Annotated in this window: 52 protein-coding genes and 2 riboswitches (2 of these 54 only partly in view); of the genes, 14 read left to right on the top strand and 38 right to left on the bottom strand. The window is 68.4% G+C overall.

From position 1 onward, the window contains the following. The 7 genes from pcaB to AC07PZ_RS26190 form a co-directional block, all read left to right on the top strand. Positions 1-877, top strand: partial view of a 3-carboxy-cis,cis-muconate cycloisomerase gene (gene pcaB / locus AC07PZ_RS26220; RefSeq protein ID WP_495298092.1) — the 3' portion only. It extends 380 nt beyond the left edge of the window; only the last 877 of its 1257 coding nucleotides appear in the window; the start codon falls outside the window, past its left edge; the stop codon is at positions 875-877. Further along, positions 877-1296, top strand: coding sequence for a carboxymuconolactone decarboxylase family protein (locus AC07PZ_RS26215; RefSeq protein WP_495298091.1), 420 nt, complete (start codon positions 877-879; stop codon positions 1294-1296). The genes pcaB and AC07PZ_RS26215 overlap by 1 nt, the downstream gene beginning before the upstream one ends. Further along, positions 1293-2516 carry an MFS transporter gene (locus AC07PZ_RS26210; RefSeq protein ID WP_495298090.1) on the top strand — a complete coding sequence of 408 codons (1224 nt, stop codon included), beginning with the start codon at positions 1293-1295 and terminating at the stop codon, positions 2514-2516. Before AC07PZ_RS26215 ends, AC07PZ_RS26210 begins: the two co-directional genes overlap by 4 nt. Next, complete coding sequence (locus AC07PZ_RS26205; RefSeq protein ID WP_495298089.1) at positions 2513-3271, top strand: alpha/beta fold hydrolase; 759 nt, start codon at positions 2513-2515, stop codon at positions 3269-3271. Before AC07PZ_RS26210 ends, AC07PZ_RS26205 begins: the two co-directional genes overlap by 4 nt. A 1-nt stretch (position 3272) precedes the next feature. Then, positions 3273-3947 carry a DsbA family oxidoreductase gene (locus AC07PZ_RS26200; protein WP_495298088.1) on the top strand — a complete coding sequence of 225 codons (675 nt, stop codon included), beginning with the start codon at positions 3273-3275 and terminating at the stop codon, positions 3945-3947. A gap of 162 nt (positions 3948-4109) precedes the next feature. Then, positions 4110-5702, top strand: a complete 1593-nt coding sequence (locus AC07PZ_RS26195) for a DUF1800 domain-containing protein (protein WP_495298087.1) — start codon at positions 4110-4112, stop codon at positions 5700-5702. A 62-nt stretch (positions 5703-5764) separates the two neighbouring features. Then, positions 5765-6988 carry a DUF1501 domain-containing protein gene (locus AC07PZ_RS26190; RefSeq protein WP_495298086.1) on the top strand — a complete coding sequence of 408 codons (1224 nt, stop codon included), beginning with the start codon at positions 5765-5767 and terminating at the stop codon, positions 6986-6988. A gap of 51 nt (positions 6989-7039) precedes the next feature. Here AC07PZ_RS26190 and AC07PZ_RS26185 read toward each other — a convergent pair whose 3' ends face one another. Beyond that, positions 7040-8089 carry a TPM domain-containing protein gene (locus AC07PZ_RS26185; RefSeq protein WP_495298085.1) on the bottom strand — a complete coding sequence of 350 codons (1050 nt, stop codon included), beginning with the start codon at positions 8087-8089 and terminating at the stop codon, positions 7040-7042. Between the two features lie 310 nt (positions 8090-8399). Here AC07PZ_RS26185 and AC07PZ_RS26180 point away from each other — a divergent pair, with 310 nt between their 5' ends. Both AC07PZ_RS26180 and AC07PZ_RS26175 read left to right on the top strand, forming a co-directional pair. After that, complete coding sequence (locus tag AC07PZ_RS26180) at positions 8400-10127, top strand: ABC transporter permease (protein ID WP_495298084.1); 1728 nt, start codon at positions 8400-8402, stop codon at positions 10125-10127. 28 nt (positions 10128-10155) lie between these two features. Beyond that, positions 10156-11475, top strand: a complete 1320-nt coding sequence (locus AC07PZ_RS26175) for an ABC transporter ATP-binding protein (RefSeq protein WP_495298083.1) — start codon at positions 10156-10158, stop codon at positions 11473-11475. 20 nt (positions 11476-11495) lie between these two features. On the opposite strand, the gene AC07PZ_RS26170 is transcribed toward AC07PZ_RS26175, so the two are convergent. Beyond that, on the bottom strand, positions 11496-12125 hold the full coding sequence (locus tag AC07PZ_RS26170) for a flavin reductase family protein (RefSeq protein ID WP_495298082.1): 630 nt from the start codon (positions 12123-12125) through the stop codon (positions 11496-11498). Positions 12126-12238: 113 nt separating this feature from the next. Here AC07PZ_RS26170 and AC07PZ_RS26165 point away from each other — a divergent pair, with 113 nt between their 5' ends. Both AC07PZ_RS26165 and AC07PZ_RS26160 read left to right on the top strand, forming a co-directional pair. After that, on the top strand, positions 12239-13159 hold the full coding sequence (locus AC07PZ_RS26165) for a DUF3014 domain-containing protein (RefSeq protein ID WP_495298081.1): 921 nt from the start codon (positions 12239-12241) through the stop codon (positions 13157-13159). 130 nt (positions 13160-13289) lie between these two features. Beyond that, positions 13290-13541, top strand: coding sequence for a hypothetical protein (locus AC07PZ_RS26160; protein WP_495298080.1), 252 nt, complete (start codon positions 13290-13292; stop codon positions 13539-13541). Between the two features lie 33 nt (positions 13542-13574). On the opposite strand, the gene gcvP is transcribed toward AC07PZ_RS26160, so the two are convergent. The 7 genes from gcvP to yjgA all read right to left on the bottom strand — a co-directional run bounded on the left by gcvP (position 13575) and on the right by yjgA (position 22382). Continuing rightward, entirely contained in the window at positions 13575-16475 is a 2901-nt protein-coding gene (gene gcvP / locus AC07PZ_RS26155; RefSeq protein ID WP_495298079.1) for an aminomethyl-transferring glycine dehydrogenase, read from the bottom strand. Between the two features lie 243 nt (positions 16476-16718). Then, positions 16719-17093 (bottom strand): glycine cleavage system protein GcvH, encoded by a 375-nt coding sequence (gene gcvH, locus AC07PZ_RS26150; RefSeq protein ID WP_495298078.1) that lies wholly within the window; start codon positions 17091-17093, stop codon positions 16719-16721. Positions 17094-17138: 45 nt separating this feature from the next. Next, complete coding sequence (gcvT, locus tag AC07PZ_RS26145) at positions 17139-18299, bottom strand: glycine cleavage system aminomethyltransferase GcvT (RefSeq protein WP_495298077.1); 1161 nt, start codon at positions 18297-18299, stop codon at positions 17139-17141. A 51-nt stretch (positions 18300-18350) separates the two neighbouring features. After that, positions 18351-18482, bottom strand: a riboswitch (glycine riboswitch). Between the two features lie 12 nt (positions 18483-18494). After that, positions 18495-18585: riboswitch (glycine riboswitch) on the bottom strand. A 43-nt stretch (positions 18586-18628) separates the two neighbouring features. Continuing rightward, entirely contained in the window at positions 18629-19927 is a 1299-nt protein-coding gene (locus AC07PZ_RS26140) for an MFS transporter (RefSeq protein ID WP_495298076.1), read from the bottom strand. Positions 19928-20026: 99 nt separating this feature from the next. After that, entirely contained in the window at positions 20027-21046 is a 1020-nt protein-coding gene (denD, locus tag AC07PZ_RS26135; protein ID WP_495298075.1) for a D-erythronate dehydrogenase, read from the bottom strand. A gap of 92 nt (positions 21047-21138) precedes the next feature. Next, positions 21139-21699 carry a molybdopterin adenylyltransferase gene (gene mog / locus AC07PZ_RS26130; RefSeq protein WP_495298174.1) on the bottom strand — a complete coding sequence of 187 codons (561 nt, stop codon included), beginning with the start codon at positions 21697-21699 and terminating at the stop codon, positions 21139-21141. 26 nt (positions 21700-21725) lie between these two features. Then, complete coding sequence (gene yjgA / locus AC07PZ_RS26125) at positions 21726-22382, bottom strand: ribosome biogenesis factor YjgA (protein ID WP_495298074.1); 657 nt, start codon at positions 22380-22382, stop codon at positions 21726-21728. Between the two features lie 60 nt (positions 22383-22442). Between yjgA and pmbA the strand changes: the two genes are divergently transcribed. Continuing rightward, positions 22443-23813 carry a metalloprotease PmbA gene (gene pmbA, locus AC07PZ_RS26120; protein ID WP_495298073.1) on the top strand — a complete coding sequence of 457 codons (1371 nt, stop codon included), beginning with the start codon at positions 22443-22445 and terminating at the stop codon, positions 23811-23813. A 55-nt stretch (positions 23814-23868) separates the two neighbouring features. Here pmbA and AC07PZ_RS26115 read toward each other — a convergent pair whose 3' ends face one another. Next, on the bottom strand, positions 23869-24768 hold the full coding sequence (locus tag AC07PZ_RS26115) for a LysR family transcriptional regulator (protein WP_495298072.1): 900 nt from the start codon (positions 24766-24768) through the stop codon (positions 23869-23871). Between the two features lie 97 nt (positions 24769-24865). Between AC07PZ_RS26115 and AC07PZ_RS26110 the strand changes: the two genes are divergently transcribed. Next, positions 24866-25603, top strand: a complete 738-nt coding sequence (locus AC07PZ_RS26110; RefSeq protein WP_495298071.1) for a sulfite exporter TauE/SafE family protein — start codon at positions 24866-24868, stop codon at positions 25601-25603. Positions 25604-25615: 12 nt separating this feature from the next. Here the strand turns inward: AC07PZ_RS26110 and AC07PZ_RS26105 are convergent, their stop codons facing one another. From AC07PZ_RS26105 to AC07PZ_RS26010, 20 genes are all read right to left on the bottom strand, one after another. Continuing rightward, positions 25616-26077 (bottom strand): NUDIX domain-containing protein, encoded by a 462-nt coding sequence (locus AC07PZ_RS26105; protein ID WP_495298070.1) that lies wholly within the window; start codon positions 26075-26077, stop codon positions 25616-25618. Between the two features lies 1 nt (position 26078). Beyond that, the gene (locus AC07PZ_RS26100) at positions 26079-26528 is read right to left on the bottom strand and encodes a GatB/YqeY domain-containing protein (RefSeq protein WP_495298069.1); all 450 of its coding nucleotides are present in this window, start codon (positions 26526-26528) and stop codon (positions 26079-26081) included. A gap of 131 nt (positions 26529-26659) precedes the next feature. After that, the gene (gene rpsU, locus AC07PZ_RS26095; RefSeq protein ID WP_007833691.1) at positions 26660-26872 is read right to left on the bottom strand and encodes a 30S ribosomal protein S21; all 213 of its coding nucleotides are present in this window, start codon (positions 26870-26872) and stop codon (positions 26660-26662) included. Between the two features lie 250 nt (positions 26873-27122). Next, positions 27123-28358: a BaiN/RdsA family NAD(P)/FAD-dependent oxidoreductase gene (locus tag AC07PZ_RS26090; protein WP_495298068.1), complete on the bottom strand. Its 1236-nt coding sequence runs from the start codon at positions 28356-28358 to the stop codon at positions 27123-27125. A 4-nt stretch (positions 28359-28362) separates the two neighbouring features. Further along, the gene (locus AC07PZ_RS26085) at positions 28363-29487 is read right to left on the bottom strand and encodes a sterol desaturase family protein (protein WP_495298067.1); all 1125 of its coding nucleotides are present in this window, start codon (positions 29485-29487) and stop codon (positions 28363-28365) included. Between the two features lie 64 nt (positions 29488-29551). Continuing rightward, complete coding sequence (locus AC07PZ_RS26080; protein WP_495298066.1) at positions 29552-30340, bottom strand: class II aldolase/adducin family protein; 789 nt, start codon at positions 30338-30340, stop codon at positions 29552-29554. A 20-nt stretch (positions 30341-30360) separates the two neighbouring features. Beyond that, on the bottom strand, positions 30361-31290 hold the full coding sequence (locus tag AC07PZ_RS26075; protein ID WP_495298065.1) for an NAD(P)-dependent oxidoreductase: 930 nt from the start codon (positions 31288-31290) through the stop codon (positions 30361-30363). 10 nt (positions 31291-31300) lie between these two features. Beyond that, the gene (locus AC07PZ_RS26070; RefSeq protein ID WP_495298064.1) at positions 31301-32284 is read right to left on the bottom strand and encodes a Bug family tripartite tricarboxylate transporter substrate binding protein; all 984 of its coding nucleotides are present in this window, start codon (positions 32282-32284) and stop codon (positions 31301-31303) included. Between the two features lie 41 nt (positions 32285-32325). Beyond that, positions 32326-33495: a Rieske 2Fe-2S domain-containing protein gene (locus AC07PZ_RS26065; RefSeq protein WP_495298063.1), complete on the bottom strand. Its 1170-nt coding sequence runs from the start codon at positions 33493-33495 to the stop codon at positions 32326-32328. 27 nt (positions 33496-33522) lie between these two features. Next, a complete protein-coding gene (locus AC07PZ_RS26060) occupies positions 33523-34512 on the bottom strand; it encodes a PDR/VanB family oxidoreductase (protein ID WP_495298062.1) in 990 nt (329 codons plus the stop codon). Then, positions 34509-35126, bottom strand: coding sequence for a MarR family winged helix-turn-helix transcriptional regulator (locus AC07PZ_RS26055; RefSeq protein WP_495298061.1), 618 nt, complete (start codon positions 35124-35126; stop codon positions 34509-34511). Before AC07PZ_RS26055 ends, AC07PZ_RS26060 begins: the two co-directional genes overlap by 4 nt. A gap of 303 nt (positions 35127-35429) precedes the next feature. Continuing rightward, complete coding sequence (gene hpaI / locus AC07PZ_RS26050; RefSeq protein ID WP_495298060.1) at positions 35430-36254, bottom strand: 4-hydroxy-2-oxoheptanedioate aldolase; 825 nt, start codon at positions 36252-36254, stop codon at positions 35430-35432. Between the two features lie 13 nt (positions 36255-36267). Next, positions 36268-37071 (bottom strand): 2-oxo-hept-4-ene-1,7-dioate hydratase, encoded by an 804-nt coding sequence (hpaH, locus tag AC07PZ_RS26045; protein ID WP_495298059.1) that lies wholly within the window; start codon positions 37069-37071, stop codon positions 36268-36270. A 5-nt stretch (positions 37072-37076) separates the two neighbouring features. After that, complete coding sequence (locus tag AC07PZ_RS26040) at positions 37077-37484, bottom strand: 5-carboxymethyl-2-hydroxymuconate Delta-isomerase (RefSeq protein ID WP_495298058.1); 408 nt, start codon at positions 37482-37484, stop codon at positions 37077-37079. A gap of 3 nt (positions 37485-37487) precedes the next feature. Then, entirely contained in the window at positions 37488-38411 is a 924-nt protein-coding gene (gene hpaD, locus AC07PZ_RS26035) for a 3,4-dihydroxyphenylacetate 2,3-dioxygenase (protein ID WP_495298057.1), read from the bottom strand. Positions 38412-38427: 16 nt separating this feature from the next. Continuing rightward, a complete protein-coding gene (locus AC07PZ_RS26030; RefSeq protein WP_495298173.1) occupies positions 38428-39390 on the bottom strand; it encodes a tripartite tricarboxylate transporter substrate binding protein in 963 nt (320 codons plus the stop codon). Positions 39391-39436: 46 nt separating this feature from the next. Next, on the bottom strand, positions 39437-40897 hold the full coding sequence (hpaE, locus tag AC07PZ_RS26025; RefSeq protein WP_495298056.1) for a 5-carboxymethyl-2-hydroxymuconate semialdehyde dehydrogenase: 1461 nt from the start codon (positions 40895-40897) through the stop codon (positions 39437-39439). A 15-nt stretch (positions 40898-40912) separates the two neighbouring features. Next, complete coding sequence (locus AC07PZ_RS26020; RefSeq protein WP_495298055.1) at positions 40913-41896, bottom strand: Bug family tripartite tricarboxylate transporter substrate binding protein; 984 nt, start codon at positions 41894-41896, stop codon at positions 40913-40915. Positions 41897-41934: 38 nt separating this feature from the next. Further along, a complete protein-coding gene (locus AC07PZ_RS26015; protein WP_495298054.1) occupies positions 41935-42681 on the bottom strand; it encodes a fumarylacetoacetate hydrolase family protein in 747 nt (248 codons plus the stop codon). Continuing rightward, positions 42678-43337 carry a fumarylacetoacetate hydrolase family protein gene (locus tag AC07PZ_RS26010; protein ID WP_495298053.1) on the bottom strand — a complete coding sequence of 220 codons (660 nt, stop codon included), beginning with the start codon at positions 43335-43337 and terminating at the stop codon, positions 42678-42680. Before AC07PZ_RS26010 ends, AC07PZ_RS26015 begins: the two co-directional genes overlap by 4 nt. Before the next feature lie 208 nt (positions 43338-43545). On the opposite strand from AC07PZ_RS26010, the gene AC07PZ_RS26005 reads away from it, so the two are divergent. Next, positions 43546-43974, top strand: coding sequence for a MarR family transcriptional regulator (locus AC07PZ_RS26005; protein ID WP_495298052.1), 429 nt, complete (start codon positions 43546-43548; stop codon positions 43972-43974). Between the two features lie 58 nt (positions 43975-44032). On the opposite strand, the gene cobA is transcribed toward AC07PZ_RS26005, so the two are convergent. From cobA to ntrB, 8 genes are all read right to left on the bottom strand, one after another. Next, positions 44033-44827, bottom strand: coding sequence for a uroporphyrinogen-III C-methyltransferase (gene cobA / locus AC07PZ_RS26000; protein WP_495298051.1), 795 nt, complete (start codon positions 44825-44827; stop codon positions 44033-44035). Next, positions 44824-45729, bottom strand: coding sequence for a DNA-binding protein YbiB (ybiB, locus tag AC07PZ_RS25995; protein WP_495298050.1), 906 nt, complete (start codon positions 45727-45729; stop codon positions 44824-44826). The genes cobA and ybiB overlap by 4 nt, the downstream gene beginning before the upstream one ends. 98 nt (positions 45730-45827) lie before the next feature. Beyond that, the gene (locus AC07PZ_RS25990; RefSeq protein WP_495298049.1) at positions 45828-48680 is read right to left on the bottom strand and encodes a nitrate reductase; all 2853 of its coding nucleotides are present in this window, start codon (positions 48678-48680) and stop codon (positions 45828-45830) included. 12 nt (positions 48681-48692) lie between these two features. Then, positions 48693-49118, bottom strand: a complete 426-nt coding sequence (nirD, locus tag AC07PZ_RS25985) for a nitrite reductase small subunit NirD (protein ID WP_495298048.1) — start codon at positions 49116-49118, stop codon at positions 48693-48695. 20 nt (positions 49119-49138) lie between these two features. Further along, positions 49139-51634 (bottom strand): nitrite reductase large subunit NirB, encoded by a 2496-nt coding sequence (nirB, locus tag AC07PZ_RS25980; protein WP_495298047.1) that lies wholly within the window; start codon positions 51632-51634, stop codon positions 49139-49141. Between the two features lie 313 nt (positions 51635-51947). Further along, a complete protein-coding gene (locus AC07PZ_RS25975) occupies positions 51948-54371 on the bottom strand; it encodes a glucose/quinate/shikimate family membrane-bound PQQ-dependent dehydrogenase (protein WP_495298046.1) in 2424 nt (807 codons plus the stop codon). Between the two features lie 221 nt (positions 54372-54592). After that, on the bottom strand, positions 54593-55396 hold the full coding sequence (locus tag AC07PZ_RS25970) for an ABC transporter ATP-binding protein (protein ID WP_495298045.1): 804 nt from the start codon (positions 55394-55396) through the stop codon (positions 54593-54595). Between the two features lie 16 nt (positions 55397-55412). Then, a protein-coding gene (gene ntrB, locus AC07PZ_RS25965) for a nitrate ABC transporter permease (RefSeq protein WP_495298044.1) crosses the window boundary here: on the bottom strand, positions 55413-55583 show its 3' end. The gene runs 762 nt beyond the window's last position; only the last 171 of its 933 coding nucleotides appear in the window; its start codon lies beyond the right edge, outside the window; it ends in the stop codon at positions 55413-55415.

Here is a 55583-nt window from a genome sequence, read left to right as displayed (position 1 = left end):
CGACCGCGCGATCGATGCACTGCTGCAGCACGCGTCGCAGCATGCCGCCACGCCCGTGCTGGCGCGCACGCTGATGCAGCCCGCGTCGGTCACGAGCTTCGGTTTCAAGTGCATCGGCTGGGTCGCGCCGCTGCTGCGCAGCCGCGAACGGCTCCGGGCCGCGGCGCCGCATGCGCTGCGCGTGCAACTCGGCGGCGCGGTCGGCACGCTGGCGCAGATGAAGGGGCAGGGTGCGGCCGTGCGCGCGCGCATGGCCGAGTCGCTCGGACTCGGCGACCCGGGCGCGACCTGGCACACGCAGCGCGACGAGTGGGTCGCACTCGGCTGCGAACTCGGCCTGCTGACCGGCAGCCTCGGCAAGATCGCACTGGACATCTCGCTGATGGGCCAGTACGAGGTCGGCGAGCTGGCCGAGCCGAGCGAGCCGGGCCGTGGCGGTTCGTCGGCGATGCCGCACAAGCGCAATCCGGTGGCCTCGATGGTCGCGCTGGCGGCTGCGCACCGTGCGCCGCAGCGCGTGGCCGCACTGCTGGCCGCCATGCCGCAGCAGCACGAGCGGGCGCTCGGCGCCTGGCAAGCCGAACTCGCCGAGTGGCCGCAGCTGTGGATGGCCGCGCACGGCAGCCTGCATGCACTGGCCGGCGCCTTGCCGGGGCTGCAGGTCGACGCGGCACGCATGCGCGCCAACATCGATCACCTGCGCGGGGAGCTGCCGCAGCAGGCCGCGGACGAGTGGTTCGACCCGGCCCTGGCGGAACAGATTTCGGCCACGGTGCAGGAACAGGTCGCCGCACTCGGACATCGCCGGGCCGCCCTGCGCGGCCCCGGGGCTTCACGCAAAATCGATGCACCTGCCGCCACCGAAAGCTCTTCCTGATGAATGAAAGTACGCCGCCCGCCTCCGAGTACGAGGCTGGTCTCGTCAACCGTCGCCGCGTGCTCGGCGATGCCTGGGTCGACAAGTCGCTTGCCAACCGCAACGGCTTCAACGCCGAGTTCCAGGAACTGATCACCCGCCACGCCTGGAACGACATCTGGGGCCGCCCCGCGCTGGGCGACAAGACGCGCCGCTTCATGGTGCTGTCGATGATGCTCGGCATCCACGCGTACGAGGAGTTCGCGATGCACGTGCGCGCCGCGCTCGACGGACCGCCCGAGTCGCGCCTCACCCCCGACGACATCAAGGAAGTGATCATGATGTCGGCCATCTACTGCGGTGTGCCCGTGGCGAATCACGCCTTCGGCATTGCCACCGGCATCCTCCGCGAAAAAGGCCTGCTGGAACCCGCCAAGTGAGCGGCTCGGCCGCCTCGCGCCGCGCCGACGGGATCTCTTTCGCGCTGTTGCTGCCGTTGCTGCTCGCGGCCCAGCCGGTCGCGACCGACAGCTACCTGCCCGCGCTGCCGGCCATCGCGCGCGAGATGGGTGCGGCCAGCGCCACGCTCACCGTCTTTGTCCTGTGCTTCGGCCTCGGCCAGTTGCCGTGCGGGCCGCTGGCCGACCGCTTCGGCCGCCGGCCGGTGCTGCTGACCGGCCTGGCCTGCTACGCGCTGGCAGCGATGGGTTGCGTCGTCGCGACCGGTGTGCCGATGCTGGTCGTCTGCCGCGGGCTGCAGGGCTTCGCGATGGCCGCCGTGCTGGTCTGCGCGCGGGCCGCGGTGCGCGACCTGTACCCGGCGCATGAAGGTCCGCATGTCATGGCGCGCGGGCTGACCGGCCTGGGCGTCGTGGCGCTGGCCGCACCGCTGATCGGCGCGGCCGCCGTGCAATGGGGCGGCTGGCGATGGGTGCTGGGCAGCATGGGGCTGTACGCCGCCGTGCTCTGGGCGCTGTGCGCGCGCTACTTCCACGAGACGCTCGTCGCTGGCGTGCCGGGTGCGCCCCAGGGCAGCCTGCGCGAAGTGTTCGCGAGCCAGCGCTTCCGCGCCTGGGCCTCCGTCGCCGCGTCGACCTACGGCGGCATCTTCTGCTTCCTGCTGTTCTCGCCGATGGTCTACATCGACTACCTCGGTTTTTCGCCCGCGATGTACGGCTGGATTCCGGCGGGCGGCTCGGCAATCTACGTGTTCAGCACCACGATGTGCCGGCGCCTGCTGCGGCGCTTCGGCCCGGTGGGCACGGTGCAGATCGGCGCGCTGCTGAGCATCAGCGGCCCGATGCTGCAGGCCCTGGGCTGCTGGCTGTTGCCGATGAGCGCCTGGCCGCTGCTGCTCGGGCATGCGGTGTTCGTGCTCGGCCATGGCATCCACCAGCCCTGCGGCCAGGCCGGCGCGGTCGGCGACCTGCCGCACCTGGCCGGACGCGCGGTATCGTGGTCGGGTTTCTGGATGATGCTGGTCGCGTTCGTGGTCGGGCAGATCGCCGCGATCTTCGTCGGGCCGGAAGGCAGCAGCGGTGCCTGGCCGATGGTGGTACCGATGTGGCTGGCCGGCGTGTCGCTGGTGCTCATCGCTTTTTTCTGGCTGCCGCGCCTGCATGCGCCACGCCTCCAACAACGAAAGGACACATCCTCATGATCCGTCTGAATGTCGTGCGCGAAGGGCAGGGCCCGATCGTCGTGCTGAGCCACGCACTGGGTTGCGACCTCCACATGTGGGACGCCGTCGCCGAGCGGCTCGCCAAGGCGCACACCGTGATCCGCTACGACCACCGCAACCACGGCGCGTCCGAACGCGTGCCCGGCGCGGTGAGCATGGAGACACTGGCCGAAGATGCGGCCGCACTGATCGCGCGCGAGGCCGACGAGCCCGTGCACTTCGTCGGCCTGTCGATGGGCGGCATGACGGCGCAGGCGCTGGCACTGCGCCATCCGGGGCTGCTGAAGGACGTGGTGATTGCCAATTCGGCTTCGCACTATCCGGACCAGGCGCCCTGGGTCGCGCGCGCGGCGCGGGTGAAGGCCAACGGCGTGGCCGATGTCGCGGCCGGTGCGGTCGAACGCTGGCTCACGCCGGCCTGGGCCGCCACGCCGGAAGGCGCCGCTGCGGCGGCTGCGCTGCACAAGACGCTGGTCGCGACGGATGCGGACGGCTACATCGCCAGCTGCAACGCTGTCGCCGCGATCGATTTCCGCGAAAGCAACCGCCGCATCGCGGTGCCGACGCTGGTGATCGCCGGCACGCAGGACCTGGCGACGCCGCCGGCCATGTCGGAGCAGATGGTCGCCGCGATTCCCGGCGCGAAGCTCGCGACCATCGATGCGGCGCATGTGAGCGCGGTCGAGCGGCCGGACGAGTTCGTCGAACTGCTCATCAACTTCTGGAGAGGCTGATATGACCGCCCGTTTGAAGATCGATTTCGTCTCCGATGTCTCCTGCCCGTGGTGTGCCATCGGCCTCACGTCGCTGGAAGCGGCCCTGCAGCGCGTGGCGCCCGAGGTCAGCGCCGAGCTGCATTTCCAGCCCTTCGAACTCAATCCGCAGATGGCGCCGGAGGGCGAGGACACGGTCGAGCACCTGACGCGCAAGTACGGCATTTCGGAAGAGCAGGCCAGCGCCAATGGCGAGGCGATCCGGGCGCGCGGCGCAGCGGTCGGCTTCGAGTTCGGGCTGGCCAAACGCAAGCGCATCTGGAACACCTTCGACGCGCACCGCTTGCTGCATTGGGCCGAGCTGGAGGGCGAGGCGGTCCAGACGGCGCTGAAGAAGCGCCTGCTGAAGGCCTATTTCACCGACGGCGACAACCCGTCGGACGTCGAACTGCTGGTGCGGGCCGCGACCGACGCCGGGCTCGATCCGGTGCGTGCCCGCGCGATCCTCGCGAGCGACGAATATGCGGCCGAGACGCGCGAGCGCGAACGCATGTACACCGATGCCGGCATCCATTCGGTGCCGGCGATCATCATCAACGACCGGCACTTGATCTCCGGCGGCCAGCCGGTCGAGGTGTTCGAGCGCGCGCTGCGGCAGATCGCCGGCGCGGCGCCGTCGGACGTCGCGCAGGCTTGACGCGTCCACCGGCCGGCAACTGCCGCGTGGTGGCGAGCGGTCACCACCACTTTCATTCGCTTACGACTCGCTTGTAAATCGGGTCAACCCGGCGCATCGTCGGCGGGTTGAGCAGATCGGCGCGCCGATCTGCTTCGGCCTGTCACCTGCCAAGGAGAGTCGATGAAGCCATCGAAGCGAAACGCGGTCCTCGCGTGCAGTGACGCCACGCTGCGGTGGGTGGCGTCCGTGTGTGGCGCGCTGGTGCTCGGCGCCTGCGCGGTGGCGCCGGGTTTCGGTCCGGTGACCGCGCCGAAGGTGTCCGCGCCCGACGAGGCGTCGCAGCGCCGCTGGCTCGATCGCGTGAGCTGGGGCAGCGATGCACGCAGCGCGGCGCAGCTGTCGCAGCAGGGTCTGCCGGCCTGGCTCGGCCAGCAGCTCCATCCCCGCGCATCGGTGCTTCCCGCGGCCGCGCAGGCGCAGATCGATGCGATGGCCATCTCGCGCACCCCGGTCGACGAACTCGCGCGTTCGCTCGATGCGCAGCGCAAGGCGGCCGATGCGCAGCCCGATGAAGACGGCAAGAAGGCGGCCCGGCAGGCCTATCAGCAACGGCTGAATCAGCTCGCACGCGAGTCGCAACAGCGCTTCTTGCTGCGCGCGCTGTATTCGCCGGACCAGCTGCAATCGCAGATGACCTGGTTCTGGATGAACCACTTCAACGTCGACACGCGCAAGGACAACATCCGCGCGTTGGTGGGCGACTACGAAGAGAGCGCCATCCGGCCGCATGCGCTCGGCCGCTTTCGCGACCTGCTGGGTGCCACGGTGCGCCATCCGGCCATGCTGCGCTATCTCGACAACGCGCAGAACGCGGCCAACCGCATCAACGAGAACTACGCGCGCGAGCTGATGGAGCTGCACACGCTGGGCGTCAACGGCGGTTACTCGCAAGCGGACGTGCAGGAGCTGGCCCGCGTCCTGACGGGCGTCGGCGTCACGTTGCGCGATCCGGCCGAGCCGCCACCGAAGCTTCGTCCCGGCTTGCAGGCGGCGTACGTTCGGCAGGGCCTGTTCGAGTTCAACCCGAACCGCCACGACGACGGGCCCAAGACGCTGCTCGGTCAGCCCATGACCCGGCACGGCCTGGCCGAGGTCGACGAGGCGCTCGACCGGCTGGCGAGCGCACCGGCCACCGCGCGCTTCATCTCGAACAAGCTCGCCGTCTACTTCGTTTCCGACGCGCCGCCGGCCGAGCTTGTCGACCGCATGGCCGCGACCTTTCAAGGGAGCGGCGGCGACATCGCGGCGGTCCTGACGACGATGTTCGAATCGTCCGAGTTCACCGCGTCGCTCGGGCAGAAGTTCCGCGACCCGGTGCATTACGTGATCGGCAGCGTGCGGCTGGCCTATGACGATCGCGTGGCGCTCAACGTGAACCCGATGCTCGGCTGGATCAACTGGATGGGCGAGGGGCTCTACAACCACCAGACGCCCGAGGGCTACCCGCTCACGCGGGCCGCCTGGTCCAGCGCGGGCCAGATGGCGACGCGCTTCGAGATCGCCCGTGCGATCGGTGCCAACGGCGCGGTGCTGTTCCGCACCGACAACGCGCCGCTGGAGAAGCCGCCGTTCCCGGCATTGGCGGCATCGGACGCCGTGAAGACCGCGCTGCCCACCCTGAGTGCCGGCACGCGCGACGCGCTCGCGCAAGCGAAGACACCGCAGGACTGGAACACCTTCCTGCTGGCCTCGCCCGAATTCATGCATCGGTGAGCCGAGAACGCAGGACGTGGAACACAGTTCGGCCTCGAAGCTCGACACCCAAGGACATCGCCATGCAACGCCGTGACCTGCTCAAACTCCTTGCCGCCGCACCGCTTGCCGGTGCCGCGGGCCAGCTCATTGCCGCGCCTGCGGCCGACGGGGCCAAGCTGCTCGTCGTCTTCCTGCGCGGCGCCTACGACTGCGCCAACCTGCTCGTGCCGATCGGCGGCGAAGCGCGGGCGTTCTATGAAGCCTCGCGCCCGACCATCGCCGTGCCGATGCCCGGCCAACCCAACGGCGCGATCGCGCTCGACAACCAGTGGGGCCTGCACCCCGCGCTGGCCGGCACGGTCATGCCGCTGTTCGAGAAGCAGCAGGCTTCGTTCATTCCCTTCGCCGGCACCGACGACCTCACGCGCAGCCACTTCGAGACGCAGGATTCGATCGAGCTCGGCCAGGCGCTCGACCGCAGCCGCGACTACCGCTCGGGCTTCCTGAATCGCCTGGCCGGCGTGCTCGGCGGTGGCCCGCTCACGGAGGTGTCGCCGATCGCCTTCACCGACCAGCTGCCGCTGTCGATGCGCGGCGACGCGAAGGCTGCCAACATGGCGCTGGCCAGCGTCGGGCGGCCGGGCATCGACGAGCGCCAGGCGCAGATCATCGAGTCGATGTACCGCAACACGCCGCTGGGCGCGCAGGTGGCCGAGGGCTTCAAGGTCCGCAACGACGTGATGGCCGCGGTCAAGGCCGAGATGGACAACGCCAGCCGCAACGCGATGAGCGCCAAGGGCTTCGAGCTGGTCGCGCGGCGCATGGGCAACCTGATGCGCGAGCGCTTCGACCTGGGCTTCGTCGACGTGGGCGGCTGGGACACGCACGTGGGACAGGGCGGCGGTGGCACCGGCTACCTGGCCAATCGGCTGGAGGAACTGGGCCGCGGCGTGGCCGGCTTCGCCGAGGAGATGGGCGACAGCGCCTGGCGCGACACCGTTGTGGTGGTCATCAGCGAGTTCGGCCGGACCTTTCGCGAGAACGGCAACAAGGGCACCGACCATGGCCATGGCACGGTGTACTGGGTGCTCGGTGGCGGGCTGTCGGCCAAGGCGGGTGGCCGGGTGGTGGGCGAGCAGGCGCAGGTGTCGAAGGCGGGGCTGTTCCAGGACCGGGACTATCCGGTTCTCAACGAATACCGGGCGGTGTTCGGCGGGCTGTTCGCGCGCATGTACGGGTTGACGCCTGCGCAGCTCGACCGCGTGTTTGCCGGTGTGAAGCCACGCGATCTGGCGTTGATCTGACGGCGTCTACTGGCGCCGAGGCCTGCTCGGCGTAGCGCTCGCGCGCGGGGTTTACCAGCCCTCCGGCAGGTCGCCGTTGTCGCGGTCGCCGCTGTCGGCGGACGGCCGGCGGTCGCCGGAAGACGCGAAGGCGAACACCATGGCAATCAGCGCCGTGATCACCACGGGAATCCAGTTGCCCTTGGCTTGCCAGGCCATCACCGCGGTGAGCCCTGCAACGGCCAGCCAGCGCAGGCTGAAGTCGCGCAGCCCGCCGCGCTGGAGCGTGCGCCGCACGCCAGCCAGCGCGAAGACGAGCACCAGCACACCGACGGCGGCGGCCGCGATGCCGGTGACGCCATGGATCAGGGTCTCGCTGCCGAAGAAGCGGGTCACCGCGATCGCCGCTGCCAGCACCACGAGACCGCCCGAACACATCCGCATCGTGCGCCAGCGGTAGGCCGCGTAGCCGAGCAGGACGATCATCACGCCGAAGGCGGCCAGGTCGTACATCGTGAGGCCGGCCTTCGTGCCGCTGTCGCTCGTGTCGATCGAGTTCCTGGCGAACACCAGCGGGGTGGCGGCCACCTCGGGCCGCTCGGGCAAGGGGCCGCCCAACTGGACGGCCAATGCATCGATGGCCGTGTCGATGCCGCTGAAGTAGTCCTCGTCGCCCAACAGGGGCCGGGCCTGCTCGTTGGCGATCCGTGTGACCACGGCACTGGGCACGCGGGCATCGAGGCCGCGACCTGCCTCGATGTGCATGCGGCGCTGATCGATGGAGACGAGGAGCAGTACGTTGTCGTCCTGGCCTTCGGTGCTGGACGTCCAATGGTCGAACACGGCGGATGTGTAGCGCTCGACAGGCTCCGAGCCCGTGCCCGGAACGATGAGCACCGCGGGGTGGATGCCGCGCTGCGCCTGCAGGTCGGCAAGCTTGAATTGAACGCGTGCGAGTTCGGCGGGGTTGAGCACGTTCGCCATGTCGGCGATCGGTGCACGCCATTCGGGCAAGGCGATCTTTGCGGCGTCGCCGGCCCGCACCTGCGCGGCCGCACCTGCCATGAGCGCGAGCATCCCGCAGACGAGCAAGACGACATGCAGGATCCGTGAAGAACCCATCGATGCAGTGCGCTCAAGTGCAAAGAATTGCATGGAGACCATCGTAGCCACGCTTTGCAAATTTCCACGTCAGTGAAAGCCGCACGGCGCACGTTTTTTTATGTACGGCAAGTAGTTGGAAGTTTCAGTTAAAGCCATTGCACGACGCTGTCACGATGCGCAACGGCAGCGACGCGCGTTGAAGGTTGCAGCGCGGCAACGGAAGCGAACCTTGTCTTGTGTTCCTGCTGCGGCGCGCTCGCAGGGTCAGGTACCGGTCACTCGGCTCGCGCACAATGCGCCGCACAACATTTCCGTCACCGAGCTCACCATGTCCGAACCTCGCTACCTTCCGCGCCAGGCCGTCGCGTCCGGCGGCAACCGTTGGGACTGGGCGTTGCTGCCGCTGGTGCTGGCCGTGCTGTTCGCACTGGCGTACGGCGGATCGCAGATGGCACGGCCTTATCAGCTGGGCGAGACGCTGCCGATCAGCCTCGACCCATGGATGCTTCCGTACTATCTGCTGCGGACCACGTTGCGCATGTTCCTGGCGTTGGGCGCGTCGCTGCTGTTCGCCTGCGTGTTCGCCGCGCTGGCTGCCAAGTACCGCGCAGCCGAACGGGTGCTGGTCCCGATGCTCGACATCCTGCAGTCGATTCCGATCCTGGGTTTCCTGTCGATCACGGTCACCGGCTTCATCGCGCTGTTCCCCGGCAACCTGCTCGGCGTGGAGTGCGCGGCCATCTTCGCGATCTTCACGTCGCAGGCCTGGAACATGGCCTTCAGCCTGTACCAGTCGTTGCGCACCGTGCCGTCCGAACTGCGTGAAGCCGCCGCCGTGTTCCAGCTTTCCGGCTGGCAGCGCTTCTGGCGGCTCGAGCTGCCGTTCGCGATGCCGGGCCTGCTCTGGAACATGATGATGTCGATGTCCGGCGGCTGGTTCTTCGTGGTGGCGTCCGAAGCCATCGCGGTGTCGAACCAGAGCATCAAGCTGCCCGGTGTCGGCTCGTACATCGCGATGGCGATCGAGGCGCGCGACCTCGGCGCCATCGGCTGGGCCATCGGCGGCATGCTGGTCGGCATCGTGCTGTACGACCAGTTGTTCTTCCGCCCGCTGATCGCGTGGGCCGATCGCTTCCGTTTCGAGGAAGGCAGCAGCGAGGACGCGCCGCGTTCGTGGCTGCTGACCTGGCTGCGCCGCACCGAGCTGCTGCAGCGCGCCGGCGAGCTGGCTGGCCACATGCTCGAACGTGCGCTGCTGTGGTTCCGGCTGGACCACGACGGCACGTCGATCAAGGCCCGCCCGCGCACGCCCGACTGGCGGCTCGAGCGCGCATGGGACGCGACGCTTGCCGCCACCGTGCTGCTGGCAGCGGTCTGGCTGCTGCGCTTCATCCACACGGAAGTCGGCTGGGCCGAGGTCGGCCATGTTTTCGTGCTCGGGCTGTACACGATGGTGCGGGTGCTGGTGCTGATCGCGCTGGCGGCGGTGGTCTGGGTGCCGATCGGCGTCTGGATCGGCATGAACCCGCGCTGGTCCGGCCGGCTGCAGGGCGTGGCGCAGTTCCTCGCGGCCTTTCCGGCGAACCTGATGTTCCCGGTCGCCGTGCTGTTCATCGTGCGCTGGCAGCTGAACCCGAACGTGTGGCTCGCGCCGCTGATGGTGCTCGGCACGCAGTGGTACCTGCTCTTCAACGTGATCGCCGGCGCCTCGAGCGTGCCGACCGAGCTGCGCTACGCTGCGAGCAACCTGGGGCTGAGCGGCTGGCTGAAATGGCGCCGTTACCTGCTGCCGGCGGTGTTCCCGAGCTTCGTCACCGGCGCCATCACGGCCAGCGGCGGCTCGTGGAACGCCAGCATCGTGGCCGAGTACGTCACCTGGGGCGACACCACGCTGCAGGCCGCGGGCCTGGGCAGCTACATCGCCCACATGACCGCCATCGGCGACTTCCCGCGCATCGCGCTGGGCATCGGCGTGATGTGCGTGTTCGTGATGGGCATGAACCACTTCGTCTGGCGTCGGCTCTACGAGCTGGCCGAGAGCCGGATGCACATCTGATGCGCGGGCGGCAGCGCAAGGAAGACGCATGACAGAACTGATCGTTGAATTGCAGGGCGTGGGCAAGTCCTTCCGCTCCGCCGATGGCGCCGCACGCTCCGTGCTGGAAGGCGTGGACTTCCGGCTGGCCGAAGGCGAGATCGTCGCGTTGCTGGGCCAGTCGGGCTCCGGCAAGTCGACGCTGCTGCGCATCCTGGCCGGACTGATCGGCGTCGACGAGGGCAGCGTGCGCTACCGCGGCCAGCCCCTGTACGGGCCGGCACGCGGCATCGCGATGGTGTTCCAGTCCTTCGCGCTGTTCCCGTGGCTCACGGTGCAGCAGAACGTCGAGCTCGGCCTCGAAGCGCGCGGCGTTGCACGCACCGAGCGGGCGCGCCGCGCGTCGGCCGCGATCGATCTGATCGGCCTCGCAGGCTTCGAAGGCGCGTTGCCGCGCGAACTCTCGGGTGGCATGCGGCAGCGCGTGGGCATCGCGCGCGCGCTGGTGGTCGAGCCCGAGGTGCTGCTGATGGACGAGGCTTTCTCGGCCCTCGACGTGCTGACCGGCGAGCGGCTGCGCGACGACATCCTGCAGCTGTGGGACGGCGGCGCGATGCCGACCAAGGCGATGCTGGTGGTGTCGCACAACATCGAGGAAGCCGTGCTGATGGCCGACCGCGTGCTGATCTTCTCGAGCAATCCGGGGCACGTGCGCGCCGAATTGCCGATCACGCTGCCGCGGCCGCGCGATGTCGACAGCCTGGAGGTGCGCGCCCTGATCGACGAGGTCTACGCGCTCATGACCGCGGGCGCGCCGGCCGCGGGCCGTGCGCGTGGCGAACCGCAGCACCTGCACCTGGCCGACCGCCTGCCCGATGCCGACGTTGACCGCATGGAGGCGCTGCTGGAGATGCTGGTCGAGGACGACCGCGAGGGCCGTGCCGATCTGCCGCAGCTGGCCGAGGAGGCCGAGCTGGCCGACCACGAGCTGCTGCCGCTGGCCCAGGCGCTGGCATTGCTGGGCTTCGCGACGCTGGCCGACGCCGACCTGCATCTCACCGAACTCGGACGCCGTTACGTCTCGGGTGCGCACACGCTGCGCCAACAGCTGTTCGGCCAGCAATTGCTCGCGCACGTGCCGCTGGCCGCGCACATCCGCCACAGCCTGGAGCAGGCGCCGTCCGGCGAGCTTGCGCAGGAGCCCTTCCTGCAGTTGCTGCACGAGCGTCTCGAAGCGCCGGTGGCCGAGCGCGTGCTGCGCACGGCGATCGAATGGGGGCGCTATGGCGAGGTCTTCGAATACGACTTCCACACCGGGCTGATCCACCTGCCCGCCGGCGACCCGGCGGCGGCCGGCGCTCCGGGCTGAGCCGGCGCAAGCCTCGGGACTCAGGACTTGTCGGCCGAAGGATGCTGCTCGATGCCTTGCGCGTCGAGCAGGTAGCGGTCGCGGGTGCGGATGTAGTAGCTCGCACCGAAGCGCGCCACCGGAAAGTAGTTTTCCAGCCGCACGCGCCAGGTGTCGATGTCGATCAGCTCGTCGCGTGCATGCATCCAGCGCACCTGGCCGATGAAGACCTGGCGGCTGGCGGTTTCCATCGTCTCGAACAGCGTGCATTCGAAGGCGACCGGCGCTTCGGCGATGCGCGGCGGCGCCACTGCCTTGCTCGGCAGCGATGTGAAGCCGACCACGTCGAGCTCGCTCACGTGCGGCGGATGCTGCACACCGCATTGGTCCATCTGCCAGGCGATCGGTTCGTCCGCGATGTGCACCACGAACTCGCCGGTGCGCACGATGTTGTTCGCGGTGTCCTTCAGCGAGTTGTCGGTGCGGCGGTTCAGGCTGATCATCACGATCGGTGGCTCCTCGCCGACCATGTTGAACATGCTGAAGGGCGCGGCGTTGACCGTGCCGTCCGGCCCGAGCGTGGTGACCAGCGCGACCGGGCGCGGCACGATCAGGCTGGCCATGAGCTTGTAGCGCTGGTATTCGGTGAGGGTGGCGAAGTCGATGTCCATGGTGTGTCGGGGGCGGGTGGCCATGTGTCTCACACGGCGTTACGGCAGCCAGGGCCGCGATGGTTTCAAATAGTGTGCGGCGGTGGCGCCGCGTCAGCAGGAAAGGACATCACATGCCCGAAGGGGACTCAGCAGATTTCAGGCCAGGCGCGCGGCGCGCCGGTGGTTCGTCGATGGCGCCGGTGGTGATCGCGGTGATTGTCGCGCTCGCCGGGGCGGGCTGGTGGTACTGGTCGAAGCAGCAGGCCGCCGTCGCACCGCCCGTGGCCGCCGCGCCGCAAGTGGCGCCCGCCGCCGTGCCGGATGCGCCCGCGGCGCCCGCGCCGACCGGTCCGCAGAACCTGGTCGACGGCCTGGCCGCACCCGAGCCCGCACTGCCGCCGCTGGCCGAAGCCGATGCGCGTGTGGCCGCGGCGCTGGCGGAGCTGCTGGGCAACAAGCAGGTCGCGTCCTTTTTGCAGATCGACGGCTTCGTGCGCCGCTTCGTCGCCACGGTCGACAACCTGCCGAACACGCAGGCGCCGTCCCGGATCTGGCCGGTGCAAGCGTCGCCGCAGCGCTTTGCGGTGCGTGGCGAAGGTGACAGCCAGACCATCGATCCGGACAACGCATCGCGCTACACGCCCTTCGTGCTGTTCGCCGAATCCATCGATCCGGCGCGCGCCGCGGCGGTGTATGCACGGCTCTATCCGCTGTTCCAGCAGGCCTATGAAGAGCTCGGCTATCCGGGCCGCTACTTCAACGACCGGCTCGTCGGCGTGATCGACCATCTGTTGCAGGCGCCCGAGCCGGCCGAGGCGCCGCGCGTGATGCTGACCGAGGTGAAGGGCGAGAACGGCGAGCCGATGGCGCTGAGCCGTCCCTGGGTGCGCTACGAGTTCGCCGACCCGCAGCTCGAGTCGCTGTCCAGCGGCCAGAAGATGATGGTGCGGGTCGGGCTCGTCAACGAGCGCCGGCTCAAGACCCAGCTGCGCGCCTTCCGCGCGCAGGTGGCAACGGGCGCCGTGCTGAAGAAGCCGAAGTCGACGCCGTAATCGCAACGACTGCGGCGGCTGCGATCGCCGCGGTCGCGCCCGATTCCGTTGCCCGCGATTGGCCGTGGCCTACATCGGCCGCGCGCAGGCCCCGGTATCCCTGAGCTTTTGGACCGGGAGATCCACTGCCATGGAAACCACGAAGACCGACTCGATCGTCGACAAGCTGCGCGCCCTGGATCAGGACCGCTCCGACTTTCCGGGCGAGCACCTGATCGTGCTCGGCATCGGCGTGCTGCTGCTGATCGCCGCCAACCGCAACCGCAGTGTGCTGGGCCGCACGCTGGCGGGCATGGCCGGCAGCGCCTTCATCGGCCGAGCGGCGAGCGGCACGGGCGGCGTGGCGCGCGTGGTGCAGGCGGTCACTGGCCGCCGGGTCTGACGCCTCCGGCGCTCAGCGCCGGGGTCCGCATGTTCAGGCCGCTTCGTCCGTGTAGTCGCCGATCGGCAGGCAACTGCAGAACAGGTTGCGGTCGCCGTACACGTTGTCCACGCGGCCGACCGGCGACCAGTACTTCGCATGACGCAGGCTGGCCAGCGGGAACGCGCCCAGTTCGCGCGCATAGGGCCGCGACCAATCGCTCGACAGCAGGCTGGCCGCCGTGTGCGGCGCATGCTTGAGCGGGTTGTCGTCCTTCGGCCAGACGCCTTCCTCGACGCGCCGGATCTCGCCGCGGATCGCGATCATCGCGTCGATGAAGCGGTCGAGTTCGACCAGCGGCTCGCTCTCGGTCGGCTCGACCATCAGCGTGCCGGGCACCGGGAAGCTCAGCGTCGGCGCATGGAAGCCGTAGTCGATCAGGCGCTTGGCGACGTCCTCGGCCGTGACGCCGCTGGTTTCCTTCAACGGACGCAGGTCCAGGATGCATTCGTGCGCGACGTGGCCGTTGGCGCTGGCATACAGCGTCGGGTAGTGGTCGCGCAGCCGGGCGCTGATGTAGTTGGCGCTGAGGATCGCGGTCTCGGTGGCCGCCTGCAGCCCGACCGAGCCCATCATCCGGCAGTACATCCAGCTGATCGGCAGCACCGCGGCATTGCCCAGCGGCGCGGCCGACACGGCCCCCACGGGCGACGCGATGCCGCCGGTCGCGTGGCCGGGCAGGTAGGGCACGAGGTCTTCCACCACGCAGACCGGGCCGACGCCCGGGCCGCCGCCGCCGTGTGGGATGCAGAAGGTCTTGTGCAGGTTCAGATGGCTCACGTCGCCGCCGAACTGGCCGGGTGCGGCGATGCCGACCAGCGCGTTCATGTTGGCGCCGTCGACGTACACCCGACCGCCGTGTGCATGCACGATCTCGCAGAGTTCCTTCACGCGGGTCTCGAACACGCCGTGCGTGCTCGGGTAGGTGATCATCACCGCGGCGAGCTTGTCGCCGTGCTTCTCGCAGGCGCGCTTCAGGTCGTCGATGTCGACGTTGCCCTGCGTGTCGCAGGCGGTGACCACCACCTGCATGCCGGCCATCTGCGCGCTCGCCGGGTTGGTGCCATGGGCCGACGACGGAATCAGGCAGACGTTGCGGTGGCCCTGGCCCTTGGCCTCGTGGAAGGCCTTGATCGCGAGCAGGCCGGCGTATTCGCCCTGCGAGCCCGCGTTGGGCTGCAGGCTGATGCCGGCATAGCCGGTCGCCTGGCAGAGCCAGTCGCGCAGCTGCTGGTCGAGCTCGGCATAGCCCTGCAACTGGTCGGCCGGCGCAAAGGGATGCACCTGCGCGAACTCGGGCCAGGTGATCGGGATCATCTCGCTGGTCGCGTTGAGCTTCATCGTGCAGCTGCCCAGCGGGATCATGCTGCGGTCGAGCGCGAGGTCCTTGTCGGACAGCGAACGGATGTAGCGCAGCATCGCCGTTTCGCTGTGGTGCGTGTTGAACACCGGATGCGTGAGGAAGGCGCTGGTGCGGCGCAGCGCGGCCGGGATCAGCGGCTCGACGCCGGCCTCGAAGGCGTCGAACGCAGGCAGCGCACTGCCTTCGCGTGCGAAGACCGCCCAGAGTTGCGCGACGTCGTCGCGGGTGGTCGTCTCGTCGAGCGAGATCACGAGGTAGTCGTTCCAGGCGGCGCGCAGGTTCATGCCGGCTTCGAGCGCGCGGGCGATCAGCGGCTGCGTCTCGGCGTCGGTCTTCAGGCAGATCGTGTCGAAGGCGCTGCCGTGGTGGGTGCGTGTGTAGCCGAGCTGGGCCAGGCCCGCGGCCAGGATCGCCGTGTACGACGCGACCCGGCGTGCAATGCGGGTCAGCCCCTGCGGCCCGTGATAGACCGCGTACAGGCTCGCGATGACCGCCGGCAGCACCTGCGCCGTGCAGATGTTGGACGTCGCCTTCTCGCGGCGGATGTGCTGCTCGCGCGTCTGCAGCGCGAGCCGGTAGGCCGGATGGCCGTGCACGTCGACGCTCACGCCGACCAGGCGGCCGGGCATCGAGCGCTTGAATTCGTCGCGGCAGGCCAGGAAGGCCGCGTGCGGGCCGCCGCAACCCATCGGCATGCCGAAGCGCTGCGTGCTGCCGACGACGATGTCGGCGCCCCATTCGCCGGGCGGCACCAGCAGCGTGAGCGCGAGCAGGTCGGTCGCGAAGATCGCAGCGGCCTGCTTGTCGTGCAGGCGCTTCACGTCGGCGCTCCAGTCCTGGACCCAGCCGCTGGAGGCGGGGTACTGCATCAGCGCCGCGAAGCAGTCACCGGCCAGGGCCGCTTCCCACGCGGGCGCCGAGTCGGCGACGACCACAGCGATGCCGAGCGGCGCCGCGCGCGTGCGGATCACTTCGATGGTCTGCGGATGGCAGTCGCCCGCGACCACGAAGGTGTTGCTCTTCGACTTGACGCTGCGCTTGGCGAGCGTCATGGCCTCGGCCGCGGCCGTGGCTTCGTCGAGCATCGAGGCATTGGCGATGGCCATGCCGGTCAGGTCGACGACCATGGTCTGGAAGTTGACCAGCGCCTCCATGCGGCCCTGCGAGATCTCGGCTTGGTAGGGCGTGTAGGCCGTGTACCAGGCCGGGTTCTCGAGCACGTTGCGCAGGATCACGCCTGGCGTGTGCGTGCCGTAGTAGCCCTGGCCGATGAAGCTCTTCAGCACCTTGTTCTTCGCCGCGATCGCCTTGAGCTCGGCCAGCGCGGCCGCTTCGGTGACCGGTGCCGGCAACTGCATCGGCGCCGTGCGGCGGATGGCCGCGGGCACGATGCCGTCGATCAGCTCGGCCCGCGTCGCCGCACCGATCACCGGCAGCATCCGCGCCTCGTCCGCCGCATCGATGCCGATGTGGCGGGCCAGGAATTCCTCGGCGTTCTCGAGGTCATGGAGGGAAGGGAAGGATGTCGGCATGGCGCGGGTGATCAGGGTACGGAACAAAAAAAGGGTGTGGCTGATAAGACGCGGCGTCGGCTCAGGAGATTCGGCCGCCGCCGGGCCGCCCCAAGGCGGCCGAGCCCCCTCCTCGGGAGGTGGCGAAGCACACGAAGTGGCAAGCCGGGAGGCTCAAGATTCGGCCGCCGCCGGGCCGCCCCAAGGCGGCCGAGCCCCCTCCTCGGGAGGTGGCGAAGCACACGAAGTGGCAAGCCGGGAGGCTCACGATTCAGCAGCGAACTTGTCGTAGTCGGCGGCTTCGAGAAGCGCGTCGAACTGCGCCGGGTCCGACGGTTTCACCTTGAAGAACCAGCCGGCGCCGTTCGGGTCGCTGTTGGCCAGCGACGGGTCGGCGCGCAGCGCCTCGTTGACCTCGGTGATCTCACCGGAGATCGGCATGTACACGTCGGCCGCGGCCTTCACCGATTCGACGACGCCGGCCACTTCGCCCTGGGCGAAGCTCGCGCCGATCTCGGGCAGGTCGACGAACACGACGTCACCCAGCGCGTCCTGCGCATGCACGGTGATGCCGACGGTGAGCGGCGCATCGCCTTCGCTCTGGACCCATTCGTGGTCCTTGGTGTACTTGATGGTCATGGGGTGCTCCTTGAAAGCGTGTGAGGTTAGATCTGGCGAAAGTGCTCAGCCCCGGAAGTATCGGGCGGGCAGGAAGGGCAGCGTGCAGACTTCCATCGGCACCGGCTTGCCGCGCACGATGGCCTGCAGGCGCGTGCCGGGTTCGGCGAACGCGGTGGCCACGTAGCCCATGGCGATCGGCCGGTCCACGCTCGGGCCGAGCAGGCCGCTCGTGACCTGCCCGATCGGCTGACCCTCGAACGACTCGAGCGGCGTGCCGTCGCGCACCGGAATGCGTTCCAGCGCGACCAGGCCGACCCGGCGGCGCGTCAGCGTGTCATGGTCGAGATGGCCGGCGGTGCCTGCCGATGCGGTGAGCTGCGCGAGGATCTTCCCGGCACCGGGGAAGCCCCCTTCGCGCGCGCCGCCGCTGCGGCGCACTTTCTGGATCGCCCAGTTGAGCGAGGCCTCGACCGGCGTCGTGCCTTCGTCGATGTCGTTGCCGTACAGGCACAGGCCGGCTTCGAGTCGCAGCGAGTTGCGCGCGCCCAGGCCGATCGGCTGCACCTCCGGCTGCGCGAGCAGCAGGCGCGCGAGTGCGTCGGCATCGGCCGCGGCGACGGAGATCTCGAAGCCGTCCTCGCCGGTGTAGCCGCTGCGGGTGGCGAAGGCGGCGATGCCGCCGATCCGCACCGCACCGCCGGTCATGAAGACGAAGCGCTCGATGCCCGGCGAGAGGCGCGCCAGCACGGCGGCGGCCTGCGGCCCCTGCAGTGCGAGCAGGGCGTGATCGGGCATCGGCTGCACGCTGCAGCGCGCGCCGATCCGTGCCTGCAGGTGCGCGATGTCGGCCACCTTGCACGCGCCGTTGACGATCACGAAGAGCGAATCGCCGCCTTCGTTGAAGAACATCAGGTCGTCGAGGATGCCGCCGGCGTCGTTCAGCAGCAGTCCGTAGCGCTGCTTGCCCGGCGCCAGGCCGATCACGTCGACCGGCATCAGGCTCTCGAAGGCCGCTGCGGCGTCGGGGCCGACCAGCCGCAGCTGGCCCATGTGGGAGATGTCGAACAGGCCTGCGGCCGTGCGGGTGTGCTTGTGCTCGGCCATCAGGCCGGCGGGGTACTGCACCGGCATCGAATAGCCGGCAAAGGGGACCATGCGCGCGCCGAGTTCGACGTGCAGGTCGTGAAGAGGTGTCTTGAGCAGATCGGCGGATGCAGCGGCCAAGGCGCACTCCAGGAGCAAAGGGGCAGTTTCATTCCATGACGCAAATCATGGGCCACCCCTGCTGTCCGCTCTACCTGAGAGATTCGCCCCACGATCGGGGTTTGCTCCTTCGGTGGATGGCCTCCATCGTGCGAATCTCGTGCGGATCGCGCGACGTGGACATCTCTCTCCAGCAAGGAAACGCCCGTGTGAACGGGCGCCTCGTCAGTCCTTTTGCCTGAGCGTTCGGATGGTTCCTGCGCCTTCGGCGGCCCCGCGTGGCGGGGCTCTCTCCTGACCCGTCGAGTGTAGTGGAATCCTCGGCGGGTCAGCGCGAATCGCCGACTTTGTCAGGCGTGCGCGGGCTGCGGCACTTCCTCGGCGCGCTTGTCGTGCCCGATGAGCAGCACCAGCGCAAAGGCCACGACCGACAGCAGCGCCAGGAACAGCACGGCGTAGATGTCGTTGCCCATCTTGTCGCGCAGCGTGCCGAAGATCGTCGGGCCGATGTAGCCGCCGAGGTTGCCGATCGAGTTGATCCACGCGATGCCGGCGGCGGCGGCGGTGCCGCTCAGAAGGGCGGTCGGCAGCGTCCAGAACGTGGGCAGCGCGGTGAAGATGCCCAGGGCTGCCAGCGTGACCGCCGCCATCTTGGGCACCGGTGCGCTGATCTGCGATGCCGCGACCAGGCCCACGAAGATGCAGGCGAGCGGTACGAGCACGAACCACTTGCGCTCCTTGCGGGCGTCCGACCAGCGCGTCCAATAGATCATGGCGATGGCGCCGATGAGGTACGGGAAGGCGTTGATGAAGCCGATCTCGACGTTGCCCAGGCCGCCGAAGCCCTTGATGATCTGGGGCAGGAAGAAGCCCAGTCCGTAGAGCGGCACCGTGATGCCCATGTAGACGAATCCGAGGCCGATCACGCGCCAGTTGAGCAGCGACTGCTTCCACGAAATGCGATGGATCGACTCGCGGTTGCGGCGCTCTGCGTCCAGCGTGGTCTGCAGCCAGTCGCGTTCCTCGTTGGTCAGCCACTTGGCTTCCTTGGGGCCGTCGGGCAGGTACAGCAGCACGAAGAAGGTCAGGATCACCGCGGGGATGGCTTCCAGGATGAACAGCCATTGCCAGCCGTGCATGCCGCCGACGCCGTCCATGTTGAGGATGTAGCCCGAAATCGGCGAGCCGATCACCGTCGAGATCGGAATGGCGAACATGAACCAGCCCACGATGCGGGCGCGGTAGGCCGCCGGGAACCACAGCGTGATGTAGAAGATCACGCCGGGAAAGAAGCCGGCCTCGGCAATGCCGAGCAGGAAGCGCACGACGTTGAAGCTGGTGGCGCTGCCGACCCAGGCCTGCGCCGCGGAAATGACACCCCAGCTGAACATGATCCGCGCGATCCAGCGGCGTGCGCCGAAGCGTTCCAGCGCCAGGTTGCTCGGCACTTCGAACAGGAAGTACGCGATGAAGAAGATGCCGGCGGCGCTGCCGAAGATCGCGCCGGTGAAGCCCAGGTCCTTGGACATCGCCGCGCCCGCGAAACCGAGATTCACGCGATCCAGGTAGGCGACGAAATAACTGACCATCAGCAGCGGCAGCAGCCGCCAACTGATCTTCGAAATGGTTCTCTGCTCGATGGAGTTCATGCTGTCTCTAAGTGTGGTTATGCATGGCTGGCCGGAGCGAGGCTCCGGGTGTTCCGTCGCGGATGCGATGGTTGCTGCGTGCTTGCCACAGCATCTCGACTATGCAGCCGGAAGTCCCTTCGCCGCGTCGGGATTTTCACGGACGTAATCCCGAATGATCTCGTCGACGCTGTCGTCGGCGGCAAGGCCCAGTGCGCGGGCACGGGTCCATTCAAAGCGGCCGGGCCAGGTCTTCACGATGCGGGCGATCGCCGGGTCCGGCGTGCGGTCCAGCAAGGCCTGGGCCGCCGGACCGGCCACCCGGCCGAGCGCGGCCGCCATCTCGCCGACCGTGGTCGGGAGCGACGGCAGGTTGACGGCGATGCGCGGCCCCCAGTCGGCGTCGCTCGCCTCGGCTGCTCGGATGAGGCCTTCGATCGTGCGTGCGGGCGAGGCGATCGCCACCGGTGTGGCGTCGGGCACCGGGCAGGGCGCACGGAGCCCGGCCAGCGGCTCGCGGAACATGCCGCTGAAGAAGCCCGAGGCCGCGCCATTGGGCTTGCCGGGGCGCACGCTGACCGTCATCAGCCGCACGCTGCGGCCGTGGATGAAACCCTTGCGCGTGTAGTCGGCCACCAGTTGCTCGCCGATCACCTTCTGGATGCCGTAGCTGCTCAGCGGCGTGGGCAGCGTCTGGTCCTGGATGACGTCGGGCAGCGGCAGCTCGGGCGAACTGCCGAAGACCGCGAGCGAGCTGGAGAACACCAGTACGGGCGCGCGGCCCGATTGCCGGCAGACCTCCAGCAGCGCGTGGGTGGCTGCGAAGTTGCTGCGCATGCCGAGGTCGAAGTCGGCCTCGCATTCACCGCTGACCGCGGCCGCCAGGTGGAACACCGCCGAAGCGTCAGACGGCAGCACGCGCTGCGGTGCGCCGGCCAGCAGCTCGTTCAGGTCGCCGACGACCTGCGCGACGCGCGCATCCGCGGCCAGGTCGGCCGGCGCTGCTGCGCGGTCGACCAGCGTGATCCGGGTGATGGGCGCCGGCGCGGCGCCGGCCAAAGAGAGCGTGCGGCGCGCGAGCAGCGTGCGCGCAAGGCGTGCACCCAGGAATCCGGCGCCGCCGGTGATGACGATGTGCATGAGGTCTCCGTTTTTCGGAGCAGTCTAATGCGCACGTCCGGCGCAGGCAGCGCCTCGCGGCACCGGGTTTTCTCGGGTGCGCGTGCGGCGTTTCAGCGCGCCGGGCGCAGCGCGGACTTGGGCCGAAAGGCCTTGCAGACGGCGTCGTCCGTTTCGAGGTACGGGCCGCCGATCAGGTCGATGCAATAGGGCACCGCGGCGAAGATGCCGGGCACGGCCTGCGAGCCGTCGGCGTTCTTCAGCCCTTCGAGCGTTTCGGCGATCGCCTTCGGCTGGCCGGGCAGGTTCAGGATCAGGCTCCGGTCGCGGATCACCGCCACCTGGCGCGACAGGATCGCGGTCGGCACGAAGCGCAGGCTGATCTGCCGCATCTGCTCGCCGAAGCCCGGCATCTCCTTGTGCGCCACGGCGAGCGTCGCCTCGGGCGTGACGTCGCGCAGCGCGGGGCCGGTGCCGCCGGTGGTCAGCACCAGCGAACAGCCGGCATCGACCAGTTCGACCAGGGTCGCGCTGATGCCGGCCTGCTCGTCGGGAATCAGCCGGGCTTCGAAGTCGATCGGATTGCGCAATGCGCGCGTGAGCCAGTCCTTGAGAGCCGGCAGGCCCTTGTCCTCGTAGACGCCGGTGGAGGCCCGGTCGCTGACCGAGACGATGCCGATGCGAACGGGGTCGAACGCCGTCATGCGTCTTCTTCGCGCGACTGCTCGCCGGCTTCTGCCGCGCGATCGCCGTCGTCGTGCACGGACAGTTGGGCGCGCACCAGCTGGAACACTTCGCGGTAGGCCTTGCCCTGGCGAGGTGCCTCGCCGGCCGGGCCGGCCTTGATGTCCTTGCGCGCCTGGCGCACGAGGGCGCGCAGTTGCTGGATGTCGGTGGCCGGATGGGTCTCGATCCAGCCGCCCATCGCGTCGTCGTCGGCGATCAGCAGGTCGCGCCAGCGCTCGGCTTCGTGGAGCGTGGCGGTTTCCTCGGCGGGCGCGCGGTGCTGCTCCTGCAGCGCTGCACGCACGCTCTCGAGCACCTCGGGGTCGAGGCCGCGCATGAGCTTGCCGACGAACTGCATCTGCCGGCGCTTGCCCTCGAAGTTGGTGATACGGCGGGCTTCGACGACGGCGTCGGTGAGCTTTTCGCCGAGCGGGAGCTTGTCGAACAGGCCGGCGCGCAGGCCGAGCAGGCCCTCGCCGAGCTTCTGCAGTTCGGTGCTCTCGCGTTTGAGATCGGTTTTGCTGGCGTCGTCGGTACCCTTGAGCTCGCGTTTGAGCTCAAGGTCGAGCTCGCTGCCTTCGGCAACGAACTGTCCACGGACGAAATAGCCTTTTTTGGGTTTGCGGGACATGAGGGGGAATCTGTTGCCGCTCCGCGGGGTTCCGGGGGGCGCAAGTATCATAGCCAACACATGAAGACATCCTCCTCGCGCGTCGAATCCGGCTTCGCCTACAGCCGCTCCTTCTTTGAAAACCTGGTCGATTCGGCCCTGGCGCACGCCAAGAAGCTGGGCGCCACCGACGCCGGCGCCGAAGCCTCCGAGGGCTGCGGGCTCAGCGTCTCGGTACGCAAGGGCGAACTGGAGAACGTCGAGCGCAACCGCGACAAGTCGCTCGGCGTCACGGTCTACGTCGGCAATCGCCGCGGCAACGCGAGCACCTCCGATTTCTCCGATGCCGCGATCGCCCAGACGGTGCAGGCCGCATACGACATCGCGCGCTTCACCGCGGAAGACCCGGTCGGCGGGTTACCCGACGAGGACGACATTTCCAAGACCCATCCCGAGCTCGACCTGTTCCATCCGTGGGACGTCACGAGCGAACAGGCGGCGGTTCTGGCCCTCGAATGCGAAGGCGCGGCGCTGTCGACCGACAAGCGCATCACCAACAGCGAAGGTGCGGGCGTGTCGGCGCAGCAGAGCCATTTCTTCAGTGCCCACACGCACGGCTTCCGCGGTGGCTATGCGAGCTCGCGCCACTCGATCTCCGTTGCGCCGATCGCCGGCAAGGGCAACGACATGCAGCGCGATGCCTGGTACAGCTCGATGCGCTCGGCGACGGAGCTCGCGAGCCCGCAGGCGGTGGGCCGTTACGCTGCGGAACGGGCGCTGTCGCGGCTCAAGTCGCGCAAGATCAAGACGACCCAGTGCGCGGTGCTGTTCGAGTCGCCGCTGGCGGCTGGCCTGCTCGGCGGCCTGGTGCAGGCCACCAGCGGCGGTGCGCTCTACCGCAAGAGCACCTTCCTGCTCGATTCGCTGGGCAAGGCCGTGCTGCCTTCGCACATCGACGTCGCGGAAGATCCGCACATCCTGCGCGGCAAGGGCAGCTCGCCGTTCGACGACGAAGGCGTGGTCACCAAGGCGCGCAAGGTGATCGATGCGGGCGAACTGCAGGGCTATTTCCTCGGTACCTATTCGGCGCGCAAGCTCGGCATGAAGACCACCGGCAACGCTGGCGGCTCGCACAACCTGGTGTTGAGCTCGCGGCTCACGCAGGCGGGCGACGATCTCGACGAGATGCTGCGCAAGCTGGGCACCGGCCTGTTCGTGACCGAGCTGATGGGCCAGGGCGTGAACTACGTGACGGGCGACTATTCGCGCGGCGCGAGCGGCTTCTGGGTCGAAAAGGGGCGTATCGCGTTCCCGGTGCAGGAGATCACGATCGCTGGCAACCTGAAGGAGATGCTCATGGGCATCCAGGCGGTCGGTGCCGATGCGTACAACTACGGCGCCAAGACCACGGGTTCGCTGTTGATCAACCGCATGAAGGTCGCTGGCGCCTGATCCATCGGGGCGGTGGGTGCGCCACCCCATCGACTGCATCCGGTATTCGGAGGCGTCAGAGATCGCCGGGTGCAGGCGGCACCAGATGGTCGAGCATGCGCCGGGCATGCAGTGACAGCCCTTCGCGGTCCTTCACGCAGGCCAGCAGCGTGCGCGCAGCCCAAGGCTCGTCGAGCATCGCCCGCGCGATCGGCATGGTGCGCGCACAACGCCGCGCCGCGGTCTGCGGCACGATGCCCACGCCGATCCCCTGCGCGACCATGCCGCACATCGCTTCGAAGCCGCCGACGCGGACACGGCATGCCAGGTGACGGCCCAGCCGCCGTGCATGCAGCGCGATGTGTGCCTGCAGCGGATTGCCCTCAGGCAGCCCGACGAAGTCCGACTCGGCGATCTCGGCCAGCCTGACGCGCCGCCGTCCTGCCAGCGCATGCGAACGCGGCATCACCAGCACCAGGTCGTCCTGCCGGAATGCGTGCCGTTCGAGCCCGTCGGTATCGACCGCATCCGACACGATGCCGATGTCGCACAGGCCGGCACGCAGCGCGTCGACGATGTCGTCGCTGCCGCGCTCCTCGAGGTCGACGGACACCAGCGGATGGTCGGCGAGGAAGCGGCCGAGCGGCTCGGGCAGGTGTTCCGTCATCGCGGACGTGTTGCACAGGACGCGGACGTGGCCCTTGAGGCCATTGCCGTATTCGCCGAGCTCGCCGCGCAGCCGCTCCATCTGCGCCAGCATCAGGCGCGCGTGATGCAGCAGCGTGCGGCCCGCCTCGGTCGGTTTCACGCCCTTCGGCAGGCGCAGCAGCAGCGGGTGGCCGAGCGTGTCTTCCATGCCGCGCACGCGCTGGCTGGCCGAAGCCAATGTCATGTGGCTGCGCTGCGCACCGGCCGTGAGGCTGCCGGCCTCGACCACGTGGAGGAACAGCCGCAGGTCGGTCAGGTCGAATCGCATGGTGGCAACTTAGCACGGCGTGCCTCAGGCTGCGGCTGAGGCCGGATGTGAAAGATCCGCATTGGAGGCCGCCGTGGCGCCGGGGCAGACTCGCTGCATGACCCTGATCGAATCCTTCGTCGCCGCATCGGCCGTGTTCCTGGTGGCCGGGCTGGTCAAGGGCGTGATCGGCCTTGGGTTGCCGACCTTGTCGATGGCGATGCTCGCGCTGTGGATGTCGCCGGCCGAGGCGGCCGCGCTGCTCATCCTGCCGTCCTTCGTGACCAACGTCTGGCAGTTGCGGCCCTGGCGCATGCTGCCGTCGGTGCTGCGCCGCCTCTGGGGACTTCAACTGGGCATTGCCGCCGGCACGTTGGGCGGTGCGGCATTTTTCGGCGCCCCCGCCGGTGCATGGACGCAGGTGCTGCTCGGCGCCGCGTTGGTGGCGTATGCGGCCTGGGGGCTCGCGGGGCGGACGTTCTCGGTGCCGGCTGCCCATGAGCGTTGGCTGGGGCCGCTGACGGGCGTGCTGACCGGTGTCGTGACGGCGCTGACGGGCGTTTTCGTGTTGCCTGCGGTGCCCTACCTGCAGGCGCTGGGCCTGTCGCGCAGTACCTTGATGCAGGCGATGGGAATCTCCTTCACGACGGCCACCGTGGCACTGGCCGTGGGCCTGTTCGGCCATGGCGCCTATGCGGCGGCCGATGCGGGCATGTCGGCGGGACTGCTGCTGCCGGCGCTGGCCGGCATGTCGCTGGGCCAATGGTTGCGCGAGCGCCTGCCGGTGGCGGTGTTCCAGCGGCTGTTCTTCATCGGGCTTGGACTGCTTGGCGCCTACATGCTGTTCGCTGCGTAGGCGGTCGATCGCTCAGGTGCCGGCGAGGTGGGCGCGCACGCGGGCGATCGTCTGCTGATAGGGAAGGGCGAAGTCGTCGACGGACTCCTCCGGCGACAGCCAGCGGAAGCTGAACACCAGCCCGTCTTCCTCGGGGCTGCCGCTTGCGATGTGTGTGAACGTCGCTGGCAACGCGTCGTCGCTGCGCATCAGGTAGAGGTGCCAGAGTTGCGCGTGCCGGTGCACGTTGCCTTCGACGCCCGCCTCGCACTGGCGGTCCAGCGTGCCCAGCGGTACGAGCGGCCCGTCGAAGCGGATGCCTGATTCCTCCAGCAGTTCGCGCCGAACGGCATCTTCGGGCGCTTCGCCGGGTTCGACCGTGCCTTTCGGCAGCTGCATGCCGCCGTCTTCCGGATGGCTGAACACCAGCAGGCGGCCGCGGCCGTCGACCAGGCAGGCGCAGGCCTTCAGGATCGGTGCCGCGTCGCCGCTCATCTCAAGCGCCCGAAAGTGCGGCCTTGACCGCAGCGCTGACCTGTCCCATGTCGGCCTTGCCGGCCAGCTGCGTCTTGACGGCGCCCATCACCTTGCCCATGTCGCCAGGGCCCTTGGCGCCGAGTTCGGCCACGATGGCCTTGACGGCGGCGTCGACTTCGTCGGCGCTCATGCGCTGCGGCAGGTACACCTCGAGTACCTTGATCTCGCTGGCTTCCTTGTCCGCGAGATCGGTGCGGCCACCCTGGGTGAAGGCGGCGACCGAATCCTTGCGCTGCTTGACCAGCTTGTCGACGATTGCGACGACCGCTGCATCGTCGAGCACCACGCGTTCGTCGACTTCCTTCTGCTTGAGTGCGGCCAGCAGCAGGCGGATGGTGCCCAGGCGCTCGGAATCCTTGGCGCGCATGGCGGTCTTCATGTCTTCGGTGATCTGGTCCTTGAGGCTCATGGCGATTCCTTCAGATGGGTTGTTCTTCTCGGCGAACTTATCTCGGCAAAAACAAAAGCCGCGGCAGGAAGACCTGGCGCGGCTCGGTGTCCGTACGACGCTGGCAGGACGCCAGCGAGCCGGAACAATGCTCAGTACAGCTTCTTGGGGAGCTGCATGCTGCGCACGCGCTTGTAGTGGCGCTTGACGGCCGCGGCCTTCTTGCGCTTGCGCTCGGCGGTCGGCTTTTCGTAGAACTCGCGGGCGCGCAGGTCGGTCAGCAGGCCGAGCTTTTCGATGGTGCGCTTGAAGCGGCGCAGGGCGACGTCGAAAGGCTCGTTTTCTTTAACGCGGATGGTGGTCATTGTTGAATCGTTGAACTGAATTTGGTCCGGAGAGATCGAGGCCCCGGGCCGGGGTTCCTCAACTGAAAATCTTCTGCGGCCGTTGAGGGGAGGCCAAAAGTTAGCCAGAGATTATAGCACTCCCCCCAGGCTTCGCGCACTTCGTGTCGCTTCTCCAACCCCCCTCACCGGGGGGCGACACCGGCGGCCCGGCGAAGCCGGTTCCGCGGTGTCTCTGGACTTCGGCTCCGGCGCAAGGTTGCGCCGCGGCTCAGGCGCTGGCTTTGAGCGCCTGTGCGCAGGCATGGGCGCTGGCCCACGCCCACTGGAAGTTGTAGCCGCCGAGCCATCCCGTGACGTCGACGACTTCGCCGATGAAGTGGAGGCCGGGCTGTTTCGACGATTCCAGGGTCTGCGACGAGAGCTCGCGGGTGTCGACGCCACCGGCGGTGACCTCGGCCTTCTTGTAGCCCTCGGTGCCGGACGGCGTGATCTGCCAGCGTGCGATGCGGTCGGCCAGCGCGGCGAGCGCGCGGTCCGCCGCTTCGTTGATGGGGCGCTGCAGCGCGGCATCGTCGCCGACCCAGGCGTCGGCCAGGCGGGACGGGAGCAGGGTCGCCAGTTCGTTCGCGATCTTCTTGCGCGATCGCGCCTTGGCTTCGCCGAGGGCCTGCGCCACGTCGGTGCCCGGTGCGAAATCGATGCTCAGCGGCGCGCCTTCGCGCCAGTAGCTCGATATCTGCAGCACCGCCGGCCCGGACAGGCCGCGGTGCGTGAACAGCAGGTCTTCCAGGAACGTCATCCGCTCCTTCTTGGCACCGGTCGCGATCTGCACCGGCAGCGCGAGACCGGCCAGGCCCGCGTAAGGCGCCCAGCCGTCGCCCGTGAAGGTCAGCGGAACCAGCGCGGGCCGCGGTGAAATCATGCGCAGGCCGAACTGCTGCGCGATGCGGTAGCCGAAGTCGCTGGCGCCGAGTTGCGGGATCGACAGGCCGCCCGTCGCAATCACCACCTGAGGCGTGTCGACCGTGCCGCGATCGGTGTCGAGGCGATAGATGCCGGCGCCAGCCGCGTCGCCTTGCGTTGCAGTGAACGCGACCTTCTTCACGCCGCAGGGCTGCCAGCGCGTGACGCCGCCCGCGTCGCATTCGGCCAGCAGCATGTCGATGATCTGCTGCGACGGGCCGTCGCAGAACAGCTGGCCCTTGTGCTTCTCGTGGAAGGCGATGCCGTGCTTCTCCATCAGCGCGATGAACTGCTGCGGTGTGTAGCGCGACAGTGCCGACCGACAGAAGTTCGGGTTGTCGCTGACGAAGTGCTTCTGCGGCGCCCGCACGTCGAGCTCGCGGTTGGTGAAGTTGCAGCGCCCGCCGCCGGAGATGCGGATCTTCTCGGCCACGCGCTCGCTGTGGTCGACGAGCAGCACCTTCAGGCCGCGTTGGCCCGCCTGGGCCGCACAGAACAGCCCGGCTGCACCGGCACCGATGACGACGACGTCGAAGTTCAAGGTCTCAGCCTTTCCACACGAAAGGAAACTTCAATTGCTTGAAGAACCCGTTCGGGACGTAGTCGCCCAGCACGCCGTACTGCTCGGGCCAGAGCCTGGTGCTCTTCACGGCGGTGCCGAAGAGGTAGTCGAGAAATGCATAGTGCGCGGCGTAGTTCCGGTCCAGTGCTTCCTGGTCCTGCGCATGGTGCCAGTGGTGGAAGTTGGGCGTGACGATGATGTAGCGCAGCGGCCCGAGCCGCACGTTCACGTTGCAGTGGTTGAAGACCGCCTGGAAGCCGACCACCACGATGTAAGCGTCGATCACCTCCTTGCTGAAGCCGAGCACGTAGATCGGCGCCAGCACCAGCGTGCGCGTGATGAGGAGCTCCAGGATGTGCTGGCGCGAGCCGGCCATCCAGTCCATGCTCTTCACGCTGTGGTGTACGGCATGCAGGCGCCACAGCGTCGGCACCTCGTGGTAGGCGCGGTGCGTCCAGTACTGCACCAGGTCGGCCACCAGGATGATCAGCAGCAGCCCGGCCCAGAACGGCAGATTGCCGACCCAGCCCCGGATGCCGTCGTTGGCGGCCCAGCCGAACAGCCGGTGCACCATCAGGTTGGTCGCCAGCAGCACGAAGCCGACGATCATGTGGTTCACGACGAAGTGGTGGAAGTCGGTCTGCCACTCGGCGCGGAACACCGGCTGGTCCTTCCGGTGCGCGAACAGCTTCTCGATGAAGATGAAGATCAGCGCGGAGCCGAGCAGGTCGAGGATGAACCAGTCCAGGCCGATGTAGGGCGTGTTGTCCGCGAAGTCGTGCACCGGCACCTTGTGACCACCCAGCAAGGCCGAGGACACCACCAGCAGGAAGGCGGCCGAAGAGAGCCAGCGCGAACGGTTGAAGACGATGTTGACCAGCGCCAGCCCGCCCGAGACCACCATCGCGACCAACAGGATGGTGCGCATCAGGTCGACGTTGTAGCTCTTGCGCAGCTCGGGCGTCGTGAGGTACTGCGGGAAATGAAAGGCCAGCACGCCCAGGAAGCAGAGGATGCCCAGGCTCAGCGCGATCGTGCCGGTGACCAGGCCTCTGCCGCGTGGCAGTTCGCCATGGCTGGCCGTGAATTCATTGAGTTTTTCGAGCATCCCTGACTCCTGACGTTGTTATCGGCAGGATTCTAGGTGTCGGGTTTCACCGACCATCTCGGCGTTACGCCGCCAGCAACTCCTGCGCGCCGACGCCTGCCTTGCGAACCATCGCATCGAAAAACATCTGGCCGCGCCGTCCGGCGCCGACGTGCATGGGTTTCGATTGATTCGGAATGGCCTGGAGAACCGATGGATCGACGCCGATGTTCTCTCCGTGCATCGCGTCCGTGCGGGCCTGTACGTCGCAGGCGCGTTGAAGCACCCAGTAGCTCATCAAGGCGTCCGGCACGGACTCGCCAACCACGAGCAAGCCATGGTTGCGCAGGATCAGGTTCCGCTGCACGCCCAGGCTGTTCACGATGCGCACCTGTTCGTCCACGTCGGTGGTGATGCCCTCGAAGTCGTGGTAGGCCACCTTGCCGGCAAGCGACGCGCTGTAGAAATTGTCGTGGCGCAGTCCGGCCTTCTTGCATGCAACGGCCATGCCCGTGTCCGTGTGCGTGTGCACGACGCAGTGCGCATCGGCCCGGGCCGCGTGGATCGCGCTGTGGATCACGAAGCCCGCCCGGTTCACCGGGTGAGGCGACGGCGCGAGCTTCTCCCCCGCCAGATCGATCTTCAGCAGGTTGTGTGCCGTGATCTCGCCATAGTGCAAGCCATAGGGGTTGATGAGATAGGCGGGTTGCCCCTCGCCCTCGATGCGCAGCGAGATGTGGTTGAAGATGGCCTCGGTCCATCCCAGGTGGTCGAAGATGCGGTAGCAGGCGGCCAGCTCCAGCCGCGCGCGCCATTCGGCGCGGGTCATGCCGGCCGGGACTTCCTGGCTCAGTGATTCGATGGATGCTTGCATGTGGGGTCCTTGGATTGAGTTCAATAGCCGCGGTCGCGATCGACGCGGTCGGTCAGAGGGGTGCCGTTGCACAGCTGCTGCCATGCGGTGACGACGCTGGCGGCAACCGCGGCCGCTGAAGGCTGCGATGCGATATGCGGTGTCACGAAAAGGCCGGGCGTGTGCCATTGCGCCGCCTCGGGAGGCAGCGGCTCCGTGCGGTGCACGTCGAGCACGGCAGCGCCGAGATGGCCTGCACGCAGGCTGGCGGCCAGCGCGGCGTCGTCCACCAGCTCGCCGCGGCCGACGTTGATCAGCAACGCACCTTGCGCCATGCGAGACAGCCGCTCGGCGTGCAGCAATGTGTCGGTCTCAGGTGTCAGCGGCAATGTGGCGACCACGACGGCGGCGCCGGTCAGGCAGGCGTCGAGGCCTTGCGGACCGTGGAAGCATTCGACGGCATCCAGCGCATGAGGCGTTCGGCTCCAGCCGCGGACTTCGAATCCGGCGGCGACCAGCATCCGGGCCACCGTGGCGCCCACATGCCCCAGTCCGAGTACGCTGGCACGGGCCTGCCCGAAAGCCGGCGGCGCGTGGCGCAACCACTGATGCTGCGCCTGCTGCTGGCGGTAGGTGGCAAAGCCGCGCACATGGGCAATGGCGTGGCCGAGCACGTACTGGCCGATCTGCTGGGACTGGCGCGCGTCCTTCACCCGCACGACGGGCAGCGCTGCCGGCAGGTCGGGCGTATTCAGCAGCTTCTCGACGCCCGAGGCCGCCGCACAGAGCAGTCGCAGCCGTGGATAGCGCGCGATCGTGCCGGGGGCGAGCCGGTAGGCCACCAGGCATTCCACGTCCAGCGGATCGACCTGGGAAGGGTCGGTGGCCACGCGCAGGTCGCCGCCGGCAGCCGCGATCAGGGCGGCGATCGGCTCCGGTGGCTGCGGCTGTGTGAGCAGCAGGATCGTCATGGCTTCTCGGTCAATCGAGGCTGGCACCGCTGGCGGCGGCGAGCTTCTGCCAGACCGGCCGTTCCCTGGCGAACAGGGCGTCGAACTCGGCGGGCGTGTTGCCGACGGGCACCAGCCCCAGCGTTGCGAAGCGCTCCTGGATCGCCGGGCGCGTGACGGCTGCATGGATCGCCTGCTGCAGCTGCTCGATGATCGCGGGCGGGGTTCCCTTGGGCGCATAGGCGACGCCGTACAGGCCGAGCTTGAAGGCCTCGTAGCCCTGTTCGGCGAAGGTCGGCACTTCGGGCAGGCCCGGCGAGCGCGACGCACCGGTGACGCCGATGACCACCGAGTCGCCCTTCTCGCGAAAGGTGCGTGCGCCGTTGGGGCTGGCCCAGCTCATGTCCAGATCGCCGCGCGACATGTCCGTCAGCGCGGGAATCTCGCCCTTGTAGGGCACGTGCACGAGCTTGATGCCGAAGGCGCTCTCCAGCATCGATCCGAAGAGATGGCCCGAGGAGCCGGTGCCCCATGAGCCGAATGTCATGCCGTCGCCACGTGTCTTGGCATAGGCGATCAGCTCCTTGAAGTTCTGCACCTTGATCTTCTTGGGCACGACCAGCGCGATGCTGGAGTCGTAGATGACGCTGATGCGTTGCAGGTCGCTGACCTCGTAGGGCAGCTTCTTGAACAGGAACGGATTCAGCAGCTCGAGCGAACTGGTGCCGAACAGGATGGTCTGCCCGTCGGGCGGCGCCGCCTTGAGGGCAATCGTCCCGATCGTGCTGGTGCCGCCGGGGCGGTTGTCGATGAAGAAGGACTGCTTCAGCGTCTGGCTCATCTGCTCCGTGACCAGGCGGGCCATCACGTCGACGATGCCGCCAGCCGCGAACGGCACGATGACCTTGACCGGGCCCGCGGGATAGCGGGCGGCGGCCTGTGCCAGGGCATGCAAGGGGTGGGTGGCGAGCAGGGCAAAGCTGCCCAGCGCCAGCGAGCGGCGTTGGTGGTTCATTGTTGTCTCCGTTCTTTGGTGGGGATGTCGTGCGGCGGACGTCAGCCGCGGTCCAGGAAATTGCCGGCTTGCGAGCCGATCCACTCGCGGCCCGGCTCGAAGGCCACGCCGACCGGGTCTTCGCCGTTCGCGACGGCCTCTGCCTGCTTGCCGAGGAAGCGGCGCAGCATGGCGATGCCGCGGTCGGTGGTGGCCAGGTTCTCTTCGTTGTGCACGGTGATCTCGCCCTGGCTCACCTGGGCTTCGTAGTCGCCTGGAAACTTCTGGTGTTCTTCGTCGGTGAGCTCGCTCCAGGCCTTGCCGTTCATGCGCGACCGGATCTGCGCCAGCGCTCCGGGCGTGTGCACGCGGCCGGCGGTGTAGATGCGGAAGTGGGTGTCGTCCATCGGCAGCACCCAGCCGATCAGCGTGCAGGGGCCATATAGCTCCACGCGCGGGCTCGGCACCACGCGCAGCGTGGGGAGCTGGGCCTCGGTCACGCGGCGGTGCACGCTGCCGTCCTCCAGCCGGCGCAGTTGCGTGCTGCGGATGCCGAGTTCGTAGTATTCGAAGCTGACCTCGGGCATCAAGCCCATCTGCGCGATGAACTGCGCGCCGCTGAACGACCCGTGCAGGATCGGCACGTGATAGGGGTCGACGACGTTCTCGTAGTGCTGGAGCCAGTTGCACGGCACGATGACCGCACCGCCGCTGCCGATGCTGCTGTCGTCGGCTTCCAGCAGCTCGCCTGGCTGCAGGTTCTCGAGCAGTTCCAGTCGCGGCAGCAGCGGCTTGCGATCGAGCGGTCCGAGGTACGCGAAGATCAGTCCGTAGCGTTCCTCCACCGGATACCACGGCTGGCGCACGCGCGCGCAATGGTCGTTGTTGGGTTCGCAGGGCTGGTCCCTGCACTGGCCATCGACGGCAAAGAGCCAGCCGTGATAACAGCAGCGGATGCCTTCGTCCTCGGTGCGGCCGTAGTACAGCGAAGCGCCGCGATGCGCGCAGCGTTCGTGCAGCAGGCCTGCACGGCCCTGGCGGTCACGGAACAGCACGACGTTCTCGCCCAGCACGCGCACGCGGCGCGGGGTATCGCCCGCGTCGCTGGCGACGCCGACGGGGTGCCAGTAGCGGCGCAGCAGTTCGCCCATGGGCGTGCCGCGGCCCACTTCGGTGATGTTGGCCAGATGGCTGGGGCGAGGCAGGTCGTAGGCTGTCTTGATCTTGATCATCGGGGGGTCCTTGGGGAAAGCTGGTCGTCAGAGATCCAGCACGATGCGTTCGCCTGCAGCGCGCGAGCAGCACACCATCAGCGTCCTGCCGGAGGCCCGTTCCTGGGGGCTCAGCACGGCGTCGCGGTGCTCGGGTCTGCCGGCGATGACGCGTGTTTCGCAACTGCCGCAGACGCCGCTGCGGCAGGAGTGCGGCACGTCGATGCCCTGGTCGAGCAGCACGTCGAGGATGCTGCGTTCGGCCGGCACGGCGTAGCTGGCGCCGCTGCGCGCCAGTTCGACCAGGAAGCTGCCGCTCGGCAGCGCATCGGCGGTGGCCGGCGCGGCGAAGTGTTCGACGTGGCAATGCGCGGGCGGCAGTCCGGCCGTGGCGTCGGCAAAGCCGGCCAGCATGCCCGCCGGGCCGCAGCAATAGAACTGCGTGTTCGGCGCGGCATCGGCAACCAGGCGGCGCATGTCCATGGGTGCGCCGGCCTCGTCGTCCACGTGCAGATGCACGCGGGCGCCGTGACGTGTCAGGCGTTCTGCAAAGCCGGCGCGGTCGCGGCTGCGCACGCCGTAGTGAAGCTGCCATTCGCGCGGGGTGCGCGAGAGCGCGTCGGCCATGGAAAGCAGGGGCGTGATGCCGATGCCGCCGCCGATCAGGCAGACCGGTCCGGCGCCTTCGTCCAGCGGGAAGTTGTTGCGGGGGCCGCCGACCCGCAGCGTCTGGCCGGGCCGCAGGTGTTCGTGCACCCAGCGCGAACCGCCGCGCGAGCCCGCATCACGCTGCACGCCGATCCACAGGCGGTCGGGTGCGGCGCGTTCCAGCACCGAATACTGGCGTGCCCCCACGCCCGGGACCTCGATGTCGAGATGGGCGCCGGGCGCCGTGGCGGGCCACGTTCCGCCGTCGGCGCAGACCAGCTCCAGCGACAGGACGTCGCGCGCTTCCAGGCGCATGCAGCGCACCAGGGCCGACTGCACGGTCGGCACCGACCTCGCGGAAGTTGCCTCGAACGGTTGGATGGCATTCACGAGCGCTCCCGGCTGGCGTCGTCGATGAGGTTGCCCAGCAGGCCGTGGAGCCGGCGCGCCAGCTCGAGGTCCAGCGCCAGCGTGGCCGCTGGGGCCACCGCGGCCTGAGAGGCGACCGGCACCGGCCCGGCCTCGACGCCGAGCATTTCGCGCGTGCGTTCGATCAGCTTCTCGACCGCCGAGAACAGCTGCCGCCGCTCTTGCGCGTCCAGCACGGAAAGCCAGCGCTCGTTGCGTTCCAGTGCTTCGGCGTAAATGGATTGGTGCAGCTCCCGGCCTTGCGGCGTCAGGCGCACCGAGATCGCCCGCTGGTCGCTGCTGTCGTCCAGCTTCTCGACGATGCCGCGCTGTACCAGCCGGCCGATGATCTTGCTGGCGTGGCTCTTCTCGATGTCGGATTCCTGGCAGATCTCCTTCAGCGACAGGGCGCCGAAGGTGCCGACGAGGCCGACCACGCGGGCCTCCAGGAGGCGCAGGTCGAAGCGCTCGAGAAAGCGCAACTCGGCATGGCGAGCCGACATGCCGGCCAGCAGGTGGATGCGAAAGGAAGGCAGGGCGCGGAACGTTCCCGGCTGCGGCCGCTTGTCTTCGTGTGTGGGGATCAGTCCGTCCATGTAGTTAACTTGTTAAGTACATGGATTCTAGAATTTATGGTGGTCTATGACAACCAAAAATCCCGATCCGACGGCTGGAATTTAGCTCGGGGAAACCCTGAATTCATACCGTTGAAGGCCGTTCAGTATTGTTTCCATTTCAACCAACTCCAGAGATGTCGCGATGCCATACCGGTCGATGGCGCGCGCGTCCGCATCCACCCCGTGAGCGAGGGGTGTGCGGAAACGACGAAGAAACGTTCGAGCACCGCTCGCACCCCGTGCAGGTCGCAGGGATGGGGCAACGGCGCGCAGAGGCGCCGGTCAGTAAACGCCGTGCGCCGGCGTGGTCGTGGCCGCGGTCGTGGCCGTCGGTGAGGCCGGCGACTTGAACTCGGCCGCAAGCCTGCGTGCGGCCTGGGCCAGCAAGGTGGTGTCGACGCCGACGGCCACGAACAAGGCCCCCATGTCGAGGTAGCTGCGGGCCAGCGCGGGGTCCGCCGTCAGGATGCCGGGTGCCTTGCCGGCCGCGCGCACCCGCGCAATGCCGTCCGCGATCGCGCGTTGCACCGCGGGCTCGCCGGGACGCCCCAGGAATCCCATCGAGGCCGACAGGTCGGACGGCCCGAAGAACACGCCGTCGACACCATCGGTGCGCGCGATGTCGTCCAGCGCGTCCAGCGCCGCCACGGACTCGACCTGCACCAGCACGCACATTTCGTCGTTGGCCCGGTGCAGGTAGTCCGGGATGCCGTTCCAGCGCGACGAACGCGCCAGTGCCGCGCCGACGCCGCGCACGCCTTGCGGCGGATAGCGGGTCGCGGCCACCATGGCAGCTGCCTGGGCCGCCGTCTCCACCATCGGCACCAGGAGCGTCTGGGCGCCGACATCCAGGTACTGCTTGATCAGCGCCGTGTCGCCGATGACCGGCCGCACCACGCTGTGCACGGCATAGGGCGCTGCCGCCTGCAGCTGGCTGAGCACGCTGCGCACGTCGTTCGGCGCGTGTTCGCCGTCGATCAGCAGCCAGTCGAAACCGGCGCCCGCCAGCAGTTCGGTGACATAGGGGTCGGCCAAGCCGACCCAGAGGCCGATCTGCGGCTGCCCGCTCTTCAGCGCCTGCTTGAAGAGGTTGGGTGTGATGTGCATGTGTGTCGTCTCCTCAGACCAGCCGGAAGCTGATGGTGCCCAGCGGGCCGTAGTCCGCATGGAACACGTCGCCGCGCGCGGCGTTCACCGGGCGTGTGAACGAGCCTGCAAGCACGATCTCGCCGGCCTCCAGGTGCTCGTCCCAGGGGGCGAGCTTGTTGGCCAGCCAGGCCACGCCGGTGGCGGGGTGGTTCAGCACGGCGGCGGCGACACCCGACTCCTCGATCACGCCGTTCTTGTAGAGCAGTGCGCTGACCCAGCGCGGGTCGACCGCGTCGGGCTTGACCGGCCGGCCGCCCAGCACGATGCCGGCGTTGGCGGCGTTGTCGGAGATCGTGTCGAAGACCTTGCGCATGGCCTTGGTGTGGCGGTCGAACTGCTCGATGCGCGCGTCGATGATTTCGATGGCGGGTACCACATAGTCGGTGGCTGCCAGCACGTCCGTCAGCCGCACGTTCGGGCCCTTGAGCGGCCTGGCGAGGATGAAGGCCAGCTCGACCTCGATGCGTGGGGCAATGAAGCGCTGGAAGGGAATGTCGCTGCCGGTCTCGAACAGCATGTCGTCCAGCAGGGTGCCGTAGTCGGGCTCGGTGATCTGGCTGGCCTGCTGCATGGCACGCGAGGTCAGCCCGATCTTGTGGCCGATGACGCTGCGGCCTTCGGCGCGCTTGAGCCGGACCCAGGCGCGCGAGATCGCGTAGCCGTCCTCGATGGTCATGCCGGGATGGCGCTTGGAGAAGTGCTCGACCTGCACGCGCGAGCTTTCGCTCGCATGCAGCTCGGCGGCCAGGTGTTCGATGCGTTCGTCGGAAAGCATGGGCTCTAGTTCTTGTTGAAGAGGGGATGGAGGTTGCTGTGCTTGCCGTCGTACACCTGGCCCGGGCTTTCGTCGATCTGCAGCGTGCAGCCGATGAGCTGCTGCGCGAACAGCGGTGCCAGGTGGTCGCGTGTGGTGGCAAGCAGCGCATCGCCCGCGGCCTGCTGCACGGCAGCGGGCCGGCCCGCGCCCATGCGCAGGTTCAGGTACATGAAGGCGTAGTCGGCCTTGCCGTCGGCAACGGCGCTGTGCGCCGCGGGGTACGCCAGCACGCGTGTGCCGCCGGTCGGGAAAACCTGCCGGCCCTGATCGTCGCGCTGGGCCAGCATGGTGTCGGCCAGGCTGCGGCACAGCGCCGACATGTCGGTGCGGCCTTCGAGGTTCGGCGTGTAGAGGATGACGAGATGGGGCATGGGTCAAAGGCGCGATACGGCCTGGAAGCCTTCGGCGCCGGAAGCCTGCGCCTTGGGTATGGCATGGCCGTCCTGCGGTGTCACCGGCAGCACGGCGTTGATCTGCCCCGTGCCCGAGGACCCGAAGTACGGCGTGACGACCTCGGCCCGGCCGTCGTAGGCAGACCAGCCGAGTGCGCCGACCAGCATGGCCGTGTCGTGCATGAAGCCTTCGCCATGGCCCTTGACCGCGTACTCCGGGAGCATGGTGCAGAAGTCGGCCCATTCGGCGTTCTCCCACATGCGCACGATGTCGTGGTCCATGCGCTCCAGCAAGGGGCTCCACAGGCGATCGGAATACTGGGGCGCCAGACCGTTCTGCGCGAAGCGGTGCGACATCGAGCCACTGGCCAGGAAGGCCACGGTCCCGTCGTAGTGGTCCTCGACCGCGCGCCGCATGGCCCAGCCGAGGCGCGCACTGTCGTTGAGGTAGTGGCTGGTGCACAGCGCGGACACGCAGATCGCCTTGAAGTGCAGGTCCTCGTTCATGTAGCGCATCGGCACCAGGGTCCCGTATTCGGGGCCCAGCGTGGTGCTGTCGTGGGCGAGGGTCTCCACGCCCCAGTCGTTGCAGGACTGCGCCAGCAGTCGGCCCAGCGCCGCATTGCCCGGCATCTCGAAGGGCATGTTGCTGATGAAGTGCGGCAGTTCGTTGCTGGTGTACACGCCCTTGAAATGCGGCGCGCAGTTCAGGTGGTAGCTGGCGTTGACCAGCCAGTGCGTGTCGAACACGACGATGGTGTCCACGCCCAGTGCGCGGCAGCGCCGTCCGATGTCCTTGAGGCCGTCGATGGCGGCCTGGCGGGAGCCCTTGCGGGGGCCGTCCAGCTCGCTGAGGTACAGCGAGGGGACATGCGTGATCTTGGCTGCGAGTGCGAGCTTGCCCATGGCGATGCCTCCCGGTTCAGATGTCGAGCTGAATGTTGGCCTTGTGCGCGATCTCCGCGTACTTGGCGATCTCGCTGCGTATGAAGGCGGCGAACTGCTCGGGCGTGCCCGACAGCGAGGCGATGCCGCCCTGCGCGAACGACTGCGCGATCGAGGCACTGGCCAGCGCCTTGTTGATCTCCTCGTTCATGCGGCGGACCACGGCGTCCGGTGTGGCGCCGGGGGCCAGCAGGCCGTTCCACGAGTTCGACTCGATGGCGGCGCCCTGCTCGGCAAGGGTCGGGATGTTGGGTGCGTAGACCGACCGTCGGGTCGTGGCCATGCCGAGCGCGACCAGCTTGCCGGACTGGATGTAGCCGCGGAACTCGGGCCAGTTGCCGAACATCACGGTGACCTCCCCGCCCAGCAGGTCGGTGAGCGCCGGGCCCTGGCCCTTGTACGGCACGTGCACCAGGTCGATGCCGAGCTTCTGCTTGAGCAATTCGCCCGAGAGGTGCGCCGACGTTCCGTTGCCGAAGGACGCATAGCTCAAGGCGCCCGAGCGAGCCTTCTCGCGCAGGTCCGCCAGCGAGTGCAGGCCGCTGGCCGGATTCGTGGCCAGCACGTGCTCGGACATGCCCATGAGCGCCACCGGCCGCAGGTCCTTGAGCGTGTCGTAGGGCAGCCTGTGCACCAGGGTCTGGTTGGCCGCAAAGCTGTTGGCGACGGTCACGAAGCTGGTGCCGTCCGGTGCGGACTTGGCCACCGCGTCGACGCCGATCACGGTGCCCGCGCCCGGCTTGTTCTCGACCACCACGGGCTGGCCCAGCGTCCCGGCGACGGTCGTCATGACCAGCCGGGTCACGATGTCGGTCGTGCCGCCGGGCGGGAACGGCACGACGACGCGTATCGGCCGCTTCGGCCAGGCGGTCTGGGCGCGCGCCAGCCAGGGCGCGACCGCGACGGCGGTGCCGGCGCCGAGTACGGCGCGGCGGTTCATTGCTCGCATGGTTTGTCTCTGTTGTTGTGGATGTCGGTCGGCGGGCTCAGACGCCCCAGTGCGGGATGTGGTGCGAGCCCATGGACACCGCCACGTTCTTCGGCTCGCAGAACACCTCGTAGCTCCAGGTGCCGCCCTCGCGGCCGGTGCCGCTGGCCTTGGTGCCGCCGAAGGGCTGGCGCAGGTCGCGCACGTTCTGGCTGTTGACGAAGCACATGCCCGCTTCGACGGCCGCGGCCACACGGTGCGCACGGCCGATGTTCTCGGTCCACACGTAGCTGCTCAGGCCGTACTGGATGTCGTTGGCGAGCTCGATGGCGTGTGCCTCGTCCCTGAACGGAATCAGGCAGGCCACCGGGCCGAAGATCTCTTCCTGCGCGATCTTCATGCGGTTGTCGACGTCCGCGAACACCGTGGGCGCCACGTAGTTGCCATTCTTCACGCGGTCGGGCAGGTTCGACGGCGTCTCGAGTCCGCCGCACAGCAGCGTCGCGCCTTCCTTCGGCCCCAGTTCGATGTAGCTGCGCACCTTGGCCAGATGGCCTTGCGAGATCATCGGACCGACGATCGTCTTCTCGTCCAGCGGGTCGCCCACGGTGATCCGCTTGGCACGTTCGACGAACTTCGCCACGAAGTCGGCATAGATCGACTTCTGTACCAGGATGCGGCTGCCGGCCGTGCAGCGCTCGCCGTTGTTGCTGAAGATCATGAAGACGGCTGCATCGAGTGCACGGTCGAGGTCGGCGTCCTCGAAGATCACGAAAGGGCTCTTGCCGCCCAGTTCCATGCTGAACTTCTTCAGGCCCGCTGCCTGCACGATGCGATTGCCCGTCGCAGTGGACCCGGTGAAAGAGATGGCGCGCACGTCGGGATGCGCGACCAGCGGCTCGCCGGCTTCCTTGCCATAGCCGTGCACGAGGTTCAGCACGCCCGGGGGGATGCCGGCCTCGAGCGCCAGTTCGCCCAGACGCGCGGCGCTCAGCGGCGACAGCTCGCTCATCTTCAGCACGGCCGTGTTGCCGAAGGCCAGGCAGGGTGCGACCTTCCAGGTCGCGGTCATGAAGGGCACGTTCCATGGGCTGATCAGCGCACACACGCCCACCGGATGGAACAGCGTGTAGTTCAGATGCGTGGGCGTCGGATAGGTGTGGCCGTCGACGCGCGTGCACATCTCGGCGAAGTAATAGAAGTTGTCGGCCGCGCGCGGCACCAGTTGCTTGCCGGTCTGCGCGATGACCTGGCCGCAGTCGTTGGTTTCCGTCCGGGCGATCTCGGGCACGTTCTGCGCGATGAGATCGCCGAGCCTGCGGATCAGCCTGGCGCGTTCGGGCGCGGGCATTCCGGCCCATTTGGGAAAGGCGTCCCTGGCCGCCGCGACGGCGGCATTCACTTCCTGCGCGCCGCCGCTGGCGACTTCGGCCAGCACTTCCTGCGTGGCCGGGTTGACGGTCTCGAAGTAGTCGCGACCGGCGACTCGCTTGCCGTTGATGAGATGGTCGATCTTCATGGAGTGTTTCGGGGTTCAGTCGAGAGTGATGTTGCGGGACTTGATCAGCGCATGCCACTTGGTGCGTTCCGCCTCGGTGTAGCGCTGCAGTTGATCGGCATCGGCCGGGAGCGCCTCCCAGCCGGCGTCGTAGAGCTTCTGACGCACGCCGGCGTCGCCCAGCGCTGCGAGCAGCTCGGTGCCCAGCCGGGCCTGGATGTCCTTGGGCGTGGCGGCCGGGACCACCACGCCCTGCCAGGTGTAGGCCTCGACCTGGGCGAAGCCGAGTTCCCTGGCGGTCGGGACGTTCGGCAGCTGGGGCACGCGTTCTGCGGACATGGCCAGCAGCGGCACCACCTTGCCGGCCTTGACCGCGCTGATGCCGCTCGGGAGATCCAGCATCATCAAGGCGATCTGGCCACCCATCAGGTCCTGCAGGGCCGGTGCGCCGCCCTTGTACGGAATGTGTGCGAGCGAGACACCCGCCTCGCGCTGGAACAGTTCCAGCGCCAGATGGTGCGGGCTGCCGGTACCGGCCGTGGCGATGTTCCATTTGCCCGGCTCGGCCCTGAGCCGTGCGATCAGCGTGGCCGCGTCGGTGACGCCGGCGTTGTGTGCGGCCGTGATGATGAGCGGCGAGCGGCCCATCATGCCGATCGGCGCGAAGTCCCTGGCCGGGTCGTAAGGCAGCTTCTTGTAGAGCGCCTGGTTGTAGACCAGCACGCCGTTGTCGGCGGAGAACAGGTTGTAGCCGTCGCCAGCGGAACGGGCCACGTTCTCCGACGCGATGATCGCGCCCGCGCCGGGGCGGTTGTCCACCAGCACCGGCTGGCCGATCTGCTGCGACAGCCGTGCGCTGACGGTGCGCGCGAGGAAGTCGGTCCCGCCGCCGGCGGGATAGCCGACGACCCATCGGAGTGGCCTGCTGGGATAGGTCTGCGCGTACGCGGCGGTCGCACCGAGGCCGATGGCGGCGGCGAGCGCCAGGGCGCTGCGGCGGGTGAGGGTCTGCATGGTCATGTCTCCTGTCTTTGTTGTGGATGAGGTGGCGCTGCGGCTCAGGGCGTGCCGACGATGGTGTTGACGAGCCGGCCGATGCCGTCGATCTCCGTCACGACTTCGTCGCCGACCTTGCAGTCGGCCACGCCGTGCGGCGTGCCGGTCAGGATCAGGTCGCCCGGATTCAGCGTCATGAAGCTCGACAGGTAGGCGATCAGTTCGCCGATGTTCAGGAGCATGTCGCGCGTCGAGCCTTCCTGCGTCAAGGTGCCGTTGACCCAGCTGCGCAACCGCAGGTCCATCGGGTCGGGGACGTCCGCCGCGTCGACGATCCAGGGCCCGACGGGCGTACAGGCGTCGCGGTTCTTCACGCGCAGGTTGGGCCGGTAGTAGTTCTCCAGGTAGTCCCGGATCGCGTAGTCGTTGGCGACGCAGTAGCCTGCGACCACCTCGCCGGCGCGTTCGGGTGCGACGTCGCGGCAGCGCTGGCCGATGACGACACCCAGCTCGCATTCGTAATGCATGAAGCCCACGTCCGGCGGGCGATAGCTGGTGCCGCGATGGCCCGTCAGCGCGTTGGGGCCCTTCAGGAACACCAGCGGCTCTTCCGGCGCCTTGTTGAAGGCCAGCTCCTTGACGTGATCGGCGTAGTTCAGGCCCAGCGCGAAGACGGTGCCGAAGACGGCCGGCGGCAGCCAGTGCACATCGGTTTCCGGCAGCAGCCGGCCGTCCGGCAATGCCACGGCGCCATCGCGTTCGACCACGTCGAGCACCCGGCCCTGTTGAAGGATGCGACCGCGCTTCATGCCAAGTCCTTCCGGGGTTCTTCCAGTTCCACGCGGTACGAAAGGCTGCCCAGCCCGACCACCTCGATGCGCACCGCATCGCCCGCAACCGCCAGTGCCGCGTCATCGGCGGCACCGAGCAGCAGTACGTCGCCGGCCTCCAGCGTCATGAATTCGGTGACGTCGGCCAGCAGTTGTGCCGCCGGACGCACCAGGTCCGCAAAGCCGCGGCGGTGGACCTCCGCACCGTTGACGAAGGTCACGGCTTGCGAGCGCGCAATGTCGAAGCCCGCAGCCATGCGCACCGGTTCGCCCATCGGCAGGAAGCCGTCGCGGCAGCGTTGCTGCATGGCCGGGCGGTACACGCTGGCATGCGGCAGCGACAGGTCGCTGACGATGCGGCAGCCCGCGACGTGATCCATCGCGTCTTCGACGCGGACGCGCGTCGCACGCTTGCCGATCACCAGGCCCAGGGTCGCATGGATCTGCACCTCGCCGGGAGCGGCCGGTATGCGCACCGTCGCACCCTCGCCGGCGTGGGTGTTGCGCGGCTTGATGTACAGCACCGGCGCCCGAGGCGGCGCGCGGTAGGGAGGCTCCTGGAATGCGGCCTGCATGCGCTCCTGCGTGGCGCGCTCGTTGAGCAGCACGCCGTACACCGTCGTGCATGCAGTCAACGTTGTCTCCGTTGGGATGTCTGCGTTCATGTCGTTCATGTAGTTAACATGACAACTATATCGAACGGTTTTCGAAAGTCAATTGCCTCGCCGGACGAGGGCAGGCAGCGGTCCGTAGAATTGTTCTCCGCTGTCACTCACCAGGTTGCCCATCTTGCCGCTGGCCACGAATCCCGACCCGTTGCGCGCGTTCTCGCGATCCTTGCCCATGGCTTTGCTGCGCGCACGTGAATCGGTGATGGCGCGCTTTCGTCCCATGCTGCGCGCCCATGGACTGACCGAGCAGAAGTGGCGTGTCTTGCGTGCGCTGGCTGCCACGCGCAACAAGCTGCGGCCGATCGAGCTGTCGCAGATGACCTGCATCAGCATGCCCAGCCTGTCGCGTCTGCTGAAGTCCTTGCAGCTGCTGGAGCTGGTGGAGAACAGCCCGCATGCGAGCGACCTGCGCAGCATGGAACTGACCCTCACGGCCTCTGGCCGCGCACTGGTGCGGAAGGTGGCGCCGCACTCCGAGCAGATCTACGTGGAAATTGCAGAACTGGTCGGCGCCGACGAGATCGACGCGGTCTATGCGCTCTGCGAACGCGTCGAGATGCGGCTCGGCCTGGTCGAGGGTGAGGGCGCGAGCGATGAATAGCCAGCCGTCGAGGTGACGCTGCGCTCCGGGGCTTGCCGCCCCGGGTGAAGAAGGGCCGTCAGGTGCCGAAGTGCCCGACGCCCTCGGTGGCCGCTGCCGCGGCGATGCCGCGCAGCACGTCGCCAACCACGATCACGGCCGGGCTCGCCAGCCCCGCAGCGGCGATGTCCTGCTGCAGCTGACCGAGCGTCGTCACGGCGTGGCGCTGGTGCGGCAGGCTTGCGTGCTGCACCACCGCGACCGGCGTCGATGCGGGCAGTCCGTGCAGCAGTTCGCGCTGGATGTGGGCCGCGCCCGAGACGCCCATGTAGATCACGAGCGTGAGCCGCGCGTGGTGCACGGCCGCGGCGAGTGCGCGCCAGTCGGTCGGGTCCGACGCAGCGGCCGCGCCGGTCTTCGCGTGGCCGGTGACGAACACCACGCCTTGCGCATGATCGCGATGCGTCAGCGGCACGCCCAGTGCGGTCACGGCGGCCAGGCCGGCCGTGATGCCGTTGACCACGGCGACCTCGATGCCCGCTTCGCGCAGATGCTCGACCTCTTCGCCGCCACGGCCGAAGATGAACGGGTCGCCGCCCTTGAGCCGGACCACCGTCTCGCCTTCGCGCACGGCGGTGATCATCAGCTTCTCGATGAAGGATTGCGGCGTGCTCTTGCAGCCGCCGCGCTTGCCGACGTGCACGATGCGGGCACCGGGTTGCGCGTGGCCGAGCACGGCCTCGTTGACGAGGTCGTCGACGAACAGCACGGTGGCCGCCCGGATTGCCTTGACGGCCTTGAGCGTCAGCAGTTCCGGGTCGCCGGGGCCGGCGCCGACCAGCGTGCAGCTGCCTTGGAATGAAGGGTTGTTCATGCGTGGGTTGCCAATGTTCGGATGTGGTCGACCTGGCGCGCGATCGCGTCGGGCAGCGGCGCGTCGCCGGCCAGCACGCGGCGCGTGTAGGCCACCGTGGTGTCGAGATCGATCTCGGTCGGCAGGCCCGGCACTTCCGACAGCGTGCCGGGCTGCTGTGCCTGCAGCGTGCTGCGCGTGCCGCGCACGAAGCCGTCGATCTGCGCGGTGCGGCGCGGGTCCGACACCACTTCGCCTTCGAGGCCGCGCGAGAGCAGGGCGGTGGTCTGCATCAGCTCGAAGGTCGCGGCCATCGAGGTCGCATATTCGGGATGCGTGTAGCTGGCGACCACCACGTTCGGGCCGTCCGCCGGCTGCATCAGCTTGACCACGCTGTGGCCCGGATTGCGCAGGCCCACCACGCGGCGAACGTCGAGCAGGCGCTTCAGCCCCGCATGCAGGAGTTCGGTCGGTGCGAAGACGACTTCGCCGGGTGCGACGGCGCGCACGGCCGTCAGGGCATCGACGCCCATGGCGGCCAGCACGCTGGACGCCAGCACGCGGGTCGATTCGGTCGCCGCGCCGTGCACCAGCACCGGCAGGCCTTCGCGCGCCAGCAGCAGCGCCAGCAGCGGCGTGAGCACCGGCAGCTTGCGCGCGCCGTTGTAGCTGGGCAGCACGACCAGCGGCCGCTCACCTGCCGGAAAGCGTGCGAGCCGGGCATGCGTGGCGTCGAGAAAGCCGGCCATTTCTTCCGGCGTCTCGCCCTTGATGCGCATGGCGAGGCAGAAGGCGCCGATCTCGAGGTCGGTCACGCTGCCGTCCAGCACCTGTCCGAACAGATCGGCGGCCTGTTCGCGCGCGAGCGGGCGTGCGCCGCGCGCGCCGCGGCCGATTTCCTTGATGTAGTGGCTGATTCCCATGGGTGCCGGGATTGTCCCGCAAGCCTTATGCCCCCGGACGGCCTTGCTTATGCCGAATACGCCGGGTGTCGCCACGCGCAACGCCGCCGCTTCGGCGCTCACGGCGCGGCCTCCACCTGTTCCACCCGTTCCGATGCCGACGCCGGGGTGTCGCGCACCCTGCGCCGCAGTTCCGGAATGCAGGACCCGCAGTTGGTCCCGCAGCGCAGCGCGCCCTGCAGCGCAGCCAGACGCTGGTCGTCGCTGCCGCTGCATTGCGGCAGTCGGGCGGCGATGTCGACGTCGGTCACGCCGAAGCAGCTGCACACGGTCTTGCCGCGCGACGCAACGCCGGCCGGCGCCGTCGCGCCCGGCCGCAGCAACTGGCGGCCGAAGGCCTGCGCCGGCAACTGGTCCTGCAACAGCGCTTTGATCCAGGCTTCGGCGCGGGTGTCGCCGGCCAGCAGGAAGCCTTCGAGCCGAGCCTCGTCGCCGGCACGCACCAGCCGCATCGCGCGGCGTTGCCCGTGGCGTGGATCGGCGTAGCGCAGCGTGTCGGGACTGTCGAGCGCGAGCAGCGATTCGATGCGCGCCAGCAGCGCGTCGGCGGGCGGTGCGTGGCCGGCCGCGCGGAACAGCACGCCGTTGCGCTCCACCGCGCCTGCCTGCAGCGCACCGCCGGCACCGAAGGGCACGCAGTTCGCGAAGGCGAATTCGGGCATCAGCCGGCGCAGCGCGCCGAGCACGTCGAGCACCTGTCCGGCAGGCAGCCAGGCCACGGCCAGCAGCGACCAGGGAAGCTCCGCCTTCGCGATCCGCACGGCCGCGTGCTTGAGTTCCGGCTGCTTCGAGTCGGGGCAGAAGGCCGGCGTGGTCAGCGCATTGACGCCCGCGAGACGCTGGCCATCGCTGGATCGACCGCTCAGGTATTCCTCGCCCCAGTGCATCGGGATGAAGGCCTGGCTCATGCCGACTTCGGTGCTGCCCTGCGCGGGCAGCACCAGGCTGCCGCGGCGCGAACTGACCTGCACCAGATCGCCGTTCTGGATCTGGCGGCGCGCCATGTCCTGCGGATGCATCTGCACGGCCGGTTCCGGCACGTGGCCGAACAGCCGGCCCAGCGTGCCGGTGCGGCTCATGCCGTGCCACTGGTCACGCAGCCGGCCGGTGTTCAGCGAGAACGGGAAGCGCGCCTCGCGGGCTTCGGCCACCGGCTTGTAGGCGGCGTCGAAGAAGCGGGCGCGGCCGTCGGGTGTAGGGAACACACCGTCTTCGTAGAGCCGCGCGCGGCCGGCGCTGCGGCCTTCGGGCAGCGGCCATTGCTGCGGGCCCAGCGCGTCGAGCATCGGCCAGCTCAGGCCGGTGATGTCGAGGTCGCGCCCGCGGGTGCTTTCGCGATGCTCGGTCCAGATGGCCTCGGCACCGGCGGCCGTGTCGGCCTCGTACGGGAACAGCGTGGTGCGTGCGCGTGCCGGCAGCCGGGCTTCGAGTCGCCTGGCGAAGTCGACCACGGCCGACCAGTCGTGCCGCGCTGCGCCGGGCGCCGGCACGGCCGGCCGCACGCGCGAGATGCGCCGCTCGCTGTTGGTCACGGTGCCGATCTTCTCGCCCCAGGTGGTGGCGGGCAGCAGCAGGTCGGCGTACTGGCAGGTGGCCGTCGTAGCGAAGGCCTCCTGCACTACGACGAGTTCGCAGCGTTCCAGTGCGCGCCGCACCGTGGCCTGGTCGGGCATCGACTGCGCGGGGTTCGTGCACGAGATCCACAGCGCGCGGATCTCGCCGTCCGCCGCGGCCTGGAACATCTCGACGGCGGTCTTGCCGGGCGCGGCCGGCACCTCGTGTCCTTCGCTCAAGCCCCACAGTGCCGCGACTTCGGCGCGGTGCGCGGGGTTGGCGAGATCGCGGTGCGCGCCGAGCAGGTTGGCCATGCCGCCGACCTCGCGGCCACCCATGGCGTTGGGCTGCCCGGTCAGCGAGAACGGGCCGGCGCCCGGTCGGCCGATCTGTGCGGTCGCCAGGTGCAGGTTGACGAGCGACGCGTTCTTGGCGGTGCCCGACGACGACTGGTTCAGCCCCTGGCAATACAGGCTCAGCGTGGCGGCCGAGGTCGCGAACAGGCGTGTGGCCTCGAGCAGCGCGGCCGGCTCGATGCCGCAGATCTGCGCCACGCGGTCGGGCGTGCAGTCGCGCACCGTGGCCTTCAGCGCGTCGAAGCCGGTGGTGTGCGCCGCGATGTAGGCGGGATCGGTCCAGCCTTCCCACAGCATCAGGTGCAGCATGCCGTGGAACAGCATGACGTCGGTGCCGGGCTGGATGGCGAGGTGCAGGTCGGCGATCTCGCAGGTGTCGGTGCGGCGCGGGTCGACCACCACGATCTTCATCGCCGGGTTGTCGCGCTTCGCGTCCTCGATGCGCCGGAACAGGATCGGGTGCGCCCACGCGGTGTTGCTGCCCACGATGAACAGGCACTGCGCATGCTTGAAGTCGTCGTAGCAGGCGGGTGGCGCGTCGGCCCCCAATGTCTTCTTGTAGCCGGCCACCGCGCTGCTCATGCACAGGCGCGAGTTGGTGTCGATGTTGTTGGTGCCGATCAGGCCCTTGGCCAGCTTGTTGAAGACGTAGTAGTCCTCGGTCAGCAACTGGCCGGAGATGTAGAAGCCGACCGCGTCGGGGCCGTGGTCGCGCACGACCTGGGCGAACTTGTGCGTGGCCGTGTCGAGCGCTTCGTCCCAGGTGATGGCCGCAGGTGCCGCGCCGCGTTCCGCACGCCGCATCGGCTGCAGCAGGCGCGTCTGCATCGTGACCTCGGCCGTCGCCGTGAGATGCAGCGTCGAGCCCTTGGTGCAGAGCCGGCCGAAGTTCGCGGGATGCGCGGGGTCTCCGCGCACGCCGGTGATCCGGGCGCCATCGGATTCGATGATCACGCCGCAGCCGACGCCGCAGTAGGGGCAGGTGGACCTGGTTTCCTGCATCACCGGCCTTGTTCAGGCACCGTGCGGCGCCTGCACGCCGAAGCTCTCGTCGCCCAGCGCACCGGCCGTCGCCGCGCCGGACCCTGCGCGCGGCGCTTCGAGGTCGATGGCGTGCGTGGCGAGTTCGCGCGCGTCGAGCAGCACTTGCCCGCCGTCGACCTTGCAGGCGAACTTCGGTGTGCAGCCCTCGTCGGGCGACTTGGCGCAGCCGTCGTCCAGTCCGATGGTCCAGTTGTGCAGCGGGCAGGCCACGCTGGTGCCGAACACGATGCCTTGCGACAGCGGGCCGCCCTTGTGCGGGCAGCGGTCGAGCAGCGCAAAGACCTCGTCCTGGCTGTTGCGGAACACCGCGACGGCCACGCCGACCGGGCGTGCCACGCGGCGCGAGCCCAGCACGGGTATGTCATCGACGCGGCAGATGGGCGTCCATTCGTTCATGTTCATCTCCTTGGGCGGATTCAGGCCGTCTGCGGCTGTGCATGGATGGGAATGACGCGGGCACCGGATTCCAGCGCCGCCACCGGCGTGAACTGGCGCACGTCGACCGACGCCTGCACCGACTCGAACCATGGATCGGGTTCGCCGTCGAGCGCGAACTGCAGGCGCTCCCACAGCGCCTTGCGGCCTTCCGCGTCCTCCAGGATCCGCTTCTTCACGTGGTCGAGTCCGACGCGGCCGATGTAGTGCACGGTGCGCTCGAGGTACCAGCCTTCGGTGCGGTACAGCTCGAGGAACGCGCCGCTGTACTCCAGCACCTCCGCGGCCGTCTTCACCTTCACGAGGAACTGCGCCACCTCGGTCTTGATGCCGCCGTTGCCACCCACGTACAGCTCCCAGCCCGAGTCGACACCGATCACGCCGACGTCCTTGATGCCGGCCTCGGCGCAGTTGCGCGGGCAGCCGCTGACCGCGAGCTTCACCTTGTGCGGCGAATACATCGCCCACAGCGCGCGTTCCAGGTCCTTGCCCATCTGTGTGCTGTCCTGCGTACCGAAGCGGCACCACTCGGAGCCCACGCAGGTCTTCACCGTGCGCAGCGACTTGCCGTACGCGAAACCCGAGGGCATGCCGATGTCCTTCCAGACGTTCTGCAGGTCTTCCTTCTTCACGCCCAGCAGGTCGATGCGCTGGCCGCCGGTGACCTTGACCGTCGGGATCTTGTACTTGTCGGCCGCGTCGGCGATGCGGCGCAACTCGTCCGGCGTGGTGTGGCCGCCCCACATGCGCGGCACGACCGAGTAGGTGCCGTCCTTCTGGATGTTCGCGTGGCTGCGTTCGTTGATGAAGCGGCTCTGCGGATCGTCCCTGGCCTCTTTCGGCCAGGTGCTGATCAGGTAGTAGTTGATGGCCGGGCGGCAGGTCGCGCAGCCGTTGGGTGTGCGCCAGCCGAGGCCGTGGTAGACCGCGTCGTGCGTCAGGTATTTCTGCGTGCGGATCGCCTCGCGCACGTCCTGGTGGTTGGCGTCGGTGCAGCCGCAGATGGCCTTCTTCTTCGGCGTGGCCGAGTAGTCGCCGCCGGCCGTGAACATCAGGATCTGCTCGACCAGTCCGGTGCACGAGCCGCAGCTCGCGCTCGCCTTGGTGTGCTTCTTCACCTCGTCCAGCGTAAACAGGCCTTTCTCCTTGATCGCCTTGCAGATCGTGCCCTTGTTGACGCCGTTGCAGCCGCAGACCTCGGCGTCGTCGGGCATGCTGGCGGCCTTGCTGTGGCCCTCGTGGCCGGTGTCGCCGATGTTCGATTCGCCGAACATCAGCTTGTCGCGGATGTCGTGCACGCTGCGGCCGTCGCGCAGCAGCTTGAAGTACCAGCTGCCGTCGACCGTGTCGCCGTACAGGCAGGCGCCGATCAGCTTGTCGTCCTTGATCACCAGCTTCTTGTAGACGCCGCCGAAGGGGTCGCTCATCACGATCTCCTCGGTGCCTTCGCCGCCCATGAAGTCGCCGGCCGAGAACAGGTCGATGCCCGTGACCTTGAGCTTGGTGGACGTGAGCGAGCCCATGTAGCGGCTGTAGCCCATCTCCGCCAGATGATTGGCGGCCACCTTGGCCTGCTCGAACAGCGGCGCGACCAGGCCGTAGGCGATGCCGCGGTGCGCCGCACATTCGCCGACGGCGTAGACGCGTGCGTCGGTCACGGTCTGCAGCGTGTCGGTGACCACGATGCCGCGATTGCAATGCAGCCGCATCGATTCGGCGAGCTTCACGTTCGGCCGGATGCCGACGGCCATCACGACCAGGTCGGCCTGTTCTTCGGTGCCGTCCTTGAAGCGGATCGCCGCCACGCGGCCATCGGCGTTGCCGACCAGTTCCTGCGTGTGGGCGTTGAGCCGGAACTTCAGGCCGCGGTCTTCCAGCGACTTGCGCAGCAGGCCGCCGGCGACATCGTCCAGCTGGCGCTCCATCAGCCAGGCGTTGACGTGCACCACCGTCACGCTCATGCCGCGCAGCATCAGGCCGTTGGCGGCCTCGAGGCCGAGCAGCCCGCCGCCGATCACGACCGCGTGCCGGTGCGTCTTCGCGGTCTCGATCATGGCCTGCGTGTCGGCGATGTCGCGGTAGGCGATCACGCCGGCCAGGTCCTTGCCGGGCACGGGCAGCATGAACGGGTCGGAGCCGGTGCACAGCAGCAGGCGGTCGTAGGGCGCTTCGGTGCCGTCGTCCGCGCGGACGATGCGCTTCACGCGGTCGACCTCGACCACCTTGCGTCCGGCGTGCACCGTGATGCCGTTCTCTTCGTACCACGACCAGGGGTTGAGCACGATCTCGTCGATCGTCTGCTCGCCCGCCAGCACCGGCGACAGCAGGATGCGGTTGTAGTTGGGGTGCGGCTCGGCGCCAAACACCGTGATGTCGTAGAGCTCGGGGTCGATCTTCAGCAGCTCTTCGAGCGTGCGGACGCCGGCCATTCCGTTGCCGACGAGCACCAGTTTCTGCTTCTTCACGCGCATGTCCATGGCGGTTCTCCGTGGGGCTGTCCCGAAAACAAAAAAGGCGTCCGCATGGAGCCGCCCAGCCGAAGCTGAACAGTCATGCGGACGCCTTTGTCCTGAAGCCAGCGGCGACGCCTTTGCCGTCACTGACCTTGTCTTCGTTGAAGCAATCCCTATGCCAAGGAAAAGCGCCCTGTATGCAGGTTTTCGCGGGCTTCCGGTGCGGATCCGGGGGCCATCGGCGCGCTGCTGCGTCGCGATGGTGCGCAACGGCGGGCGCCGCTGCGTCAGATGGTGCGGTGCAACGCGCAGCGATGCGCGTTGAACCTGGCTGGAGTTACTTGCCCGCGCCCGGTAGCGCGTAGGCGATCACGAAGTCGCCGCGGTCCGGCGACTGGCGTGCGCCGCCGGCGCTGATCAGCACGTACTGCTTGCCCGTCTTGGGCGACACGTACGTCATCGGGCCGCCCTGGCTGCCGACCGGCAGGCGCGCCTTCCAGACTTCCTTGCCGCTCGCGCTGTCGAAAGCGCGCAGGTAGAAGTCCTGCGTGCCGGCGAAGAACACCAGGCCCGACTGTGTAGCCAGCGAGGGCCCGAGCGTCGGCATGCCGATCGGGATCGGCAGGTGCATGCGGATGCCGAGCGGGCCGGTGTCCTGCACCGTGCCGACCGGCACCTGCCAGACCAGCTTGCGGGTCTTCAGGTCGATGGCCGACATCGTGCCGAAGGGCGGCGCCTGGCAGGGGATGCCCAGTTGCGACAGGAAGCGCTGGCGCATCGCGCCGTACGGCGTGCCGTCCTGCGGCACGGCGCCCATTTCGATGCCGCTGGCGTTCTTCGGCATCTTGTCGCGCGGGATCATGTAGTTGGCCAGGCCCAGGCGCATGTCGTTGATGAACATGTAGCCGATGGTCGGGTCGACCGACACGCTGCCCCAGTTCATGCCGCCGAGCGAGCCCGGCATCTGCAGCGCATGGTCCAGGCCCGGCGGCGTGTACACGCCTTCGCTGCGCATGCCCTTGAAGCTGATGCGGCAGAGCAGGGCGTCGAAGGGCGTCGCTCCCCACATGTCGGACTCGACCAGCGTCGTGTTGCCGATCGACGGCATGCCGACCGAGAAGGGCTGCGTCGGCGAATAGCGTTCACCCGGCAGCTTGCCTTGCGGCACCGGCTTCTCCTGCACTTCCGCGATCGGCGTGCCGGTCTCGCGGTTGAGCATGAAGATCTCGCCCTGCTTGGTCGTCTGGATCAACGCGGGCTGCGTGCCGCCCTGGCCGTTCGGCACGTCGTAGAGCAGCGGTTGCGCGGGCAGGTCGAAGTCCCACAGGTCGTGGTGGGTGGTCTGGAAGTGCCAGCGCACGCGGCCGGTCTTGCCTTCGACGGCGACGATCGACGAGCTGTACTTGTCTTCTTCCGCGGTACGGTGGCCACCGAAGAAGTCGGGCGTGGTGTTGCCCGTCGGCAGGTAGACCAGGTCGAGCTTCGGGTCGTAGGCCATCGCGGCCCAGACGTTGGGCGAGCCGCGCGTGTAGGTCTGGCCGGGTGGCGGCAGCCTGGTGATGGCCGGGTTGCCCGAGTCCCAGGCCCAGGCGAGTTCGCCGGTGATCACGTCGAAGGCGCGGACCACGCCGGGCGGCTCGTCGACCGACCAGTTGTCGGCCACGCGGCCACCGACGATCACCATGTGGCCGGCGATCAGCGGCGTCGAGGTCTGCTGGTAGTAGCCGAACTTGATCTCGCCCATGCCGGTCGAGAGGTCGACCGTGCCGTTGTTGCCGAAATCGGCGCAAGGCTTGCCGGTGGCGGCGTCGATGGCGATCAGGCGCGCGTCCAGCGTCGGCAGCAGCAGGCGCTTGCGGCAATCCGCGGCGGGTGCGGGTGCCGCGGCATTGGCGCCGGCCGGCGCTGCGGGCGCGGTGGCGGACGCGGCCGACGCTTCGGCATCCTGGTCGTAATAGCCCAGACCGCGGCAACGCTGCCAGTTCGGCGCCTTGGCCTGCGGGTCGTACTTCCAGAGTTCGGCGCCGGTGTCGGCGTCGAGCGCGAGCACCTTGCTGTAGGCCGTGCAGACATAGACCACGTTGCCGATCTGCAGCGGCGTGTTCTGGTCTTCGGCGCCGGCGCCGGTGCTTTGCGGGATGTCGCCGGTGTGCGCGGTCCAGGCGACCTGGAGCTGGTTCACGTTCGCCTTGGTGATCTGGTCGAGCGCGGCGAAGCGGCTGCCTGCGGTGGTGTTGCCCCAGTGCTGCCAGTCCTTCTGCGCGGCGCCCGGTGCCACCGGTGTCACCGGCAGCTCGGCGTTCTGTGCGGCGACGACCGGCGTCGGCACGAAGGCATAGCCGCCGGTCGCGACCAGCGCGATCGCCAGCAGGCCTGCCAGCACCGGCGCTGCGCGGCCGGGAATGCCGCCCGCGGCGCGCACCAGCGTCGGGTACGCCACGGCGATCAGCAGGCCCAGCACGCCGAAGGCGACCAGCCGCGACACCAGCGGCCAGAAATGCCAGCCGGCATCGGCCACGGCCCAGATCGCGGTGCCGATCAGCATCAGCGCGAACAGCCAGGCGCCGGTCGGGCGGCGCTTGGCGATCAGCAGCCCGGCCACCAGCAGGACGATGCCCGCGATCACGAAGTACCAGCTGCCGCCGAGTGCCGCCAGCCAGGCACCGCCGACGGTCATGAACAGGCCCATCAACATCGTCAGCGCACCCAGCGCCAACAGCGACCACCGGCTGCTGGCCGATGGTTCGTTCGTTTTTCTCATTGAGTGATTTCCTTCTTCCGAGCGCACAAGGACCGCCATTCGACGTCCAAAAACCGGCGATTTTCTCAGAAGTAGGTGAAAACCCTTATGAATGGGCCGGTTGACCGTGCAACAGAAAGGGGCGACCCGCCAACCCATGCCTCCCGGTCTGCCAAAGTAAAAAACGCGCCGAGGCGCGTTCTTCGATCCGGGACGGGCGGCCGTCGCGCCGCGCCTGTGCCTCAGGCCGCCTTCTCCACATGGCCCTGGCGGGTGTAGAGAAAGTCGATCACTGCCTTGCGGTAGTGCACATAGTCGCGGTCTTCCGCCAGCGCGACCCGGTTGCGCGGGCGCTGCAGCTTGACCTCCAGCACCTCGCCGATCGTGGCGGACGGGCCGTTGGTCATCATCACGATCCGGTCGGACAGCAGCACGGCTTCGTCGACGTCGTGCGTGACCATGACGACGGTGCTCTGCGTCTTCTGCACGATCGCCAGCAGCTCGTCCTGCAGGCGTGCGCGGGTCAGGGCGTCGAGCGCGCCGAAGGGCTCGTCCATCAGCAGCACGTTGGGCTCCATCGCCAGCGCGCGGGCGATGCCGACGCGCTGCTTCATGCCGCCGGAGATCTCGCCTGGGCGCTTCTGCGCGGCCGGCGTCAGGCCGACCAGCGCCAGCGCGGCGTCGGTGCGCGCGCGCAGTTGCGCTTTCGACTCGGCCGGGCCGAACACGCGTTCCACACCCAGGTGAACGTTCTCGAAGCAGGTGAGCCACGGCAGCAGCGAGTGGTTCTGGAAGACCACCGCGCGCTCCGGTCCCGGGCCCTTGATCTCCTTGTTGGCGCACAGCAGCGAGCCGTGCGTCGGCGTGGTCAGCCCGGCGATCAGGTTCAGCAGCGTCGACTTGCCGCAGCCCGAATGGCCGATCAGCGCGACGAACTCGCCCTTGGCCACGTTCAGCTGGATGTCGCGCAGCGCCTGGAACGGGCCCTTGGCCGTCTTGAAGGTCTGCTCGACGTCGCGGATCTCGATGTACTTGGATGTGTCCATGGCAAATGCTCCGTGATCAGCTCTTGACTTCTTCGAACGTGAAGGCGGTGGCGATCCTGATCAGCGCGAATTCGAGGATCAGCCCGACGCCGCCGATCACGAAGATCGCGATGATGATGTTCTTGACGTTGAGGTTGTTCCACTCGTCCCACACCCAGAAGCCGATGCCGACGCCGCCGGTCAGCAT

Source organism: Variovorax sp. GW821-FHT10B04 (assembly GCF_059415645.1).
This window is presented reverse-complemented; position numbering and strand designations above follow the sequence as displayed.

What these genes read in the sequence shown, in the direction of transcription:
- AC07PZ_RS26215 (WP_495298091.1), top strand. Translation starts at nt 877, where the DNA reads ATGAATGAAAGTACGCCGCCCGCCTCCGAGTACGAGGCTGGTCTCGTC.
- AC07PZ_RS26205 (WP_495298089.1), top strand. Translation starts at nt 2,513, where the DNA reads ATGATCCGTCTGAATGTCGTGCGCGAAGGGCAGGGCCCGATCGTCGTG.
- AC07PZ_RS26200 (WP_495298088.1), top strand. Translation starts at nt 3,273, where the DNA reads ATGACCGCCCGTTTGAAGATCGATTTCGTCTCCGATGTCTCCTGCCCG.
- AC07PZ_RS26195 (WP_495298087.1), top strand. Translation starts at nt 4,110, where the DNA reads ATGAAGCCATCGAAGCGAAACGCGGTCCTCGCGTGCAGTGACGCCACG.
- AC07PZ_RS26190 (WP_495298086.1), top strand. Translation starts at nt 5,765, where the DNA reads ATGCAACGCCGTGACCTGCTCAAACTCCTTGCCGCCGCACCGCTTGCC.
- AC07PZ_RS26185 (WP_495298085.1), bottom strand. Translation starts at nt 8,089, where the DNA reads ATGGGTTCTTCACGGATCCTGCATGTCGTCTTGCTCGTCTGCGGGATG.
- AC07PZ_RS26180 (WP_495298084.1), top strand. Translation starts at nt 8,400, where the DNA reads ATGTCCGAACCTCGCTACCTTCCGCGCCAGGCCGTCGCGTCCGGCGGC.
- AC07PZ_RS26175 (WP_495298083.1), top strand. Translation starts at nt 10,156, where the DNA reads ATGACAGAACTGATCGTTGAATTGCAGGGCGTGGGCAAGTCCTTCCGC.
- AC07PZ_RS26170 (WP_495298082.1), bottom strand. Translation starts at nt 12,125, where the DNA reads ATGGACATCGACTTCGCCACCCTCACCGAATACCAGCGCTACAAGCTC.
- AC07PZ_RS26165 (WP_495298081.1), top strand. Translation starts at nt 12,239, where the DNA reads ATGCCCGAAGGGGACTCAGCAGATTTCAGGCCAGGCGCGCGGCGCGCC.
- AC07PZ_RS26160 (WP_495298080.1), top strand. Translation starts at nt 13,290, where the DNA reads ATGGAAACCACGAAGACCGACTCGATCGTCGACAAGCTGCGCGCCCTG.
- gcvP (WP_495298079.1), bottom strand. Translation starts at nt 16,475, where the DNA reads ATGCCGACATCCTTCCCTTCCCTCCATGACCTCGAGAACGCCGAGGAA.
- gcvH (WP_495298078.1), bottom strand. Translation starts at nt 17,093, where the DNA reads ATGACCATCAAGTACACCAAGGACCACGAATGGGTCCAGAGCGAAGGC.
- AC07PZ_RS26140 (WP_495298076.1), bottom strand. Translation starts at nt 19,927, where the DNA reads ATGAACTCCATCGAGCAGAGAACCATTTCGAAGATCAGTTGGCGGCTG.
- denD (WP_495298075.1), bottom strand. Translation starts at nt 21,046, where the DNA reads ATGCACATCGTCATCACCGGCGGCGCCGGATTCCTGGGTGCACGCCTT.
- yjgA (WP_495298074.1), bottom strand. Translation starts at nt 22,382, where the DNA reads ATGTCCCGCAAACCCAAAAAAGGCTATTTCGTCCGTGGACAGTTCGTT.
- pmbA (WP_495298073.1), top strand. Translation starts at nt 22,443, where the DNA reads ATGAAGACATCCTCCTCGCGCGTCGAATCCGGCTTCGCCTACAGCCGC.
- AC07PZ_RS26115 (WP_495298072.1), bottom strand. Translation starts at nt 24,768, where the DNA reads ATGCGATTCGACCTGACCGACCTGCGGCTGTTCCTCCACGTGGTCGAG.
- AC07PZ_RS26110 (WP_495298071.1), top strand. Translation starts at nt 24,866, where the DNA reads ATGACCCTGATCGAATCCTTCGTCGCCGCATCGGCCGTGTTCCTGGTG.
- AC07PZ_RS26105 (WP_495298070.1), bottom strand. Translation starts at nt 26,077, where the DNA reads ATGAGCGGCGACGCGGCACCGATCCTGAAGGCCTGCGCCTGCCTGGTC.
- AC07PZ_RS26100 (WP_495298069.1), bottom strand. Translation starts at nt 26,528, where the DNA reads ATGAGCCTCAAGGACCAGATCACCGAAGACATGAAGACCGCCATGCGC.
- rpsU (WP_007833691.1), bottom strand. Translation starts at nt 26,872, where the DNA reads ATGACCACCATCCGCGTTAAAGAAAACGAGCCTTTCGACGTCGCCCTG.
- AC07PZ_RS26085 (WP_495298067.1), bottom strand. Translation starts at nt 29,487, where the DNA reads ATGCTCGAAAAACTCAATGAATTCACGGCCAGCCATGGCGAACTGCCA.
- AC07PZ_RS26080 (WP_495298066.1), bottom strand. Translation starts at nt 30,340, where the DNA reads ATGCAAGCATCCATCGAATCACTGAGCCAGGAAGTCCCGGCCGGCATG.
- AC07PZ_RS26075 (WP_495298065.1), bottom strand. Translation starts at nt 31,290, where the DNA reads ATGACGATCCTGCTGCTCACACAGCCGCAGCCACCGGAGCCGATCGCC.
- AC07PZ_RS26070 (WP_495298064.1), bottom strand. Translation starts at nt 32,284, where the DNA reads ATGAACCACCAACGCCGCTCGCTGGCGCTGGGCAGCTTTGCCCTGCTC.
- AC07PZ_RS26065 (WP_495298063.1), bottom strand. Translation starts at nt 33,495, where the DNA reads ATGATCAAGATCAAGACAGCCTACGACCTGCCTCGCCCCAGCCATCTG.
- AC07PZ_RS26055 (WP_495298061.1), bottom strand. Translation starts at nt 35,126, where the DNA reads ATGGACGGACTGATCCCCACACACGAAGACAAGCGGCCGCAGCCGGGA.
- hpaI (WP_495298060.1), bottom strand. Translation starts at nt 36,254, where the DNA reads ATGCACATCACACCCAACCTCTTCAAGCAGGCGCTGAAGAGCGGGCAG.
- hpaH (WP_495298059.1), bottom strand. Translation starts at nt 37,071, where the DNA reads ATGCTTTCCGACGAACGCATCGAACACCTGGCCGCCGAGCTGCATGCG.
- AC07PZ_RS26040 (WP_495298058.1), bottom strand. Translation starts at nt 37,484, where the DNA reads ATGCCCCATCTCGTCATCCTCTACACGCCGAACCTCGAAGGCCGCACC.
- hpaD (WP_495298057.1), bottom strand. Translation starts at nt 38,411, where the DNA reads ATGGGCAAGCTCGCACTCGCAGCCAAGATCACGCATGTCCCCTCGCTG.
- AC07PZ_RS26030 (WP_495298173.1), bottom strand. Translation starts at nt 39,390, where the DNA reads ATGAACCGCCGCGCCGTACTCGGCGCCGGCACCGCCGTCGCGGTCGCG.
- hpaE (WP_495298056.1), bottom strand. Translation starts at nt 40,897, where the DNA reads ATGAAGATCGACCATCTCATCAACGGCAAGCGAGTCGCCGGTCGCGAC.
- AC07PZ_RS26020 (WP_495298055.1), bottom strand. Translation starts at nt 41,896, where the DNA reads ATGACCATGCAGACCCTCACCCGCCGCAGCGCCCTGGCGCTCGCCGCC.
- AC07PZ_RS26015 (WP_495298054.1), bottom strand. Translation starts at nt 42,681, where the DNA reads ATGAAGCGCGGTCGCATCCTTCAACAGGGCCGGGTGCTCGACGTGGTC.
- AC07PZ_RS26005 (WP_495298052.1), top strand. Translation starts at nt 43,546, where the DNA reads ATGGCTTTGCTGCGCGCACGTGAATCGGTGATGGCGCGCTTTCGTCCC.
- cobA (WP_495298051.1), bottom strand. Translation starts at nt 44,827, where the DNA reads ATGAACAACCCTTCATTCCAAGGCAGCTGCACGCTGGTCGGCGCCGGC.
- ybiB (WP_495298050.1), bottom strand. Translation starts at nt 45,729, where the DNA reads ATGGGAATCAGCCACTACATCAAGGAAATCGGCCGCGGCGCGCGCGGC.
- AC07PZ_RS25990 (WP_495298049.1), bottom strand. Translation starts at nt 48,680, where the DNA reads ATGCAGGAAACCAGGTCCACCTGCCCCTACTGCGGCGTCGGCTGCGGC.
- nirD (WP_495298048.1), bottom strand. Translation starts at nt 49,118, where the DNA reads ATGAACGAATGGACGCCCATCTGCCGCGTCGATGACATACCCGTGCTG.
- nirB (WP_495298047.1), bottom strand. Translation starts at nt 51,634, where the DNA reads ATGGACATGCGCGTGAAGAAGCAGAAACTGGTGCTCGTCGGCAACGGA.
- AC07PZ_RS25975 (WP_495298046.1), bottom strand. Translation starts at nt 54,371, where the DNA reads ATGAGAAAAACGAACGAACCATCGGCCAGCAGCCGGTGGTCGCTGTTG.
- AC07PZ_RS25970 (WP_495298045.1), bottom strand. Translation starts at nt 55,396, where the DNA reads ATGGACACATCCAAGTACATCGAGATCCGCGACGTCGAGCAGACCTTC.